This is a genomic window from Actinoplanes xinjiangensis (genome assembly GCF_003148685.1).
In the GTDB taxonomy this organism is placed as follows: Bacteria; Actinomycetota; Actinomycetes; order Mycobacteriales; family Micromonosporaceae; genus Actinoplanes; species Actinoplanes xinjiangensis.
On record NZ_QGGR01000003.1, the window covers coordinates 573,282 to 630,166 of the forward strand.

The 56,885-nt window shown below is 71.0% G+C and carries 56 protein-coding genes (2 of these 56 cut by a window edge); 36 read left to right on the top strand and 20 right to left on the bottom strand.

Translation table 11 applies throughout. The features are described from left to right. On the top strand, positions 1 to 451 hold the 3' portion of the coding sequence (locus BC793_RS09480; RefSeq protein ID WP_109591311.1) for an ABC transporter ATP-binding protein. Its footprint begins 296 nt before the window's first position; 451 of the gene's 747 nt are visible here — the last part of the coding sequence; its start codon lies beyond the left edge, outside the window; its stop codon occupies positions 449 to 451. After that, the gene (locus BC793_RS09485) at positions 441 to 1,313 is read left to right on the top strand and encodes an ABC transporter permease (RefSeq protein ID WP_109591312.1); all 873 of its coding nucleotides are present in this window, start codon (positions 441 to 443) and stop codon (positions 1,311 to 1,313) included. Before BC793_RS09480 ends, BC793_RS09485 begins: the two co-directional genes overlap by 11 nt. Position 1,314: 1 nt before the next feature. On the opposite strand, the gene BC793_RS51160 is transcribed toward BC793_RS09485, so the two are convergent. Beyond that, positions 1,315 to 1,704, bottom strand: a complete 390-nt coding sequence (locus BC793_RS51160; protein WP_239169732.1) for a hypothetical protein — start codon at positions 1,702 to 1,704, stop codon at positions 1,315 to 1,317. A gap of 632 nt (positions 1,705 to 2,336) precedes the next feature. On the opposite strand from BC793_RS51160, the gene BC793_RS09495 reads away from it, so the two are divergent. Next, entirely contained in the window at positions 2,337 to 3,053 is a 717-nt protein-coding gene (locus tag BC793_RS09495; RefSeq protein WP_109591314.1) for a lysophospholipid acyltransferase family protein, read from the top strand. A 226-nt stretch (positions 3,054 to 3,279) separates the two neighbouring features. Here the strand turns inward: BC793_RS09495 and cspE are convergent, their stop codons facing one another. After that, positions 3,280 to 3,483 carry a transcription antiterminator/RNA stability regulator CspE gene (cspE, locus tag BC793_RS09500; RefSeq protein WP_093619181.1) on the bottom strand — a complete coding sequence of 68 codons (204 nt, stop codon included), beginning with the start codon at positions 3,481 to 3,483 and terminating at the stop codon, positions 3,280 to 3,282. A gap of 265 nt (positions 3,484 to 3,748) precedes the next feature. On the opposite strand from cspE, the gene BC793_RS09505 reads away from it, so the two are divergent. Continuing rightward, the gene (locus BC793_RS09505) at positions 3,749 to 4,111 is read left to right on the top strand and encodes a pilus assembly protein CpaE (protein ID WP_239169733.1); all 363 of its coding nucleotides are present in this window, start codon (positions 3,749 to 3,751) and stop codon (positions 4,109 to 4,111) included. A 150-nt stretch (positions 4,112 to 4,261) separates the two neighbouring features. On the opposite strand, the gene BC793_RS09510 is transcribed toward BC793_RS09505, so the two are convergent. The 4 genes from BC793_RS09510 to BC793_RS09525 form a co-directional block, all read right to left on the bottom strand. Further along, complete coding sequence (locus BC793_RS09510) at positions 4,262 to 8,107, bottom strand: ATP-dependent helicase (protein WP_109591318.1); 3,846 nt, start codon at positions 8,105 to 8,107, stop codon at positions 4,262 to 4,264. Next, a complete protein-coding gene (locus BC793_RS09515; protein WP_109591320.1) occupies positions 8,107 to 12,006 on the bottom strand; it encodes an ATP-dependent helicase in 3,900 nt (1,299 codons plus the stop codon). The genes BC793_RS09510 and BC793_RS09515 overlap by 1 nt, the downstream gene beginning before the upstream one ends. Before the next feature lie 307 nt (positions 12,007 to 12,313). After that, positions 12,314 to 12,919 carry an LOG family protein gene (locus BC793_RS09520; RefSeq protein ID WP_109591322.1) on the bottom strand — a complete coding sequence of 202 codons (606 nt, stop codon included), beginning with the start codon at positions 12,917 to 12,919 and terminating at the stop codon, positions 12,314 to 12,316. A gap of 1 nt (position 12,920) precedes the next feature. After that, positions 12,921 to 13,682, bottom strand: coding sequence for an LOG family protein (locus BC793_RS09525; protein WP_109591324.1), 762 nt, complete (start codon positions 13,680 to 13,682; stop codon positions 12,921 to 12,923). A 173-nt stretch (positions 13,683 to 13,855) separates the two neighbouring features. Between BC793_RS09525 and BC793_RS49495 the strand changes: the two genes are divergently transcribed. Further along, the gene (locus BC793_RS49495) at positions 13,856 to 14,026 is read left to right on the top strand and encodes a hypothetical protein (RefSeq protein WP_158319213.1); all 171 of its coding nucleotides are present in this window, start codon (positions 13,856 to 13,858) and stop codon (positions 14,024 to 14,026) included. On the opposite strand, the gene dapE is transcribed toward BC793_RS49495, so the two are convergent. Further along, a complete protein-coding gene (gene dapE, locus BC793_RS09530; RefSeq protein WP_109591517.1) occupies positions 14,023 to 15,093 on the bottom strand; it encodes a succinyl-diaminopimelate desuccinylase in 1,071 nt (356 codons plus the stop codon). The genes BC793_RS49495 and dapE overlap by 4 nt on opposite strands. 67 nt (positions 15,094 to 15,160) lie before the next feature. On the opposite strand from dapE, the gene dapD reads away from it, so the two are divergent. Next, on the top strand, positions 15,161 to 16,108 hold the full coding sequence (dapD, locus tag BC793_RS09535; protein WP_203896051.1) for a 2,3,4,5-tetrahydropyridine-2,6-dicarboxylate N-succinyltransferase: 948 nt from the start codon (positions 15,161 to 15,163) through the stop codon (positions 16,106 to 16,108). On the opposite strand, the gene BC793_RS09540 is transcribed toward dapD, so the two are convergent. Then, the gene (locus tag BC793_RS09540) at positions 16,109 to 16,924 is read right to left on the bottom strand and encodes a LysR family transcriptional regulator ArgP (RefSeq protein ID WP_109591326.1); all 816 of its coding nucleotides are present in this window, start codon (positions 16,922 to 16,924) and stop codon (positions 16,109 to 16,111) included. Between the two features lie 71 nt (positions 16,925 to 16,995). On the opposite strand from BC793_RS09540, the gene BC793_RS09545 reads away from it, so the two are divergent. From BC793_RS09545 to BC793_RS09570, 8 genes are all read left to right on the top strand, one after another. Further along, on the top strand, positions 16,996 to 17,598 hold the full coding sequence (locus tag BC793_RS09545; protein ID WP_109591328.1) for a LysE/ArgO family amino acid transporter: 603 nt from the start codon (positions 16,996 to 16,998) through the stop codon (positions 17,596 to 17,598). Between the two features lie 73 nt (positions 17,599 to 17,671). Continuing rightward, entirely contained in the window at positions 17,672 to 18,724 is a 1,053-nt protein-coding gene (locus BC793_RS09550; RefSeq protein WP_109591521.1) for a DNA polymerase III subunit beta family protein, read from the top strand. 97 nt (positions 18,725 to 18,821) lie between these two features. Further along, positions 18,822 to 19,571, top strand: coding sequence for a methyltransferase domain-containing protein (locus BC793_RS09555; protein ID WP_109591330.1), 750 nt, complete (start codon positions 18,822 to 18,824; stop codon positions 19,569 to 19,571). 499 nt (positions 19,572 to 20,070) lie between these two features. Beyond that, complete coding sequence (locus BC793_RS09560) at positions 20,071 to 20,556, top strand: hypothetical protein (RefSeq protein WP_109591332.1); 486 nt, start codon at positions 20,071 to 20,073, stop codon at positions 20,554 to 20,556. Next, complete coding sequence (locus BC793_RS48740; protein WP_158319214.1) at positions 20,537 to 21,127, top strand: hypothetical protein; 591 nt, start codon at positions 20,537 to 20,539, stop codon at positions 21,125 to 21,127. The genes BC793_RS09560 and BC793_RS48740 overlap by 20 nt, the downstream gene beginning before the upstream one ends. A 148-nt stretch (positions 21,128 to 21,275) precedes the next feature. After that, positions 21,276 to 21,584, top strand: coding sequence for a hypothetical protein (locus tag BC793_RS48745; protein WP_146246212.1), 309 nt, complete (start codon positions 21,276 to 21,278; stop codon positions 21,582 to 21,584). Beyond that, positions 21,581 to 22,237, top strand: coding sequence for a hypothetical protein (locus tag BC793_RS09565; RefSeq protein WP_146246213.1), 657 nt, complete (start codon positions 21,581 to 21,583; stop codon positions 22,235 to 22,237). The genes BC793_RS48745 and BC793_RS09565 overlap by 4 nt, the downstream gene beginning before the upstream one ends. Before the next feature lie 324 nt (positions 22,238 to 22,561). Further along, a complete protein-coding gene (locus BC793_RS09570; RefSeq protein WP_109591336.1) occupies positions 22,562 to 23,173 on the top strand; it encodes a hypothetical protein in 612 nt (203 codons plus the stop codon). 6 nt (positions 23,174 to 23,179) lie between these two features. Here the strand turns inward: BC793_RS09570 and BC793_RS09575 are convergent, their stop codons facing one another. From BC793_RS09575 to fdxA, 4 genes are read right to left on the bottom strand one after another with little or no spacing between them, the layout of a single operon-like run. Continuing rightward, positions 23,180 to 24,427 carry a DUF4407 domain-containing protein gene (locus BC793_RS09575; protein ID WP_109591338.1) on the bottom strand — a complete coding sequence of 416 codons (1,248 nt, stop codon included), beginning with the start codon at positions 24,425 to 24,427 and terminating at the stop codon, positions 23,180 to 23,182. A 51-nt stretch (positions 24,428 to 24,478) separates the two neighbouring features. Then, positions 24,479 to 25,129, bottom strand: a complete 651-nt coding sequence (locus tag BC793_RS09580) for an SIMPL domain-containing protein (RefSeq protein ID WP_109591340.1) — start codon at positions 25,127 to 25,129, stop codon at positions 24,479 to 24,481. 20 nt (positions 25,130 to 25,149) lie between these two features. Beyond that, positions 25,150 to 26,250, bottom strand: coding sequence for a succinyldiaminopimelate transaminase (dapC, locus tag BC793_RS09585; protein ID WP_239169743.1), 1,101 nt, complete (start codon positions 26,248 to 26,250; stop codon positions 25,150 to 25,152). Next, complete coding sequence (gene fdxA / locus BC793_RS51165; protein ID WP_106316083.1) at positions 26,247 to 26,573, bottom strand: ferredoxin; 327 nt, start codon at positions 26,571 to 26,573, stop codon at positions 26,247 to 26,249. The genes dapC and fdxA overlap by 4 nt, the downstream gene beginning before the upstream one ends. An 83-nt stretch (positions 26,574 to 26,656) precedes the next feature. Between fdxA and BC793_RS09595 the strand changes: the two genes are divergently transcribed. Next, entirely contained in the window at positions 26,657 to 27,619 is a 963-nt protein-coding gene (locus tag BC793_RS09595; protein ID WP_109591344.1) for a GNAT family N-acetyltransferase, read from the top strand. 3 nt (positions 27,620 to 27,622) lie between these two features. Here BC793_RS09595 and BC793_RS52250 read toward each other — a convergent pair whose 3' ends face one another. The 3 genes from BC793_RS52250 to mshB all read right to left on the bottom strand — a co-directional run bounded on the left by BC793_RS52250 (position 27,623) and on the right by mshB (position 29,538). Continuing rightward, complete coding sequence (locus BC793_RS52250) at positions 27,623 to 28,087, bottom strand: hypothetical protein (protein WP_109591346.1); 465 nt, start codon at positions 28,085 to 28,087, stop codon at positions 27,623 to 27,625. Between the two features lie 81 nt (positions 28,088 to 28,168). Further along, positions 28,169 to 28,675: a hypothetical protein gene (locus BC793_RS09605; protein ID WP_239169735.1), complete on the bottom strand. Its 507-nt coding sequence runs from the start codon at positions 28,673 to 28,675 to the stop codon at positions 28,169 to 28,171. After that, entirely contained in the window at positions 28,672 to 29,538 is an 867-nt protein-coding gene (mshB, locus tag BC793_RS09610; protein WP_109591348.1) for an N-acetyl-1-D-myo-inositol-2-amino-2-deoxy-alpha-D-glucopyranoside deacetylase, read from the bottom strand. Before mshB ends, BC793_RS09605 begins: the two co-directional genes overlap by 4 nt. 93 nt (positions 29,539 to 29,631) lie before the next feature. Between mshB and BC793_RS09615 the strand changes: the two genes are divergently transcribed. The 8 genes from BC793_RS09615 to BC793_RS09650 all read left to right on the top strand — a co-directional run bounded on the left by BC793_RS09615 (position 29,632) and on the right by BC793_RS09650 (position 39,519). Further along, entirely contained in the window at positions 29,632 to 31,392 is a 1,761-nt protein-coding gene (locus tag BC793_RS09615; protein WP_239169736.1) for a S9 family peptidase, read from the top strand. A 71-nt stretch (positions 31,393 to 31,463) separates the two neighbouring features. Continuing rightward, positions 31,464 to 32,021, top strand: coding sequence for a Uma2 family endonuclease (locus BC793_RS09620; protein WP_109591350.1), 558 nt, complete (start codon positions 31,464 to 31,466; stop codon positions 32,019 to 32,021). Between the two features lie 31 nt (positions 32,022 to 32,052). Next, positions 32,053 to 33,489, top strand: coding sequence for a TldD/PmbA family protein (locus tag BC793_RS09625; protein WP_109591352.1), 1,437 nt, complete (start codon positions 32,053 to 32,055; stop codon positions 33,487 to 33,489). Then, on the top strand, positions 33,486 to 34,940 hold the full coding sequence (locus BC793_RS09630) for a TldD/PmbA family protein (RefSeq protein ID WP_109591354.1): 1,455 nt from the start codon (positions 33,486 to 33,488) through the stop codon (positions 34,938 to 34,940). Before BC793_RS09625 ends, BC793_RS09630 begins: the two co-directional genes overlap by 4 nt. 191 nt (positions 34,941 to 35,131) lie before the next feature. Then, positions 35,132 to 35,926 carry a hypothetical protein gene (locus BC793_RS09635; RefSeq protein WP_109591356.1) on the top strand — a complete coding sequence of 265 codons (795 nt, stop codon included), beginning with the start codon at positions 35,132 to 35,134 and terminating at the stop codon, positions 35,924 to 35,926. 11 nt (positions 35,927 to 35,937) lie between these two features. Next, positions 35,938 to 37,833 carry a fumarate reductase/succinate dehydrogenase flavoprotein subunit gene (locus BC793_RS09640; RefSeq protein ID WP_109591358.1) on the top strand — a complete coding sequence of 632 codons (1,896 nt, stop codon included), beginning with the start codon at positions 35,938 to 35,940 and terminating at the stop codon, positions 37,831 to 37,833. Then, on the top strand, positions 37,830 to 38,813 hold the full coding sequence (locus BC793_RS09645; protein WP_109591360.1) for a succinate dehydrogenase/fumarate reductase iron-sulfur subunit: 984 nt from the start codon (positions 37,830 to 37,832) through the stop codon (positions 38,811 to 38,813). Before BC793_RS09640 ends, BC793_RS09645 begins: the two co-directional genes overlap by 4 nt. A gap of 127 nt (positions 38,814 to 38,940) precedes the next feature. Continuing rightward, positions 38,941 to 39,519: a GNAT family N-acetyltransferase gene (locus tag BC793_RS09650; RefSeq protein ID WP_109591362.1), complete on the top strand. Its 579-nt coding sequence runs from the start codon at positions 38,941 to 38,943 to the stop codon at positions 39,517 to 39,519. A 64-nt stretch (positions 39,520 to 39,583) separates the two neighbouring features. Here BC793_RS09650 and BC793_RS09655 read toward each other — a convergent pair whose 3' ends face one another. Continuing rightward, positions 39,584 to 40,342, bottom strand: coding sequence for a TetR/AcrR family transcriptional regulator (locus tag BC793_RS09655; RefSeq protein WP_109591364.1), 759 nt, complete (start codon positions 40,340 to 40,342; stop codon positions 39,584 to 39,586). Between the two features lie 89 nt (positions 40,343 to 40,431). On the opposite strand from BC793_RS09655, the gene BC793_RS09660 reads away from it, so the two are divergent. The 12 genes from BC793_RS09660 (at position 40,432) to BC793_RS09715 (ending at position 51,947) form a co-directional block, all read left to right on the top strand. After that, complete coding sequence (locus BC793_RS09660) at positions 40,432 to 41,997, top strand: MFS transporter (RefSeq protein WP_109591366.1); 1,566 nt, start codon at positions 40,432 to 40,434, stop codon at positions 41,995 to 41,997. A gap of 9 nt (positions 41,998 to 42,006) precedes the next feature. After that, a complete protein-coding gene (locus tag BC793_RS09665) occupies positions 42,007 to 42,642 on the top strand; it encodes an alpha-ketoglutarate-dependent dioxygenase AlkB (protein WP_109591368.1) in 636 nt (211 codons plus the stop codon). A 127-nt stretch (positions 42,643 to 42,769) separates the two neighbouring features. After that, positions 42,770 to 43,477, top strand: coding sequence for an ABC transporter ATP-binding protein (locus BC793_RS09670; RefSeq protein WP_109591370.1), 708 nt, complete (start codon positions 42,770 to 42,772; stop codon positions 43,475 to 43,477). Between the two features lie 213 nt (positions 43,478 to 43,690). Continuing rightward, positions 43,691 to 44,410, top strand: a complete 720-nt coding sequence (locus BC793_RS09675; RefSeq protein ID WP_109591372.1) for an ABC transporter ATP-binding protein — start codon at positions 43,691 to 43,693, stop codon at positions 44,408 to 44,410. Beyond that, complete coding sequence (locus BC793_RS09680; RefSeq protein WP_109591374.1) at positions 44,410 to 45,288, top strand: branched-chain amino acid ABC transporter permease; 879 nt, start codon at positions 44,410 to 44,412, stop codon at positions 45,286 to 45,288. Before BC793_RS09675 ends, BC793_RS09680 begins: the two co-directional genes overlap by 1 nt. Continuing rightward, a complete protein-coding gene (locus BC793_RS09685) occupies positions 45,285 to 46,343 on the top strand; it encodes a branched-chain amino acid ABC transporter permease (RefSeq protein ID WP_109591376.1) in 1,059 nt (352 codons plus the stop codon). The genes BC793_RS09680 and BC793_RS09685 overlap by 4 nt, the downstream gene beginning before the upstream one ends. Beyond that, positions 46,340 to 47,608 (top strand): ABC transporter substrate-binding protein, encoded by a 1,269-nt coding sequence (locus tag BC793_RS09690; protein ID WP_109591378.1) that lies wholly within the window; start codon positions 46,340 to 46,342, stop codon positions 47,606 to 47,608. Before BC793_RS09685 ends, BC793_RS09690 begins: the two co-directional genes overlap by 4 nt. Before the next feature lie 44 nt (positions 47,609 to 47,652). Then, positions 47,653 to 48,399 (top strand): SDR family oxidoreductase, encoded by a 747-nt coding sequence (locus BC793_RS09695; protein ID WP_109591380.1) that lies wholly within the window; start codon positions 47,653 to 47,655, stop codon positions 48,397 to 48,399. Continuing rightward, positions 48,396 to 49,172, top strand: a complete 777-nt coding sequence (locus BC793_RS09700; RefSeq protein ID WP_109591382.1) for an SDR family oxidoreductase — start codon at positions 48,396 to 48,398, stop codon at positions 49,170 to 49,172. The genes BC793_RS09695 and BC793_RS09700 overlap by 4 nt, the downstream gene beginning before the upstream one ends. Next, positions 49,169 to 50,149 (top strand): phosphotransferase family protein, encoded by a 981-nt coding sequence (locus tag BC793_RS09705; protein WP_203896052.1) that lies wholly within the window; start codon positions 49,169 to 49,171, stop codon positions 50,147 to 50,149. Before BC793_RS09700 ends, BC793_RS09705 begins: the two co-directional genes overlap by 4 nt. Continuing rightward, positions 50,149 to 51,348 carry an acyl-CoA dehydrogenase family protein gene (locus BC793_RS09710; protein WP_109591384.1) on the top strand — a complete coding sequence of 400 codons (1,200 nt, stop codon included), beginning with the start codon at positions 50,149 to 50,151 and terminating at the stop codon, positions 51,346 to 51,348. Before BC793_RS09705 ends, BC793_RS09710 begins: the two co-directional genes overlap by 1 nt. Continuing rightward, complete coding sequence (locus BC793_RS09715) at positions 51,345 to 51,947, top strand: TetR/AcrR family transcriptional regulator (RefSeq protein WP_109591386.1); 603 nt, start codon at positions 51,345 to 51,347, stop codon at positions 51,945 to 51,947. The genes BC793_RS09710 and BC793_RS09715 overlap by 4 nt, the downstream gene beginning before the upstream one ends. On the opposite strand, the gene BC793_RS09720 is transcribed toward BC793_RS09715, so the two are convergent. From BC793_RS09720 to BC793_RS09735, 4 genes are all read right to left on the bottom strand, one after another. Continuing rightward, positions 51,916 to 52,509, bottom strand: coding sequence for a DUF6886 family protein (locus BC793_RS09720; RefSeq protein ID WP_109591388.1), 594 nt, complete (start codon positions 52,507 to 52,509; stop codon positions 51,916 to 51,918). The genes BC793_RS09715 and BC793_RS09720 overlap by 32 nt on opposite strands. 195 nt (positions 52,510 to 52,704) lie before the next feature. Then, complete coding sequence (locus BC793_RS09725) at positions 52,705 to 53,793, bottom strand: alcohol dehydrogenase catalytic domain-containing protein (protein ID WP_109591390.1); 1,089 nt, start codon at positions 53,791 to 53,793, stop codon at positions 52,705 to 52,707. Then, positions 53,790 to 55,202 carry an aldehyde dehydrogenase family protein gene (locus BC793_RS09730; protein WP_109591392.1) on the bottom strand — a complete coding sequence of 471 codons (1,413 nt, stop codon included), beginning with the start codon at positions 55,200 to 55,202 and terminating at the stop codon, positions 53,790 to 53,792. Before BC793_RS09730 ends, BC793_RS09725 begins: the two co-directional genes overlap by 4 nt. Further along, positions 55,199 to 55,828 carry a TetR/AcrR family transcriptional regulator gene (locus tag BC793_RS09735; RefSeq protein WP_109591394.1) on the bottom strand — a complete coding sequence of 210 codons (630 nt, stop codon included), beginning with the start codon at positions 55,826 to 55,828 and terminating at the stop codon, positions 55,199 to 55,201. The genes BC793_RS09730 and BC793_RS09735 overlap by 4 nt, the downstream gene beginning before the upstream one ends. A gap of 113 nt (positions 55,829 to 55,941) precedes the next feature. Between BC793_RS09735 and BC793_RS09740 the strand changes: the two genes are divergently transcribed. Next, positions 55,942 to 56,885 carry the 5' portion of a long-chain-fatty-acid--CoA ligase gene (locus BC793_RS09740; protein WP_109591396.1) on the top strand. 592 nt of this gene lie beyond the right edge of the window, so only the first 944 of its 1,536 coding nucleotides appear in the window; its start codon is at positions 55,942 to 55,944; the stop codon falls past the right edge of the window.

The window sequence follows — 56,885 nt, forward strand, 5'->3', positions numbered from 1 at the left end:
GGTGGGCCGCGCCGACCGCAGGAAGCGGGCCCGGGAGTTGCTCGAGATCGTCCGGCTGGACGGTTTCGACGACAAGCGCCCGCACGAACTCTCCGGCGGGATGCGGCAGCGTGTCGCGCTGGCCCGCGCGCTCGCCCAGAACGCCGACGTCCTGCTGATGGACGAGCCGTTCGGCGCGCTCGACGCGATGACCCGCGACATCCTGCACGACGAACTGGAACGGATCTGGCGCGAGCAGGAACTGACCGTTCTCTTCGTCACCCACAACGTGCGCGAGGCGGTCCGCCTCGGCGACCGGGTGATCCTGCTGAGCAGCCGGCCCGGCCGGGTCATCGAGGACTTCAAGATCGGCCATCCGCGCCCGCGGCGCATCGACTCCCCTGAGGTCTCCGGCCAGGCCGCCGAGATCACCGACCGGCTCCGTGCGGAGGTGGCACGTCATGCCAACTGAGGTCGTCGAGAAGCAGAAGCAGGCGGACGAGGTCAGCGGCCTCGACGCTCTCGAGCTCGGCCCGAAGAAGGAGAAGGGCGCGCTCGGCCGGCGCGTCTGGAGCAGCTTCTGGCCCAAGGCGCTGGCCATCGCGATCGTCGTCGGCGCGTGGCAGATCGTCTACCTGTCCGAGTGGCGGCCGGCCTACGTCTTCCCGCCGCCCGCCGACGTGTTCGCCGAACTCGGCGCGTTGATCACCGAGCCGAAGTTCTGGGACGGCGTACAGCTGACCATGACCCGGGCGCTCACCGGATTCGCCCTGGCCGTGGCGATCGGCACGCTGATCGGCGCGGCGGTCTCCCAGTTCCGGCCGCTGCGCGCCGCGATCGGCTCGCTGATCACCGGCCTGCAGACCATGCCGTCGATCATGTGGTTCCCGCTCGCCATCCTGCTCTTCCAGCTCGGTGAGAAGGCGATCCTTTTCGTGGTCGTCATCGGCGCCGCACCGTCGGTGGCGAACGGCCTGATCAGCGGGATCGACTACGTGCCGCGAACCTGGCTGCGGGTCGGCCAGGTGATGGGCATGAGGGGCATCGCGAAGTACCGCCACCTGATCCTGCCGGCGTCGCTGCCGTCCTTCGTCTCCGGCCTCAAGCAGGGCTGGGCGTTCTCCTGGCGCAGCCTGATGGCCGGGGAACTGCTGGTCATCGTGCCGGGCACGGTCTCGATCGGGGTACGGATGCAGACCGCCCGCGACCTGAGCGACGCGGTCGCGGTGCTCGCCTACATCATCGTGGTGCTGGTCATCGGCATCCTGGTCGACCAGTTCTTCAACGCCGCCGACGGCGCCCTGCGCAAGCGGTGGGGCCTGACCGGCAACTGATCTAAATCGGCCGAACCGAGTCGAGGACCTCGTCCACCACGTGGTCGAACCGCCGGTGGGTGTCCGGGATCGAGACGTACAGGACCGCCGCCGTCGGCTTACCGACGTCGATGACCGCCACCGCGGAGAGTTCCGAGGTGGCGGTCAGGCCCGGTTCCTTGAAGCTCAGCCGGAACTCACTCACCCACGCCGGCCGCCCGCCGAGGGTCGTCACCTCGTCGCGCAGCGGCTGCATGCTGTTCGGCTGCGGGTAGTACTCGGCCCGCACGTCCGCCGCGACCTGCCGGCCCACACACTCCAGATCGAGCGTCACCGCGTCGTTGTCGGCCGCCGGAACCGCCGCCGACAGGATCGACGCATGGTACTGCCCACCCTGGTAGACCTCGGTCACGAAGTGCTGCCCCGACCCGGTACGGCACCTCCAGGGTGCCCGCCCTCCACACCTCGGTCCAGGGGGTCCAGGGCGCCCCGTACCTCTTGTAGGTGATCCCGGCATCCGGATCGACGGTGCGCTCGCCGTCGGCCGGCGGTGGTGCCGGAACGCTCGGCGCGGTGGGCGCCGCGCCGCCCGGTGACACCGTCGGCGCCGGGCAGGCCTGCGCGAGCGGCGGCCGCAGATCGGCCGGCGCCGCCGCCTTCTCCCCGAACGGATCGCCGTCACCGCCGAAGATCATCACGAGCAGCACGGCCAGGCCGGCCGCCAGGATCACCCCGGCCACCCCACCGAAGATCCTCAACTGCCGCCGGCGCCGTTCCGGTCCATCCGGGCCGGTCGGCTCCGGGGGTGCCTCGGGCTGCGGTCTCTCCCCGGGTACGCGGTACGCCGTCACCATCCCCGACGACCACGGCCCGCCCGCCCGCTCCCAGGCGGGCGTCGGTGGCTTCGGCTCGGACATGCACACCAGTGAACACCACCGTCGCCGTGACCTGGGCGGCCCACACCCCGTCCCACAGGCGGACAAGCGTGCCGAAATTGTGCTGGCGACCCGAGCCGTTCCTGGAAACTTCGGTTACCGTGCTGCCATGGAACTGGTGTATCCCCCGGTCGTCGCCCTGGCCAAGACGATGTTCCGCGTGCTCGACAACAAGATCGTCGTCGAGGGCGCCGAGCACATCCCCCCGACCGGCGGGGCGGTGCTGGCCAGCAACCACTCCAGCTACCTGGACTTCATCTACTGCGGCTTCGGCGCACAGCCGGCCGACCGGCTGGTCCGTTTCATGGCGAAGAAGCAGGTCTTCGACCACAAGATCAGCGGTCCGCTGATGCGCGGCATGCGGCACATCCCGGTCGACCGCAAAGCCGGCACCGCCGCCTTCAAGCACGCCATCGACTCGCTGAAGAGCGGCGAGATCGTCGGGGTCTTCCCCGAGGCGACGATCAGCGAGTCGTTCACCATCAAGGCGCTCAAGTCGGGCGCGGCCCGGATGGCCCAGGAGGCCGCCGTCCCGCTGATCCCGATGGCCGTCTGGGGGCCGCACCGGCTCTGGACCAAGGGGCGCAAGAAGGAGCTGACCAAGCGCCACGTGCCGGTCATCATCAAGATCGGTGAGGCGATCCCGGTGGCCGCGGACGCGACGCCGGAGGCGATCACCGCGACGCTGAAGGAGCGGCTGACCGTGCTGCTCGACGCGGTGCAGCAGGCCTACCCCGACAAGCCGGCCGGGCCGGACGATCGCTGGTGGCTGCCGGCGCACCTGGGCGGCACGGCGCCACTGCCGAGCCCCGCCGCATCCGTCTGACGCCCACGCGGCATCCGTCTGACGGCCCCACGGCATCCGTCTGACGTCCCCGCCGCATCCGCCTGACGTCCCCGCGGCATCCGTCTGACGCCCACGAAAAACGGTGCCGGACCCCCGAGGGGGACGGCACCGTTCTTGTTGGGGTGTGGGACGCCGGACGCCCGGCGCCCCACACCCTCGATCACAGCTGCCCGGCCGCACGAGGCGGCCGACACTCAGAAGTGAATCAGAGGGCCCGGATGTTGGCGGCCTGCGGGCCCTTCTGGCCCTGGGTCACCTCGAACTCAACCCGCTGGTTCTCTTCCAGGGCCCGGTAGCCGGACATCTGGATCGCAGAGAAGTGGGCGAAGACGTCGGCGCCGCCGTCGTCCGGGGTGATGAACCCGAAGCCCTTGTCCGCGTTGAACCACTTCACAACACCGGTAACCATGCTCGTCTCCTCGACGATCGATCGCTCCTGGCCATTATGGACGGGAGCGAGGTAATAAGACCCGCATTCTGTGGGTCTCGTGTCGCCGTACTGATCGCCCGACCGGAGAAACCCGGGTTACGACAAAGAGCGCCTGGGGCAGACTTCCCCACAGGCGCTCCTGAGTACTTGGGAACCAAACTGACAACGATGAGGAGCCTAGCACGGAGAGGAGGACCGCAAGGTGCTCGGCGTACAACTCGCATGGCAGCTAAAGACCGCGGGTTTGGCGTGGAAGCCGCAGCTCGGCGACCGTTTCGCCATTCCGGATCGGGACCTGGACGACGAGGTCTTCGTGCTCAGCAACATGACCATCCAGGTGCACGATCGCCCGGAGGGGCGGATCATCGGCTTCAACGGCACCACCGAGTGGGCGCTCGACGATGTCGAGCTGGACGAGGCGCTGTGGCTGCCCCGCGAGGACCAGCTGCGCGAACTGCTCGGCGGCACCTTCCGGTCACTGCACAAGCATCAGGACACCCACACGGTACGGACGGAGCTGCTCGGCCGGCCACAGGACTTCACCGCGCCCACCGCCGAGGAAGCCTACGCCGCCGCCCTGCTCCACCTCCTCGCCGTCGCCCTCTGACACCCTCCAGCCCATCTCACTCTGACACCCCGGCCTACCGTCCCGCCGTGAGCCAGCCGGGCTCGCCGGGCACCGGCAAGACCCCGGCTGGCTCTCACCGCTGTCTCAAGGACGTTGAGACAGCGGTGAGAGCCAGCCGGGGGTTGATCTTCACTCGTGGCCGGCCGGGATCTCCTCGATCAGGGCGGCCAGTTCGGCGGCGTCCATCAGGTCGGCCGGGCGGACGGTGACCTGCTCACGGACATAGTGGAACCCGGCACGCACCTTCCGCACCGGCACCCCGGCCAGCGATGCCCAGGCGATCCGGTACGCCGACAGCTGAACCGCCGCGGCCTCCGCCTCCGCACCGGACGGGCGACGGCCGGTCTTCCAGTCGATCACGTCGAACCGGCCGTCCGGGTCGGCGTAGACCGCGTCCATCCGGCCCCGGATGACCACCCCGGCGACCGTCGTGGCGAACGGCACCTCCACCTCGACCGGCGTCCGCTCCGCCCACTCCCCCGTCAGGAACGCCTCTTGCAGGGCCGCCAGCTCGTCGTCGGCCGCGGCACCCTCGTCGGCCGCACCCGGCAGGTCGTCGATGTCGAGCAACCGGACCGCGCCGAACCGCTGCTCCAGCCAGGCGTGGAACGCCGTCCCCCGGCGAGCCTGCGGCGCCGGACGGTGCGGCAGGGGACGGCGCAACGACCGGGCCAGCGACTGCGGGTCCCTGCGCAGCACTACCAGCTGCGACACCGACAGGTGAGGCGGCACGGTCACCTCGATCGGGCCGTCCTTGCGGGTCCGCTCCTCCCGCTCGGCCAGCAGCAGTCTCGCCTCCCGCCTCCAGCGGGCGATGTCCGGGTCCTCGGCCTCGGCGGCCCGGTCCGCCGCCTCGACCGCGGCCAGCAGCCCGGCCCGTTCCACCCCTCCGGCCGGCTCCTCCTCGCCGGACACGGGCGAGCCTGGGGCCGTCGCGGGCTGCGGCGGCCCGCTCACCGCGTCCGAGGTGGGTGCTTCCTGATCAGGATCGGTCTCGCCGGGAGCGGTGCGCGGGCCGGGCTGGCGTGGGAGCGGGGGCGGCTTCACAGCAGCCGGCCCGGTTGCGCCGGCGTCTTCAGGGGCAGCCGACCCCACCCCACCTACTTCTCCGGGCGCGGCCGGAGCGGTCCCGCCCACTTCTCCCGGTGCGGCCGGAGCGGTCCCGCCCACTTCTCCGGGGGCGGCCGGGCTCGGCAGGGAGGCGGGAGCGGCCGGGCTCGGCGGGGAGGCGGGGGACGTTTGGGTGGGCCGTACCCCCGGGGTGGGGTTCGACCAGCCGGCGTCGCCGGGGATCTCGCCCGGACCGGCGAGGCCGACCAGATCGGCCGCGAGGCCGGCGCGTGCCGCCACCTGCGGGTCCGCGGCCGCCAGGTCGGCGAAGGCCTCGGCCGCGGACGCGTCCGGGTTCTCGATCATGCGGCGGATCAGGTCGGCGGCAGCCGCCATCGCCGGACGGCGCAGACCGAGCGGGTCGGCCGGCCACTCGGCCGTCGCCACCACCTGATCGCTCGGATTGCTGTCGCCCGGCGCCGGCTCCGGCGTCCACACGTCGACCACCCCGGCGCCGTCCGCGCACGTCTGGCGGATCTCGTCGAGGAAGACCGACGGGCCGCGCGGGCGTTTCACGCCGTCGCCCCACCAGTAGCCGGAACACAGCAGCAGCCGGCGCGGCCGGGTGACCGCGACATAGGCGAGGCGGCGCTCCTCCCGCTCGTCGTGCTCCCGCCAGGAGCGACTGAACGTGGTCACCGCGCCGGCCACGTCCTTCTGGTCCCTGGCGGCGGACAGGTCGAGCAGCGGAAGGCCCGACGAGTCGCCGCGCAACGGGAACGGCAGCACCCCGATCCCACCCAGATAGTGGTCGGACGACCGGGCCAGGCCCGGCCAGACGCCCCGGCACAGGCCGGCCGCCGACACGACGTCCCATTCCAGGCCCTTCGCGGCGTGCGCGGTCAGGATCTGCACCGCGCCCTCGACCACGTCGACCTGGCCCGGTTCCAGGCCGCGTTCCTCCTCCTCGGCGGCGGCCAGGAACGCCAGGAAACCGGCGACGGTGCCGGACTCGTTCTCGGAGCCGTACCGGGTCGCCGCCTCACCGAGCGCGTCCAGGTGACCGCGGGCCAGACCGGCGTCCCCGGCGGCCCAGCCCCGCACCGCCACCTCCACGTCCAGGCCGATCGTGCGCTCGATGTCGGCGAGCAGGTCCGGCAGTGGCTGATCCAGGCGGCGGCGCAGCGCGGCCAGTTCCCGGCCGAACTCCTGCAGACGGCGGTGCCCCTCCGCCGAGTAGTTGCGGGGCGCGCCCAGGTCGGCCATCGCCTCGACCAGGGTCGCGTCGTCCAGCCGGTCCGTGGTGATCTGCTCCGGGTCGGTGGCCGTACGCCCGGACGACGCCACCCGGGCGCTGGCGATCACCCGCGACCGCCGGTGCAGTGCCACCAGATCACGCGGCCCGATCCGCCAGCGTGCCCCGGTGAGCAGCCGCAACAGTGACGCGCCGTCGGTCGGGTCGGCCAGCACCCGCAGCGTGCACACCACGTCCCGGACCTCGGGAGTGTCCAGCAGCCCGCCCAGGCCCACCACCTCGACCGGCAGGCCCCGCGCCCGCAGGGCCTCCTCGATCGCCGGGATCTGGCTGCGGACCCGGACCAGGACGGCGCTGGTCGGGCGGCGCTCCAGTGGGATCTCCCCCGGTGGTGCCGTCGGCATGCCGGCGGCCAGGCGCCACGCGGTCAGCATCGAATCGGCGATCCAGTTCGCCTCGTCCGCGTACGTCGGCAGCAGCGCACACGTCACCGTCCGGCCGCCGACCGCCTCCGCCGTCCGGTCCGCCGCCTGCAACCGGTGCACCTGGGCGCGCAACGGCGCCGACACCGTGTTCGCCACGCGCAGGATCTCGGGGCGGTTGCGCCAGCTCCGGGTCAGCGTGCGCACCCAGGCCGGATGGCCGGCCGAGTCACGGAACTCCTCCGGGAACCGTTCCAGCGTGCCCGCCGAGGCGCCCCGCCAGCCGTAGATCGACTGGCACGGGTCACCGACCGCGGTGACCGGATGCCCACCGCCGAACAGGTTGTTCAGCATCGTCACCTGGGCGTGGCTGGTGTCCTGGTACTCGTCGAGCAGCACGATCCGGAACCGGCCCCGTTCGATCGCCCCGACCTGCGGATGGTCCCGGGCCACCAGCGCGGCACGGGCCATCTGGTCGCCGAAGTCCATCGCTTCCAGGTCGAGTTTGCGCTGCTCGTAGAGGCGGACCAGGGGTAGCAGGGTGAGCCTGTTCTGCTGGCGGCGCAGCATCTCCGAGACGTCGGCGTAGACCCGGCCGGGGAATTCCTGCACGTCGGCGAAGAACCGGCCCGTCCACGCGGCCAGATCGTCCGGGCCCACCAGGTGCTCGGCCATCTCCGCCGCGAGCGCCAGCACGTCGTCGGTGACCGTGCCGGGCGCCCGGTTGAGCCCGGTCATCTCGCCCGTGTAGGTGCGGACCAGGGAATCGACGATCTGCCAGCGGGCCGCCTCGGTCAGCAGGCGTGCCGACGGTTCGTACCCGGCACGCAGGCCGTGCTCGGTCACCACCCGGGCGGCGTACGCGTGGTAGGTGGAGATGGTCGGCTCCCCGGCGAGCGCCTCGTCCCGGCCCAGACGGTGGCCCAGCTGCCCCAGCCGGGTGCGGACCCGGTGCGCCAGTTCCCCCGCCGCCTTCCGGGTGAAGGTGAGCCCCAGGATCTCGCCCGGATGCGCGTAGCCGTTCGCGACCAGCCACAGCACCCGCGACGCCATCGTCTCCGTCTTGCCCGACCCGGCGCCCGCCACCACCAGCAGCGGCTCCACCGGCGCCGCGATGATCGCTTCCTGCTCGGACGTCGGCTCCGGCAGGCGCAGCAGCCGGGCCAGCTCACGCGGCGTGAAACGGGGACCCGACCGGACCCGGCGGCGTGGCTGCGGGCCCTCGGTGAACAACGTCGGCTGTGTCATCAGTCCTGATCCGGTCCGTTCGGTTCCACGACCTGCCGGCCCTTGCCGGAGATCGGGCAGCTGGTGCGTACCGGGCACACCCGGCACCGGCTGTTCGCCACCGCCGAGAACGTGGACGCGGCCATCGCCGCCGCGGTCCGGCGCACCATGCCGTCCGCCCAGCCCGGATCGACCGCCTCGGCCAACGGCACCTGCATCTGCTCGCGGGCGTCCTTACCCGGACCCAGCTGCACCAGCGCCGCCCCACCACTGTCCGAGCCGTAATCCGCGAACGCACCCGCGTCGATCGCCGCCTGGTAGCCGCCGAGCTGCGCGTTCTCCGCCACGTCGGATGCCGACACGGCGGTCGTCTTCCCGGTCTTCAGGTCGATCACCACGAGCCGGCCGGCCTCGTCCACCTCCAGCCGGTCCACCCGGCCGGTCAGCTGGATCGGGTTCCGCTCGTCCTCCAACCGCACCGTGAACTCGTGCTCGATCGCCAGCAGCCGTCGCGGGTTCACCGCCAGCCAGCGCAGCAACTTGTCCACCATCGCCTGCGCACGATCCTGCTCCGGCCCGGCCAGCCACTGCGCGGCCAGCTCGATCGAATCGAACCGGGCCGACACGTACTCGACCAGTTTCTCCCGATCCGCGTTCGCGTCCTCCGCCAGCATCGCCGCGGCGTGCACCAGGTTGCCGATCCCCTGCGCCGGACCGGCCGGCGCCGCGCCACCATGCCGCTCCAGCAGCCAGCGCAGACTGCAACGCAGCGCACTCTCCATCGACGACGGCGTCACCTTGACGGGCTCGCCCTCGTCGACCAGCGGCCGATCGTCGGACAGCGGCCGCAGCCCCCACCACTCGTCCGGATGCGCTCCCGGCACCCCGGCGGCCGCGAGACGTGCGAGCTCAGCCGCCGCGGCGCGCCGCCGGCCGGGCGTCTCCACACTTCCCACCACGACGGTACGCAACTCGGCCACCAGCGAGGCCAGGGTGAGGGCCCGGGGTGGCCGCCCCACCGGCAGCTCCGTTTCCCCGTCTCCCAGCTCGCCCTCCGCCGGACCGTCGCGCCGGGCCGCGCCGCCCTCGCCGCCCGCCGGCTCACGCTCACTGCCGTCCGGCTCAAGAACGCGGTCCACGGGTTCGTGGCCCTCGCCTGCCTGGCCGGCCCCATCAAGGGCAGCGACGTCGCCGGCAGAGCCGTCCGCGCTGGCAGCGGGGGCCCCGCCAGCGGATTCGCGCTCGTCGGAGGCCGAGTCACCGCCCTCATCGAGGGTGAGTGCGCCACCACCGCCGGTGGGGTGGGTGGGCGCGTCCGGCGGGCCGGAGTCCCAGGGGTCCGGTGGTGGGGGGCCCGGCGGGAGTTCGCCGCCGGGGCCGCGGCGGGGGGTGGCCAGTTCGGTGAGGAAGCGGCTGGGCTGCTCCTCGCCGACCGAACCGCCGACGCTCGCCGACGCCACCGCGGTGACCACCAGACGGCGGCGGGCCCGGGTGGTGGCCACGTAGAAGAGCCGCCGTTCCTCGTCCAGCAGGGCCGACGTCTCGCCGAGGATCGCCTCCGGGCCGGTCGCCGGGCGGCCGGCCAGGACGTCCACCAGGCGTTCCGAACCGAGGAGACTGCCACGCAGCCGCAGGTCCGGCCAGATGCCCTCCTGGACACCGGCGAGGATCACCACGTCCCACTCCAGGCCCTTCGCCGCGTGGGCGGTGAGCAGCCGGACCGCCTCGCCGCGGTCGGCGCTCGGGGCGATCGAGTCGGCGGGCAACTCCTGGCCGAGAACGTGATCCAGGAAGACCGAGACACCGGCGCCGGGCAGCCGGTCCACGAAACGGGCCGCGGCGTCGAAGAGGACCACCATCGCGTCCAGATCGCGGTCGGCGGCCTCGGACCGCCACTCCCGGGCACGGGCCGAGTCGCGCTGATCCGGCATCGGGGTGTTGCCGGTGCTCATCGCATACCAGCGGTCGTGCAGTCCGCTCTCCCGCCAGACCGTCCAGAGGACCTGCTCAGCCGACGCTCCGGCCTCGGCCGCCGCCTCCCGGGCCACGGTCAGCAGACGGGCGACGGTCTGTGCCGGACGCGCCCAGCGCCGCTCCACCAGGTCGAGCCCCGCCGGATCGCGGATCGCGTCGACCAGCAGTTCACCGGAGGGACGGCGGTCACCGGCGCTGATCGCCAGGGCCCGCAGGCCCTGCCGCAGCCGGCGCTCGGCCAGCGGATCGGCCCCACCGAGCGGGGAGTGCAGCAACGCGACGGCTGCCTCCTCGTTCAGTGCCGCCGGGTCGACCGCGCAGCGCAGCAACAGCAGGAACGGTGCGACAGCCGGTTGCAGGTGCAGCGGCAGATCCTCGGCGTGAATGATCGTCGGCACCCCGGCGGCGGCCAGCGCCCGCTGCACCGACGGCTGCTGCAGCGTCGTCGACCGCATCAGCACCGCCATCCGTGACCACGGCACACCGTGCAGGAGGTGCGCTTCCCGCAGGGCGTGCGCGATGTAGGCCGTCTCGGCGGCCGTCGACCGGAACGTCCGGACCACAGCTCCCGGCACCGGCCCGAAATCCACCCCACCGTCGGCAGCCTCCGGACCACCGACGGCCCCCCAACCACCGACAGCTCCGGCGCTCCCAGCCGCCTCCGGGCCGCCGACGGGTCCGGCGCTCCCAGCCGCCTCCGGGCCGCCGACGGGTCGGGCCCCTCTCACCGCGTCCGAACCACCGGCCGACGCGGAACCACCGGCATCGACAGCACTGTTCGCGGGGGCCTGGCCGAGGGCGGATGCAACCGGGGCCGGGTCTCCCGCGGGTGTGCTGGCTCCGGTGGGCGGCGGGACCATGAGGCGGTGCCCCATCGGGCCGCGCATGCGGCGGGTCACCCGGCTGGTGGCGGTCAGCAACGGCGGGGCGGACCGGTAGTTGGTGTGCAGGACGACGGTTTCGGCGGGGGCGCCGGAGACCGACCGGAAACGGGGCGGGAAGGCGGGGACCACGGTCGGGTCGGCGCCGCGGAAACCGTAGATCGACGAGTCGGGATCGGCGAAGGCGACCAGGGCCTTTCCCCCGCCGGCGACCTGGGACAGCAGATCGACCTGGGCCGGGTCGGTCTCGGCCAGCTCGTCGACGTAGACGTGGGCCAGGCGGCGGCGCTCGGCCTCCAGCAGATCCGGATCGTCGGCGAGCAGGCCGGACGCGGCCCGGACCAACTCGGCCGGGTCGTAGGCGGCCGAGCCCCGGGTGGTGACGTCGCGGAGGGCCAGCACCGCGACGTACTCGCGGAGGAAGCGGGCGGCGGCCGGCCAGTCGTCGCGGCCCAGGCGCTCGCCGAGGCGGGCCAGCTCGACCGGGCCGACGCCACGCTCGGCGGCACGCTGCATCAGGTCGCGCAGCTGCTGGGCGAACGCGCGGGTGGGCAGGGCCGGGCGCAGGGACTCCGGCCAGCCGATCTCGTCGGGGGCGTCGGGATCGGCGACGACGGCCAGCAGCTCACGGATGATCAGGTCCTGCTCCGGGCCGGTGAGCAGACGTGGGGACGGCTCGCCACGCTCGGCGGCGGCCCGGCGGAGCAGACCGAACGCATACGCGTGGAAGGTCCGCACGAGAGGCTCGTGGACGATCCGGCCGGGGTCGTCGGCGATCCGGGCCTCGATGCGGTCGCGGAGTGCGGCGGCGCTGCGGCGGCCGAACGTGAGGATCAGGATGCGCTCCGGGTCGGTGCCCTCCGCGATCCGGGCGGCGACCGACTCGACCAGCACCGACGTCTTGCCGGTGCCGGGACCGCCGACGACCAGCAGCGGGCCGGAGGTGTGACCGGTGACCCGACGCTGGACCGGATCGGCCGGCAGCTCGGGCACCACCGGACGGGGGCGACGGACCAGGCGATAGGTGGGCCGGCGCACCGGGGGAAGGGAAACCGGCGTGCTCACGGCATCTATGAGAGCACGCCGGTATGACGTTATTCCGGGCCAGGAAGGGCGGGCGCTCCCGAATCACACCGAACGGCCGGTCCGAAGCCGCCACCCGGGCCCCCGGCAGTCCACCCTTCGAAGACACCGGGCCCGGCCCCGGCCGTCGTATGGACCGGGGAACCCGACGCGGAAGACGCGCCGGTTCGCGAGGCCGGGGAGACCGGTTCGCGGTTGGGGGTGGACGGCGGGGGCAGGCGCCCGGCCCGGGACGGGACGCGATGTGCCTCTTGCGTGCGGACGGGAGGAGTGGCCCGTACCGCAGAGGTCAGTGACCGGCGGGACTCGCTGTACCGGAGGCGGCGCCGGACGGGCCGCTTCGCGGGCCGGCGGCGAGGGTCGCCTCGGTGAGGTCGACGGCTTCGGTGACCGTACGCGCGGTGTGGAGCATCTCCATCGCGGCGGGCCGGACGAATTTCTGGTCGACCAGGGTGCCGAGCCAGCGGGTCAGCCCGTCGTAGAAGCCGTCCGGGTCGAGCAGGATGATCGGTTTGCGGTGCACGTCGAGGGTCGCCGTCGTCCAGACCTCGAAGAGTTCGTCGAGGGTGCCGAGCCCGCCGGGCAGGGTGATGAACGCGTCCGAGCGCTCGATCATCACGGTTTTCCGGTCGGCCATGTCGCCGGTGACGACCAGTTCGGCGGAGGCCTCGTCGGCGACCTCCAGGTCGACCAGGTACTGCGGGATGATGCCGAGGGTGTGGCCGCCGGCCGAGCGGGCGCCGTCGGTGACGGCGCCCATCATGCCGACCCGGCCGCCGCCGGAGACCAGGGTGTGCCCGCGTTCGGCGAGGGCGCGGCCGGTCTCCGCGGCGAGGTCGAGCCAGCGCTGCTCGAGGGTGGTGGAGGAGGCGCAGAAGACGCAGATCGCGGCCACGTCAGCGCTGCCCTGCCGGGTCGGCTTCGGTGATGATGCGGACGGCCTCGGCGACGTCGTCGGTGACCTGGAGCAGATCGAGATCCATGGCACTGATCTTGCCTTCGTCGAGCATCCGGGCCTTCATCCAGTCGAGGAGCCCACCCCAGTACTCGACGCCCATCAGGATCACCGGGAAGCGGGTGACCTTCTTCGTCTGGACCAGGGTGATGGCCTCGAACAGCTCGTCGAGGGTGCCGAAGCCGCCGGGCAGGACCACGAAGGCCTGGGCGTACTTGACGAACATGGTCTTGCGGACGAAGAAGTAGCGGAAGTCGATGCCGATGTCGACCGAGTCGTTGAGGCCCTGCTCGAAGGGCAGCTCGATGCCGAGGCCGACGGACATGCCGCCGGCGTCGGTGGCGCCCTTGTTGGCCGCCTCCATGACACCGGGACCGCCGCCGGTGATCACCGCGTAGCCGGCTTCGGCCAGGGCGGCGCCCAGGTTCTCGGCCAGTTCGCACTCGAAACTGTCGGGGGCACTGCGGGCCGAGCCGAAGACGCTGACCGCGCGGGGCAGGTCGGCGAGCGTGTCGAAGCCCTCGACGAACTCGGAGAGGATCCGCAGTGCCCGCCAGGCGTCCTTGGTCTTCCACTCCTCCCGGTTGTGGGAGTCGAGCAGTTTCTGATCGGCCGTGCTCGGCGGGATGGCGTCACGTCGCAACGTGACGGCTCCGCGATGACGCTCCGGCCCCGACTGTCGCCCGTTGGTGCTGTCCGTCATGCCACAAAGGTAGTGCGGACGGTCAGTACCCGGTGAATAACCGGCTGCGTTTCGGTAAGAGGATTGCGACCCGCAGACCTTTTTGCCAGATTGAAGCAACCGACAGTAGCCCTGACGCGTCTGTACAGTTACCGACCTGGCATCACCGGGCTCCCCGCGAAGGAGCGACCACCGTGACGAATCGACACGAGCGCCTCAGGATGCAGCGCCGGATCCGCCTGGTGCTGGAGGAACGACGGGCCGCGTTCGCGGCCCGTGACACGGAACCGGCCGTGGATCCGGAAGCCACGATGGAGATCCCGCCGCCGCAGCGTGCGGTCGGCCGGGTCACCGTCCAGTACTAGGGCGCCAGCCACCGGTAGAGGGTGGCCGCCCCGTCGCGGATCTTGCCGATCTCGACGTGCTCGTCCGCCGCGTGCGCGAGCGACGGGTCGCCGGGACCGTAGTTGAGCGCCGGGATGCCCAGTGCCGCGAACCGGGCCACGTCGGTCCAGCCGAGTTTGGCGGCCGGCTCGATCCCGACGGCGGCGAGGAACTCCCGGGCCGGCGCCGCGTCGAGACCGGGCAGCGCACCCGGGGCCGAGTCGGTGACCTCGACGTCGAAGCCCTGGAAGACCTCCCGCAGGTGCTCGGCCGCCTGCGCCTCCGAACGGTCCGGCGCGAACCGCAGGTTGACCCCGACGACACACTCGTCGGGCACCACGTTGCCGGCCACGCCGCCGCTGATCCGGACCGCGCTCAGGCCCTCCCGGTAGGTGCAGCCGTCGATGGTGACGGTCCGCGGGTGGTACGCCTCGAGCCGTCGCAGCACCTCACCGGCCCCGTGGATGGCGTTGACGCCGCGCCACGCCCGCGCGGTGTGCGCCCGCCGCCCCCGGGTCCGGACGTCGACCTGCATGGTGCCCTGGCAGCCGGCCTCGATCGCGCCGAACGTCGGTTCGAGCAGCACCGCGAAGTCGGCGCGCAGCCACTTGGGGTGCTCCTCGGCGACCAGGTTGAGCCCGTTGAACTCGGAGTCGATCTCCTCGGACTCGTAGAACAGGTAGGTCACGTCGTACTGCGGGTCGGGCAGGGTCACCGCCAGGTGCAGGGCGAGCGCGACGCCGCCTTTCATGTCCGCGGTCCCGCAGCCGTAGATCAGGTCGTCGACGACGGTGGACGGCAGGTTCCCGTTGACCGGGACGGTGTCGAGGTGACCGGCCAGGATCACCCGTTGTCCCCGGCCCAGTCTGGTCCGGGCCATCACCGTGTTGCCGAGGCGGCGCACGCTCAGGTGCCCGGCCTTCTGGAGGACGTCCTCGACGCAGTCGGCGATCGCCTTCTCGTCGCGGGAAACGGACTCGATGTCGACCAGGGCACGGGTCAGCACCACGGGATCGACCAGCACGTCCGGGGTAAGCGGGTTGGCCATGAGCGCACCATACCGGGGCCCGACGAGCCCGCTGATCACTCATCGAGGGTCCGGTAGGGTTCGGGTCGTGGAAACCGCGATCTCGACTTCGCCCGCCTGGGGCATCGGCCTCGCCACCGTCACCGCCGAGGGTCAGGTTCTCGATACCTGGTTCCCCGCGGGCCATCTGGGTCTGGGTGAGGAGCCGGCCGACGCGCCGGTGCTGCCGGCCGGCCTGACCGGCCCGAAGCTGCTGCCCGGCCTGAGCACCGTCGAGGTGCGGGTGCTGGTCAAGTCGCTTGCCGACCCGATCGGTGACGCGTCGGACGCCTACCTTCGGCTGCATCTGCTGTCGCACCGGCTGGTCCGGCCCAACGAGCTGAATCTGGACGGCATCTTCGGCAAGCTGGCCAACGTGGCCTGGACGTCGGCCGGCCCGGTGCCGCCGGAGCGGGTCGACGAGCTGCGTTTCCTGGAGCGTGCGGCGGGCCGTCAGCTGGCCGTCTACGGGGTCGACAAGTTCCCCCGCATGATCGACTACGTGGTGCCCGCGGGTGTCCGGATCGCCGACGCCGACCGGGTCCGTCTCGGCGCCCACCTGGCCTCCGGCACCACCGTGATGCACGAGGGTTTCGTCAACTTCAACGCCGGCACCCTCGGCACCTCGATGGTCGAGGGCCGGATCGTGCAGGGTGTGGTGGTCGGCGACGGTTCGGACATCGGCGGCGGCTCGTCGATCATGGGCACGCTGTCCGGCGGCGGCAAGGAGAAGGTGCGCATCGGTGAGCGCAGCCTGCTCGGCGCGAACGCGGGTGTCGGCATCTCGCTCGGCGACGACTGCGTGGTCGAAGCCGGCACCTACATCACGGCCGCCTCGAAGATCACCCTGCCCGACGGTCGTGTGGTGAAGGCCATCGAACTGTCCGGTGTGAACAATCTCCTGTTCTGGCGCAACTCGGTCTCCGGCGCGCTGGAGGCCCGGTCCCGCAAGGGCACCGGCATCGAGCTGAACAGCGCGCTGCACGCCAACGACTGATCACGTCCGTAACGCCTGGGCGGCCGCCGTGCGAACGGCGGCCGTCAGTGTCTCCAGGGCCGTCGACGAGAGCCGCCAGCACTGCCAGTAGAGCGGGATGTCCAGGTGGCGGCCGGGGCGGATCTCCACGAGCCGTCCGGCCGCGAGATCGTCGGCCGCCTCGTGTTCGTAGAGCATGCCCCAGCCCAGGCCGCCCCGAAGTGCCCGGTTGAACGACGCGGTGGCCGGGATGTAGTGCACCGGCGGGTCGTAGCGGGCGGTCAGGAAGCGGTGCTGGATGCGGTCCTTGCGGTTGAAGGCGAGCAGGGGCGTGGTGTTCAGGTCGGTGATGTCAAGCTCCGGCGCGGCCACCGCCAGGTAGCGCATGACGCCCAGCCGCTCCACCCGGCAGCCCTGGACCGGCACGTGGTCGGCGGTCACGGCGGCCATCGCCGTGCCGGACCGCAGCAGGTCGGCAGTGTGGTCCTGGTCGTCGGTGTGCAGCTCGAACAGCACGCCCGGCACGGCGGTCAGCACCGGCGGGAACCAGCTGTCGAGTGAGTCGGCGTTGACGACCACCGAGAGGCGGGTGGCGTCGGCGCCGAGGACCTCCCGTTCCAGCAGCGCCACCTGGTTGGCGAAGCGGAGCAGCGCCTGGCCGGCGGTGGTGGCCGTGCACGGTCTGGCGCGGCGCACCAGCACCTGACCGACGGTCTGCTCGAGTGCTTTGATCCGCTGGCTGACCGCGGACGGTGTGACGTGCAACGCACGGGCCGCCGCCTCGAAACTACCCTGCTCCACGACGGCCTGGAAGGTCGCCAACTGCACCTGGTCCACGTTAGCAAAACTAATCCATCGTCAGAATGATTAGCTGGAGTGGCATCGCATCCGGCCGTAGCGTCGGGCCCATGCTCTCCTCCGCTATAGCCGGATTCGTCGCGTCGGCGGTACTGATCATCGCCATCGGTGCGCAGAACGCGTTCGTCCTCCGTCAAGGGTTGCGCCGGGAACACGTACTCCCGGTGGTGTTGACCTGCGCCCTCTCCGACCTCGCGCTGATCTCCGCCGGCATCGCCGGCCTCGGCGCGGTCCTCACCGCGCAGCCCACGCTGATCACCGCGATCCGGTGGGCCGGCGCCGCGTTCCTGATCGGCTACGCGGTCCTCGCCGCCCGCCGCGCACTGCGCCCGCAGGCCGCCCTCGACCCGGCGGCCCAGGCCCCGACGACACTGCGGGCCACCCTGCTCACCTGCCTCGCCCTGACCTACCTCAACCCGCACGTCTACCTGGACACCGTGCTGCTGCTCGGCTCGGTCGCGCAACAGCACGCCAGCCGCTGGGCGTTCGGCCTCGGCGCCGCCGCGGCAAGTCTCAGCTGGTTCTTCGCGCTCGGCGTCGGCGCCCGGCGGCTCGCCCCGCTGCTCGCCCGGCCCGCCGCGTGGCGGATTCTCGACGGCTCGATAGCACTGGTCATGGCCGCCTTGGGCGTCATGCTGGTGGTACAGGCCTGACCTCATGCCGGGTGGGGCGGGCTTGACCCTCGAGCGGGTCGAGACACCAGGGTCTACCGACGTGGAGAGCAACATGCGGGGCATCGGCGAGGCGGCCCGGGCCAGCGGGCTGAGCATCAGCGCGCTGCGGTTCTACGACAGCGCGGGCGTACTGGTCCCGGCCGCGGTGGATCCGGCGACCGGCTACCGCCGGTACACGTCCGAGCAGATCCGGGCCGCCCGGCTCATCGCCGGGCTGCGGCGGGTCGGGATGCCGGTCAGCGAGATCGCGGCAGCGGTCCAAGACCTTCTGAAGAACCCCTCAGCGGTACGGGCGAAGCTGGACGACCACCTGGTCCGGCTGGAATCCGGTCTCGCCGACGCCAAGCGTGAGCTCCTCCGCCTGCACACCCTGCTCGACCTGGAGGAGAACCTGATGACCCGGATCACCCTGCCCGCCGCCGACCTGTCCGCGGCCCTCGGCACCGTGCTGTTCGCCGCCGCCGGCGCCACCGACCCGATCCCGGCCGGCGTGCTGTTCGAGACCGGCGACGACACCGTCACGCTGGTCGCGACCGACCGCTACCGGCTCGCCGCCGCCACCACCGCGGCCACCGTGGAGGGCTCGCCGGCCCGGCTGTTCCTGCCGTACCAGCTCGCCGGGGAACTGCACGGCGTCCGTACCGGCTCGATCACCGTGGACCTGACCGACAGTCTGGTCACCGCCCGCGCCGGCGACCGGACCGTCGAGGGCAAGCCGATCGACATGGACTTCCCCGACTACCGCCGCCTGCTCCCGCCGGCCGGCTCCACCGTCACCGTCGACATGGCCGAGCTGCGTGCGCTGCTCGCCGGGGCCCCCGTGATCGACCGCGAGCACGAGGGCCGGCCGTACCCGGTGTCGGTTCTCGGGCTAGACCCGGCGGGCCGGCTGCGGTTCGCCGGCGCCGACGAGTGGGCCGCCGACACCGAGTCGCACGTCGCGGTCAACCGCGAGTTCCTGCTGGAGGCGCTCGACGCGGGCGCCGCCGGCCAGCTGGAACTCGAACTCGACGGCCCGGTCCGCCCGCTGATCGTCCGGCCGGCGCACTCTCGCCCCGTGGGATCGGCGTCTCATTTCTCGCTCCTCATGCCGGTCCGCCATTGAGAGGTAGGTAACCGTTCAGCCACAGTCCGGCACCGGTCCTGGAAAGGCCGTGGGATCGAGTCGCTGACGAAGACCCGGCCCGGCTACGTTCGCAGGCGTGCGCAGCAACCGGCAGGGAGAGGATCTCAACGCCGCGGCTACCGGCGCCTCCATGACCGGGTGGGAGTTCGCCTGGCTGGACGGCCTGGCCGTGGCGTCCGAGCCGTCCTGGTCGTACCTCGACCTGGCCCGCCCCCTGGTCCGCCGCGCGTGCAGCGTCCTCGACCTCGACACCGGCGGCGGCGAGCTGCTCGCCGAGCTCGCCCCGCTTCCCCCGCGCACCGTCGCGGTGGAGACGTGGGCCCGCAACACACCCGCCGCCCGCGAACGGCTCGCGCCGTTCGGGGTGGCGGTGCAGACCGAGCTGCCGGCCGAGGAGAACGAGTTCGACCTCGTCCTCAGCCGGCACGGGCGGCTCCCGGCCGCCGACATCGTCCGTCTGCTCACCCCCGGCGGCGTCCTGCTCACCCAGCAGGTCGGCAGCGACGACCTGGCCGAGCTCAACACCTCCCTCGGCGCCCCGCCTCCGCACCCGCGCCGGTGGGACGCCGAGGTCGCGGTCGGCGCGCTGCGCGCCGCCGGGCTGCACGTCACCGATGTGCGCGAGGAGCATCCGCCCCTCACCTTCCACGACATCACCGCGGTGGTCCATCAACTGCGATCGGTGCCCTGGCAGATCAGAGACTTCACCCCCCTGCGGTACGAACGTGAGCTCGCCCGCCTGTCGGCGACGATCCGGGCGCGGGGCGGTTTCACGGTACGGGCTCACCGGTTCCTCGTCCGGGCCGAGCGGCCGACAGAGGCATAAGCGTCAAGCCTCTTTCAGGGGAACGGACCTGCGAGACCCTAACCCGTTAGGGTCCGCGAGCCGGAAATTGTTCTGGGAATCCGCTCCGATTTCATGCCTAAACGGTCCGCGGATTCACATTACAGCCGTCGATCCGAAGGGTTCCGGCAATCCGAGGCGCACTCGGGGTTGCCACCGCGACCGGTAGATGCACCGTGGCCATCGATGCAGGTCGTCGCGCGTTTCATCGATCTTCGCCACGGCCCGGGGTGATCGCCGGAGCGGGCGGTGTCACGCGGACGGGGTAGCCGGGACGGACCGATCCACCGCCATCTCGCACGCAACAGCCGAACGGGACGGACGATCGTCGGCTTGGTCCGGGTCCGACATCTTTGGTCCCAGCGCCGGGTGGCTTCGTGGCCCCGGTGACATCCGATTAACGACGTGCACCCCGCGTAAGTCGCTCCTGACTCATTCCGGGGTGACCGCACGCTGACCTGGTTCCAGGAGGAACATTCCCATGCGTAAGTTCACCAAGCGCTCCACTGCCCTCGTGACCGCTGGCGTCGTCGCCGCCACCGGGGGCGCGGCCTACGCAGCCTGGCTCTTCTCCGGAACGGGCACGGCACAGGCGTCGGCGGGCAGTGCGACTCTGACCGTCTCGGACGTCACGGTCTCTCCCGCGTTCGGGCCCGGCAGCACGAACAACCTGACCTTCACCGTGACGAACCCGAACGCGTTCCCGGTCCTGATCACCGGCATCACAGGCCCCACCGTCACGAGTTCACTCGAGGGCGACGGTTGCAATGCCAGCAACGTCACCGTCACCCCCGGGGGACAGCCCACGGCGACCAATGGGCTCGCGCTGGGTGCGGCCGGCTCCCAGACGGCGTCGTCGACGCTCACCTACACCGGGAAGCTGAGTATGGTCGCCGACCCGGAGGACGACTGCCAGGGCCACGCGTTCAACATCAGCGTCCTCGTCAATGGCCAGAGCAACGCCTGATTTACGGACGGTGGAGGGTGTCATCGGCACCCTCCACATCTCACCTTTCGCCCACACCACAGAGGAACAGGACGGCGAAGTGTCCAGATCATTCCTGAGGGCCCGGCCTCTGGTCCCCTTCGCGATCGTTGCGATCCTGGTCGGCACCGGTGGGGCGGCGTGGGCGATCTGGCGGCTGGAAGGATCGCTGACCTCATCGATGGCAGTCGGATCAGCCATCGATCTGGAGATCATCGGAAATCCCCGGCCCAATCGTCCGTTATATCCGGGAGCCAAATCCGACCTGCGGGTGACCGTTCGGAATGACAACACCTTTCCCGTCCTGGTCACCTCCCTCGATCGCGGCGGCGCGGTCACTGCTGATCAAACTCATCGAACTGCGGGCTGTGTCAATACCGGCGTCTCCTTGACCGCCTCGGGCTTCTCCGTGACGTGGAGGATCCCTGGCCGGTCGACTCGGGAGTTCCTTCTGGGACAGGCGGTGCGTATGACGAACGAGTCGGACTCAGCGTGCCAGGGTGCGAGTTTCACGATTCCGCTCACCGCAAGCGGGCACAGCGATGTCCAGTGACCTGGTTCCATGGCTGCCGATCAGGCGTTGGGTGGCAGGCGGAGCGGCCGTGGCGTGTGTGTGGATCGCGGCCGCTCCTCGTACTGACGGGTCCGCTGTCGAAGTGGCCAACGGCCGAACCTATGCGTTCTCGGTGAGCGGGACCCCGATGGATGACCTCCATCCGGGCGCCGTCAGGCGCACTCGGGTGACGGTGACGAACCCATATCCATTTCCGATCAGGGTTCAGCACATCGAGGCGCATGTCGCCGAGACCTCGAAATGGCGCTGCAAGCCGACGTCGGCCAATCTGACGGTCGGCTCCTATCTGGGCAAACTGCCGCTGACTACGCCGGCGCACGGCCGCAGAGATGCCGGAGAGTTCGAGGCGAGGATGCCGAATACAGTCGCGAACGCCTGCCAGAGGGCGACATTCCGGCTCGCATTCACCGCCACGGCCACCAAGGCAGACCGGTGAGGCGGCGCAGCGCGGCGATGACCGTCGTGGCCGGAGCGGCGGTGGTCATCGTGGCGGGTAGCGGGTTGGCGGCTTGGGCCAGTTGGTCGGTGGGGGCGGCCAACGGACGGGCGGCTCTTCAGGGCGAGACGCTGCCGGTGGTGGGGAAGCCGGAGGCCGTTCTGACCAGCGGTGGGGTGCCGAAGATCAGTTGGGTGGGTGTGAGGTTTCCGTCGGGGGCGGCGGTGGGCGGGTATGCCGTGACCCGGCGGGTGGGGACGGCGCAGGACGAGGTCTGCCGGGTGGGGGCGGCGACCCTGACCTGTACCGATACGGCTGCGGTGCCGGGGAGTCCGGTGACCTACACGGTGCGGGCCGTGGCCGGGGACCGGTGGGCGGGGGTGGCGAGCCCGAAGAGTGATGAGCTCACGATTCCCGGTGCGACGGCACCGGGTCCGGCCGGGCTTGTGGCGAAGGGGTCCGTTGCGAAGGTGGAGGAGAAGGGAAGAAGGGTCGTGCCGGACGGCGACGGTGAAAGGGTGGACGGCGCGGTGACGCCGACGACGAACCCCGAGCCGGGTCCCACGTCGTCCGCACCTTCCGCAACCGTGGCGCCGGCCAGTGCTTCGCCGTCGTCTTCGGCGGCCGACGGCGGGGAGGGCGGCGGCGGGTAGAGGGTCGCGCTTCCCCGGCGGAGGCGCGGTGGGAGGCATAGATCGGCGGGGCCGCAATGATCGGCTGTCGCGGGGAATCGATCGTCGGGCCGGGGGTGGCCGGACGGTCGATTTCGTCACCCCGCAGGGGTAAGCCGTATCGGCAGACCTGTCCGATTTATGCGCTGGAAGGACGGACGGAAATCCGATCACATCGGACATCCGCGTCGGGGAACGTTATATGAGCGCCGAACCCGGCATCTTTCCCACCGGCCCTCGAGGAGGAACGAGCCGCATGCCCGAACCAAGGGATCCCCGCGCGGCGGCTGCCACCGAGGTCGCTTCGTGAATCGGCGCGACACCCTGCCCGGCTTCACCGACAGCGACGGCCGGGTGCCCGCGCACCTGGAACTCGACACCGCGGACCATGAGGAACCCACCTGGGAGGTGCTGCATCCGGCGCGGCGGCGACGGTTCGACCGGCGGGCCCGGACCATCCTCAGTGCCGCGGCGATCGCGGCTCTGCTCGCGAACGCGGGTGCGGCCTGGGCCTACTGGCGGTTCAACAGTCCGGCCCCGCAGCACAACTGGGCCTCCGGGACCGTCGTGGAGGTCTCGCTCAGCGCCATCTCCGATCCGGGGCGGCCGCTGCGGCCCGGCATCCCGGGGAATCTGACGGTGACCGTCACCAACCAGCACGGGGCACCGGTGCACATCACCGAGATCCTGCCCGGGAAGGGCCGGGCGGTCCCCGACGACGTGCACCGGGACGCCGGCTGCGCCGACCCGCGGGTGGAGTTCACGCAGCCGGGTTTTCCGGTGTCGTGGGAGGTGCCGCGCAACACGGTGGGCGCGTTCATCCTCAACGGCGCGCTGACGGTACGGGCTGGCGGCGACACCGCATGCCAGGGGGCGACGTTCACCGTTCCGGTGCGGGCGAAGGCCGTACGCCCATGATCTGATTCAGACGTTGATGCGGTGGCGTGGGATCGGGCGCTCGATGCGGGCCGGGTCGACGACCACCGCGTCGTGCAGGACGTGCCGGGCGCGGTCGGTGGCGGCCCGTGCGAGACGGCCGTCGTGGGCGGCCGCCTCGATGCCGTCGGCGATCACCTTGGCGGTGGCCTCGCCGTACGTCCGGGCGTCGTGGATCTCGCGTTCGTGCATGAGGGACGCCTCGTGCTCGCGGAGCCGGGCGACCCTCGCCTCGGCCCGTTCGTAGGCATTGCCGCGGGAGACGAGTTTGAGCCCGATGGCCGCGCAGTCCAGGGCCACCATCAGCAGCGCGATCCCCAGGTAGAAGACGCCGACGCCCCAGAAGTCGGTGCGGATCAGATGCCACATCGCCGCGGTACGGGCGCCGAAGCCGGAGTCGCCGTGCACCACCTCGGCGTTGGCGGCCCGTTCGGCGCTGATCCGGTCGGTCAGCCGGGACTGTTCGCCGGCCCGTGCCGCCCGTGACTCCCGCTGGTCCTGTTGCAGGGCGGCGGCCTGACGTTCCAGCCGGACGGCCTGGTCGTCGAGGGTCCGGGAGCGGCTCACCAGCTGGTGGCAGTAGCCGTTGCGGGGGCAGCCGGGGCTGCGGGTGACGCCACGCCCGGCCGAGTCGTCGAGGGCCTGCCGGTACATGAGGCGGGCGTCCTCGCGCTTCTGGGCGGCCCGGTCGACGAGGCGGCGGACCGCGGTGTCGTCGGCGGCCGTCTCCTTGCGCAGTTCGGCGATGCGGGCCGTGTAACCGGCGACGGCGCCGCCGGTGTCCAGGTCGCTGAGCTGTTCGCTGTGCACGCGCGCCAGGTGGGCCTCGATCTCGCCGCGGTACCGGGCCAGCATCAGGGGCTCGGTGATGACGACCGCGAACAGCAGCGCCAGGCTGAGCCGGCCCACATAGAGGCCGAGGGTCGGCGGGCGCAGCAGGTGCCGCGGGTCTGACGAGTCCAGCCGTTCGTAGCTGATCGTCACCCGGCCCACGACCGCCCGGTCATAGGCGACCACACCGATCGCCACGAGCGGCCCGACCACCCACTGGTACCACGGATGGGCGTAGCCGGAGCTGGCGTCGATGAAGGCGGCGCCGCCCACCGTCGCGTAGACGAAGTAGAGCAGGATGAAGACGCCGATCGATCGATACAGAACGCGGTCCGAGTGTGTGGTGACACTTCGGGGATTCACGTTCGCCACCCGCAGCAGCAGGTGCCCGAGGCCCTTGCGCATGCAGCCGAGTCTTACCGACTCCCCGGCCGCCCGGAGGCGTTTTCGCCAGGATCAGGGTCGCAGGACGGTCGGCTCCGTGACGGTGACCCGCAGCAGCACGCGGGCCTCGACGGTCTGCTGCCGTGGGTCCAGGTCGAAGGCGGCGCTGTCCTCGGCCTCGGCGGCCATCCCGCCGGCCGCCCGCATCGCCATCGGGTGCGCACCGGCCGCCTCGGCGTCCGAGATCTCGACGATCCGGTCCAGTTCCGAGCCGACCGCGGCGGCGTACTCCCGGGCGCGGTCCAGGGCGTCGGTGACGGCCTCCCGGCGGACGTCCGCGCCGGCTCTGCTGCCCGGCCGGAGCCGCCACCAGGGGCCGGACACCGAGATCGCGTCGCCGGAGGCGAGCCGTGCGAGCATCTCGCCGAGCGGGTCGAAGTCGGCGACGGTGACCGTGGTGGTCAGCGAGCCGGAGTGGACCGCGCTGCGTTCACTGCGGCGGCGGTACTCCTCGTAGACGTGCAGGCCGGCGGTCTCCCGGCGCTCGATGGCCGTCGCATACCGGTCGAGGATCTTTCCGACCTCCGCCGAACGCTCGGTGAGGCGGGCGACCACGGTGGGTTTGTCGCGGTCCCGTGCGGACACCGTCACCGAGAAGACGGCCTGCTCCGGGGGGACCTCACGGCGTGCCTCGCCGTGGACGGTCACGATCGTCTGGTCCACGGCGAGACTCTCCCTCTGCGTCAGAACGGCTCACTCAGGCGGTCGGCCGCGGCCGCCACCCGCTCGTCGGTGGCGGTCATCGCGATCCGCACGTGTCTCGCCGCGGCCGGACCGTAGAAGGCGCCGGGTGCGGCCAGGATGCCCCGCTGGGCGAGCCGGTCCACGGTCGTCCAGCAGTCCTCGTCGCGGGTCGCCCACAGGTAGAGGCCGGCTTCCGAGTGACTGATCTCGAAACCGGCCTTGACCAGCGCGGCCCGCAGGATCTCGCGCCGGGCGGCGTAGCGCTCACGCTGCTGCGCCACATGTGTCTCGTCGGTCAGCGCGGCCACCATGGCGGCCTGCACCGGCGCCGGGACGATCATGCCGGCGTGTTTGCGCACCGTCAGCAGCTCGGCCACCAGGGCGGGGTCTCCGCCGATGAACCCGGCCCGGTAACCGGCCAGATTGGAGCGTTTGGAGAGCGAGTGGACGGCCAGCACGCCGGTGTAGTCGCCGCCGGTCACCCGGTCGTCCAGCACCGACACCGGGGTGGTCTCCCAGCCGAGCGACACGTAGCACTCGTCGCTGACCACGGTCACGCCGCGCTCCCGCGCCCAGTCGACGACCTTGCGCAGGTGTTCCACGGGGAGCACGCGGCCGGTCGGATTGGACGGTGAGTTGATCCAGATCAGCTTGACCCGGGGATCGGGGCCGATCGCGGTGAGCGAGTCGGAGCGGATCACCTCGGCGCCGGTCAGCCGGACACCCACCTCATAGGTCGGATAGCAGACCGAGGGGATGACGACCACGTCGCCGGACCGGACGCCGAGCAGCGTCGGCAGCCAGGCCACCAGCTCCTTCGAACCGATCGTGGGCAGCACCCCGAGGTCACCGCCCGCCCCGCACTCCCGGGCCAGCCAGCCGGCGATCGCGGCACGCAGCTGGGGCGTGCCCGCGGTCAGCGGGTAACCGGGCGCGTCGGAGGCGTCCGCGAGGGCCTGCCGGACGGAAGCGGGAACCGGGTCGACCGGGGTGCCGATCGACAGGTCCACGATGCCGCCCGGGTGTGCCGCGGCGAGCTTCTTGGCCGGCTCCAGCAGGTCCCAGGGGAAGTCCGGCAGGGCCGACGACAGAGCGCTCAGTGTGCGTCCCCGCGAGGCGGCTGCGAGAGCACGAACGGCGTGTCCTTGTCGATCTTGCCGACCTTGGAGGCGCCACCGGGCGAACCGAGGTCCTCGAAGAACTCGTAGTTCGCGTTGGTGTAGTCCTTCCACTGCTCCGGCACGTCGTCCTCGTAGAAGATCGCCTCCACCGGGCAGACCGGCTCACAGGCTCCGCAGTCGACGCACTCATCGGGGTGGATGTAGAGCATCCGGTTGCCCTCGTAGATGCAGTCGACCGGGCACTCCTCGATGCATGCCTTGTCGAGAACATCGACGCAGGGCTCAGCGATGATGTAGGTCACGGATCTTTCCCTTCGAAGCCACGCCGCGGGAACCGCCGACGACAAATTGCAGAGCCTAGTATTCCCGCCGAGGGAGGTAATGCGTGCTCCGACAGCAGGATGTGGGACACCGGGTGGTGGTACGGCGAATTGTAGGCGTATCCGGGGACCGGACGCTCTTCACGGACGCGCTCGGTGAGCTCGTGGACCTCACGGAGACCGATCTCACACTCGCCACCGACAAAGGCACCCTGCGGGTGCCGCTGCGCGAGGTGCACCGGGCCAAGCGGGTGCCCGCCGCACGCCGGCCGCACGCCGCCGCCGTGATCGCGCTCGAACTCGCCGCCGACCAGGCGTGGCCCGCCCCGGTGCGTGGCCGGCTCGGCGGCTGGCTGCTGCGCGCCGCGGACAACTGGACCGGCCGGGCCAACTCGGCGCTCGCCGTCGGCGATCCGGACCGCCCGCTGGAGGCCGCCATCGACGCGGTCGTCAAGTGGTACGGCGAGCGCGGCCAGCAGCCCCTGATCAACGCGCCGCTGCCGCTCGCCGCGCCGGTGAACGCGACCCTCGACGAACGCGGGTGGACGAGCCGGCCGCTGACCCTGGTGCAGACCGCCCCGCTGGCACCGATGCTGGCCGCCGCGGCCCGCACCGACCTGCCACCGGTCGATCTGGCCGACGCGGCCGGCGACGACTGGTACACGATGGTCGCCGACCACAAGGGCACTCTGCCCGCGGCCGCCCTGACCATCCTGAACGGTGTGCCGGACCGGGTGTTCGCCCACGTCCGCGACAGCGACGGGGAGCTGCTGGCGGTGGCCCGGGGCGCCGTGACCGGCCCGGACCACTGGCTCGGCGTGTCGCTGCTGCAGACCGCCCCGGCCGCACGCCGGCGCGGCTTGGGCGGGCACGTGGTGCGGGCGCTGGCGCACTGGGCGTCCCAGCGCGGCGCCAACCGCGCATACCTCCAGGTGGAGGAGCGGAACACGGCGGCCGTCGCGCTCTACGGCCGGCTCGGGTTCAGCACCCATCACACCTATCTGACCCGGGAGGCTCCGCGGGCCTAGGCCCTAGCGGCCGACGACCCGGCGGGGGCGGACCTTGCGGGCCTCGGTGAACGCCTTGAGCGCCCGGGACCGGTAGTCACGGCCGAGCATGACGGCGGTCCAGTAGCCGATGGCCGTGCCCGCGCCCGCACAGGCGGCGTAGAGCCAGATCTGGGCGAAGAAGTCACCGGCCCCGTTCGCGAACGGGCCGTGGCCGCTGACCAGCGGTCCGAGCAGGACCGTCAGTGCCATGCCGCCGAGCGCGCCGAACCCGACCTCGGGCAGCCAGTCACCCGGGGCCAGTCGCTGCGACCGGAGGAACGTCAGGACGGCCAGGATCACCACGATCGTCGCGAACATGGCGATCGAGGCGGTCCCCTGGCCGCTGCCGTCCTCGGATGAGAACCGGATGACCAGCCGGGCGATCACGTTGACCGCGAACAGGGCGACGGCCAGCACCGTGATCCGGAACCAGCGCTGCTGCCTCATCTCGTCCTCCCAGAAAGAACACCGTGAATTCCGCGTTGCGGGATCGTAACGCTCATCCTGGCGGATGGTGCGCCGGGATTCCTAGACGCTTCCTGAGAGTTCGCTGTCCCTGTTCAACGGAGTCAGAATCATCCGGTACACATACACCGCGAAGGTCAGGCTCCCGGCCAGGATCGTCACCAGGGCCACCCAGTTCGTCCCGCCGACCAGGTAGTCGCCCTCGGACGTGCGGGTGCCGGCGGCGGCCAGCATGATCAGCGTCCACAGCGCCCACGGCGGGCCGGCCGCCCAGCGGCGGCCGGTCGTCGACACGGCGAACCAGGAGATCGCCAGGTTGAGCCCGATCGCCAGCGGGACGGCCAGCGGCAGCGGTGCGCCACTCCCGGTGTACGGCGAGCGGCCGTCGAGAATCGCCCCGATCGCACCGGTCCGCAGCGCGCTCAGCTGCAACTCGAGGACGGCGGTGACCACGGTGGCGAGGAGCGCGATGCTGATCCCGGCCACGCGGACGACGGTGTCGCCGACGTCGCCGGACGGGCCGGCCGGTGCCGTCTCCCCGGTCACGACGGCCGGTGTCTCGGCGGTCATGCCAGCCCGCTGAACAGGTCACTCTCCCAGCCGTGCGGGCCCGAGCCGGGACCGCGCGTGCCCTTGACGAGCGTGTAGTACTCCACGCCCATGAACTCGCCGCCGAAGTCGCCGGCGATCCCGTAGAGCCAGGAGTTGTCCGGGATCTGGGTGGCGTGGGCGCGCATCGCCGCGGTCTTCTTCGCGTAGTGGTCGGTGCCGTCGATGCGGGCCGCGATCTCGTCGTCGGGCGTGCCGAACGGCAGGTCGTCGACCTTCTCCACGTCGGCGAACGGGTTGCTCTCCGAGTCGCGGAACGCCTCCATGCCGTCCAGCAGGACGCTCAGCGGCATGGCCGTCCAATAGATCTTGGTCGGCCCGTCCTCGCCGGCCAGTTCGGCGGCGCGCATCGCGACCCGGTGGGCCTGGATGTGGTCGGGGTGTCCGTAGAACCCGTTCTCGTCATAGGTGATCATGACCTGCGGGCGGATCTCGCGCATGATCTCGACCAGGTGGCCGGCCGCCTCGTCGAGGTCGGCCTGCCAGAACGCGCGGGGGTGCTCGTTGGTGGGCAGGCCCATCATGCCGGAGTCACGGTAACGACCGGGGCCGCCGAGCATGCGGCGGTCGGTGACGCCCAGCTCGGCACAGGCGCGCTCCCACTCGACCAGGCGGTAGCCGCCCAGCTGGTCGGCCTCGGCGGCGGCGAGCCGGGACAGCTCCGGGACGTGGATCTCACCCTCCTCCCCGAGGGTGCAGGTCACCAGGGTCACGTGGGCGCCGGCCGAGACATAGTGGGCCATGGTCGCTCCGGTGCCGATCACCTCGTCATCGGGGTGCGCGTGGACCAGCAGCAGGCGGCGGGCGGGCAACTCGTCAGTCACGGCGGATACTGTACGCGCGACCACCGACGGGTTCGGCCCACCAGCCCGCGGTTTGCCCGGCGCGAGTCGCCTCCCATCGGAGATGCTGGGGACGTGGAGTACCCGTACGCCGTGACCGTCGGGGCCGATGGTGCCCGAGTCGTGTTCCTCCGCTCGTCCGAACTCTGGCTGCTCGACGTGCCCGCCGGGGTGGAACGCCGGGTCGCCGCCGGGCCGGTCGACTCCTACGCGACCGACCGCGACGCCCGGGTCGCCGCCCTCGTGCGGGGTGGTGAGCTGCTCCGGGCCGACCTGATCACCGGTGCGGTCACCGCGGTGCCCACGGCCGGCCCCGCCTTCGACGCCCGGCCCGACCCGCTCGGGCACGCCATCGCCTACCTCACCGACCCCGGCGGGACGGCCTCGCTGCACGTCACCGGACCGGACGGGGACCGGCTGCTGGCCGGCGAACCGGGCAACGCGTGGCGCGAGCACGGCGGGACGATCTCCTGGGGGATGCCGGGGACGTGGGCGGGCGAGTTCGGGCGTACCCGAGGGTGGTGGTGGTCTCCGGACGGCTCGCAGATCCTGGCCGTGCGCAGCGCCCGGACGGCCAGCCTGCATCTGCTCGACCTGGACGGCGGCTGGGTCGACGTGCACTGGGACCGGGAGACCTACCCCTATCTGGCGCAGGTCGACTGGGCCGGAGGCGGTCCGCTGATCACCGTGCTGCGCCGGATGCAGCAGCACGGCCTGGTCCTCTCCATCGATCCGCGCACCGGTGAGACCCAGGTGCACGCCGAACTCGCCGACGCCCGCTGGGTGGAACCGATCCCGGGCACGCCGCGGCACCTGCCGGACGGCCGTGTGCTGGTCGGCGGCGAACTCGCCCACGACGGCTTCGACGCGCGCTGCCTCTTCGCCGACGGCAGCCTGCTCACCCCGCCCGGCCTCTACGTCCGGCGGGTGGCCGGCACCCTGCCGCGACCCGGCGGGCCGGCCGGCGCGCCCGATCTGATCGTCGAGGGCAGCCTGGGCGACCCGGCGGTGCGGGAGGTGTTCCGGGTGCGCACCGCACTCGGCGGGGGCGGGCCCGAGGTCACCCGGGTGACGCTGCTCACCGGCCCGGACCGGGCGATCGTGGGCGGCGACGTGCTGGTCGCCGGCCGGCGGGTGTGGCACGGCGACCGGATGATCACCCTGCGGTCCGGGGCGCCGTCGGCGTCCGCGGCGCCCGAGCCGGTGCTGGAGCGCGTCACCGACCGGCGGCTGCCGGCCGCCGTCCTCTACCCGGCCGGGCACGTCGGCGGGACCCGGCTTCCGGTGCTGGTCACCCTGGGCGACGGGCCCGGGCGTCAGCAGGTCCTCGCGGACCCCACGGCGTGGGCGGAGCGACAGCGGTTCGCCGACTCCGGCTTCGCGGTGGTCAGCATCGATTCCCGGGGTACGCCCGGAGTGGCCCCCAGTTTCGAGAAGGCGGTCCACCGGCGCCTGGCCGACGTGGTGCTCGCCGATCAGGCCGACGCCCTGCACGCCCTGCACGGCAAACACCCGGATCTGGATCTCGGCCGGGTCGCGGTGCGCGGCTGCGGGCTGGGCGGCTGGCTGGCGGCGATGGCCGTCCTGCGCCGGCCGGAGATCTTCCACCGGGCGGTCGCCCACCGGCCGGTCCTCGACTGGGCGCAACTGCCGGTGCCGGTGGCCGAGCGCTATCTGGGCGACCGGCACGACTGCTCCGACGTCTACGCCCATCACTCGCTGCACGAGGCCGGGGCGTCCGCGGACGTGCTGCTGGTCGATGCCGAGTTGGACGGCTTCCCGTCGCAGGCCGCCGTGACCTTCCAGGAGGAGCTAACCTTCCTCACAGGGTGGTAGTCACCAGGGAGGTTGTCATGGAGCATGATCGCATGGGACTATGGTCCCACGACAACTCAGGAGACGACGCCATGACGACTGCCCTCCTCCACCTCGACAACCGGACCTGGACCGAGTCGGAGTTCCTGGCCATCGGCGAAACGCCCGAGCGCATCGAGCTTTTCGACGGGAGCCTGCACGTGACCCCTGGCCCGACGCCGATTCATCAACGCCTCTCCACCAGGTTGGCGTTCATCCTGACTCCGTCGGCCGAGGCCATCGGCCTCTTCGTCCACGAGGCCATCAACGTGCGGGTCGGAACCAATCGGATTCCCATTCCCGACCTCGCGATCACCACGATGATCGATTTCGAGGAGCTGGTCGTCGACGCCTCAGATGTGCGGCTGATCTGCGAGATCCTCTCCCCGTCGAACGCCACCACGGACCGGGTCCTGAAGATGCGGTACTACGCGGATGCCGGCATTCCGTGGTACCTGCTCGCCGAGCCGAAGACCGCGACCTTCACCCTCTACAAGCTCGAAGGCTCCGAGTATGCGGTGCACGCGACTGCCGCACCCGGCGAGCTGCTGGAGATCACCGAGCCCGTGGTCGCGACCATCGATCCGGCGGATCTGCTGCCGCCTCGCTGAAACTGTCGCACCCGGCGCATAGGGTCGGGTCATGACCCACTTCGATGAGGCGGGGGCGGCGGTGCAGGCCGCGCTCGACGCCGGCGCCCGCTATGCCGACGCCAGGGTGATGGTGCGGCGCTCCGAGGCCATGTCGGCACGTGACGGCGACGTCGAGGATCTCGGCTTCGACGAGAGCGCCGGGCTGGGGGTGCGGGCCCTGGTCGGCTCCGGGTGGGGCTTCTATGCCGTCCCCGATCTGTCCGAACCGTCCGCACGGGCCGCCGGGAGGCGTGCCGCGCAGATCGCCGCCGCGAGTGCCGCGGTGCCGGGCCTTCCGGCCGATCTGGTACCGGCCAGAGCCGTGGTGGCGAGCTGGGCCTCCGACTGCGTGGTCGATCCGCTCGGGGTGCCGCTGTCGGACAAGGGTGACCTGCTGGTCCGGGCGACCGAGGCGGCGAAGGCCGCGGGCGCCGACGTGGCCGAGGCCAACTACGCGATCTGGGACACCCGTAAGTGGTTCGTCTCCAGCGAGGGCCACCGCATCGACCAGCACATCCGTGAGTGCGGCGCGGGCGTGACCGCGATCGCGATCGGTGACGGCGAGGTGCAGCGCCGGTCCTGGCCGTCGCATCGGGGCCAGTTCGGCACCCGCGGTTGGGAGCTGGTCGAGGAGATCGACCTGGTGGGCAACGCTCCGCGGATGGCGGAGGAGGCGCGGGCGCTGCTGACGGCGCCGCTGTGCCCGTCCGGCGAGACGACGCTGGTGCTCGGTGGTGAGCAGCTGGCCCTTCAGATCCACGAGTCGGTGGGACACGCCATCGAGCTGGACCGGATTCTCGGCTGGGAGGCGGCGTTCGCCGGCACGAGCTGGCTGGACCTGAGCCGGCTGGGCTCGTTGCGGTATGGCTCCGAGCTGATGAACATCACGATCGACCCGACGTTCCCGGGCGCGCTGGGCAGTTTCGGCTTCGACGACGAGGGCACCCCGGCGGTGAAACGGCATGCGGTCCGCGACGGCCTGTGGGTGGGTGTGCTGGCCGGGCGTGACTCGGCGGCGATCGCCGGGCTCGACTACGCGGGCAGTGTCCGGTCGGACGGCTGGTCCCGGCTGCCGATGGTGCGGATGACGAATGTCGGTCTGGAGCCGGGCCCGCACACTCTCGACGAGATCATCGCGGCCACCGACGACGGTGTCCTCATGGATGTCAACCGGTCCTGGTCGATCGACGACCGCCGGCTGAACTTCCAGTTCGGATGCGAGATCGGCTACGAGATCAAGAACGGGAAGCGGGGGCGGATGCTGCGCAACCCGACCTACACCGGGATCGGGCCGAGGTTCTGGCAGTCGATGGACATGCTGTCGAGCGAGACGATCGCGTGGGGCACGCCCAACTGCGGCAAGGGCCAGCCCGGCCAGATCGGGCACACCGGGCATCCGGCGGCGCCGGCCCGGTTCACGAACGTGCGGTTGGGGGTGCGGGGATGAGCGAGGGTGGTCGCGCCGGGGCCGAGCTGGAGCTGGCGGCCCGGGTCATCGAGCTGGTCCGGGAGCTGGCCGGGCGGGAGGCGGAGGCCGAGGTGAACGTCCGGCACGACGCCGAGGCGCTGACCCGGTTCGCGAACTCGACGATTCATCAGAACGTGGCGTCGGCCACGACCGGCGTCCGGTTGCGGCTGCACGCCGCCGGGCGTACGGCGGGTGGCTCGACCACCGTGACCAGCGCGGACGGCCTGCGGACCCTGGTCGAGCGGACACTCGCCGCGGTGCGGGTTTCGCCGGTCGACCGGTCCTGGCCGGGCCTGGCCCCGCCGGCGGCGCTGCGGTTGTCGGCCGGCCACCCGGGGTCGGGCGAGCGGTCCGGGCTGGCCTTCGGGTTCGACGAGGCGACGGCGCGGGCCGATCCGGCTGAGCGGGCCGAGCGGGTCGGCGCCTTCGTGCGGGCGGCCGGCGGTCTGGAGACGGCCGGCTACTGCCGCACGGTGTATGTGTCGGCGGCGTTCGCCAACAGCGCGGGCCAGGCCGTCGAGGGACGGACGGCGGAGGCCGCGATGGACGGCATCGCCCGCTGCGACGGGGCCGACGGGGTGGCCCGGCTGGCGGCCGCCCGGCTGGCCGATCTGGACGGCGCGGTGCTCGGCGCCCGGGCCGCGGCGAAGGCCCGGGCCGCCCGTGGTCCGGTCGAGCTGCCGCCCGGCCACTACGAGGTGGTCCTGGAGCCGGACGCGGTGCGTGACCTGCTGGAGAACTTCGCGGTCTTCGGCTTCGACGGTAAGGCGCACCACCAGCAGCAGAGCTTCGCCGACCTGGGTACGGCGCAGTTCGATCCATCGGTGACCATCGTGGACGAGCCGCTCGGCAGCCGCGAGGAGCCGGCCGCCGATCTGCCGTTCGACGACGAGGGCACACCACGACGGCCGCTGGTCCTGGTGCGGGAGGGGGTGACCGCCGCGGTGACGCACGACCGCACGTCGGCGGCGCTGGCCGGCACCGCCTCGACCGGGCACGCCTCGCCGGTCTCCCGCTCATGGGGCCCGAAAGCCACCCACCTGCGGCTGGAGGCGGCACCGGTGCCGGGCGCCGCACCGGGGACCGGGGGCACCGGCTCGATCGCCGATTCGGCCCGTCCGCTGGTCGCCGGGATGCGCCGGGGCCTGCTGATCACCGATTTGTGGTACACGAGGGTTCTCGACCCGAAGGCTCTGGTGATCACCGGTCTGACCCGCAACGGGGTGTGGCTGGTGGAGGATGGCGAGATCACGTCGGCGGTGAGCAATGTGCGGTTCACCCAGTCCTACCCACGGGCGCTGGGGCCGGGCCGGGTGCTCGGGATCGGCGCCGAGACGGTGCTGCTGCCGGAGTCGTGGGGCCGGGCCCGCTATGCCGCGCCGGCCCTGCACCTGGCCGAGTGGAACGTCACCGGCAACGCCTCGGGATAGATCAACTACTTCATAGGCGATGATCTCTGCACGCCGGGATGATGTTTTTGTGACCCAGTCCGCAAAGAGTCAGACCTTCGGCGTAACGTGTGCCCCACATCACTGTCGTGACGCGACGGCGGCGTGGGGCATCGCCATGTCCTGACCCCGTCCGTCTCGGCCCTGCACACGGCACTGTCCAGGGAGATGGAATGACGACGACGGCAACGCGGCCGGGCGGCGGCGGCAAAGCGCGCGCGGCGATCGCGGCGCGGACGCTTCGCACCGACCGGTGGTGGCTCGCGCCGCTGGTGACCTTTATCGGCCTGGGCGCGTGGGTCACCTACGCCACCGTCCGGGTGTTCATGCACAAGTGGTTCTTCGTCGAGGAGTTCCACTACCTGACACCCTTCTACTCGCCGTGCATAACGGACGCGTGCGGGGACGCGGCGATGTTCGGCACCCCGCTGCCGGCGTTCTTCCTGGTCCCGGAGGCGGCGTTCACCCTGCCGTTCCTGCTGCTGTTCCGGTTGACCTGCTACTACTACCGGAAGGCGTACTACCGGGCGTTCTGGCTGTCGCCGCCGGCGTGCGCCGTGCCGGACGGGCACAAGAACTATTCCGGGGAGACGCGGTTCCCGCTGATCTTCCAGAACGCGCACCGGTACGCGTTCTACGCCGCCGTGATCATCTCGGTGATCAACACCTGGGACGCCGTCCACGCGCAGACCACCGGGCTGGGGCTCGGCAACGTGATCCTCTGGGTCAACGTGATCATGCTGTGGGCGTACACCCTGTCCTGCCATTCCTGCCGGCACATCGCGGGCGGCCGGCTGAAGCACTTCTCGAAGCACCCGGTCCGTTACCGCTTCTGGACGCTGGTGTCCAAGCTCAACACCCGCCACATGCAGCTGGCCTGGATCACGCTCGGCACCCTGGCGCTGACCGATTTCTACATCATGGGTCTCGCCGCCGACTGGTACCCCGACCTGCGCATCATCAACTGAGGAGGCGGCGTATGAGCACTCTGATCGAGCGGCATCTGTACGACGTCGTCGTCATCGGGGCCGGTGGCGCCGGCCTGCGTGCGGCGATCGAGGCCCGGCTCGCCGGCAAACGCACCGCGATCATCTCGAAGTCGCTGTTCGGCAAGGCGCACACGGTGATGGCCGAGGGCGGCGCCGCGGCCGCGATGGGCAACGTGAACAGCAGAGACAACTGGATGGTGCACTTCCGGGACACCATGCGGGGCGGCAAGTTCCTGAACAACTTCCGGATGGCGGAACTGCACGCCAAGGAGGCGCCGGAGCGGATCTGGGAGCTGGAGACGTACGGCGCGCTCTTCGACCGGACCAAGGACGGCAAGATCTCGCAGCGCAACTTCGGCGGCCACGAGTACCCGCGTCTCGCCCACGTCGGCGACCGCACCGGTCTGGAGCTGATCCGCACCCTTCAGCAGAAGATCGTGTCGCTGCAGCAGGAGGACTTCGCCGAGACCGGCAGCTACGACTCGCGGATCCGGGTGTTCCAGGAGACCACGATCACCGAGCTGCTGCTCGACGGCGACCGGGTGGCCGGGGCGTTCGGCTATTACCGCGAGTCCGGTGAGTTCGTCCTGTTCGAGGCGCCGGCCGTGGTGCTGGCCACCGGCGGGGTGGGCCGCAGTTACAAGGTCACCTCGAACTCGTGGGAGTACACCGGTGACGGCCACGCGCTGGCCCTGCGCGCCGGGGCGACCCTGATCAACATGGAGTTCCTCCAGTTCCACCCGACCGGCATGGTCTGGCCGCCCAGCGTGAAGGGCATCCTGGTCACCGAGTCGGTCCGCGGCGACGGCGGGGTGCTGCGCAACTCCGAGGGCAAGCGGTTCATGTTCGACTACGTCCCCGACGTCTTCCGCAAGCAGTACGCGGAGACCGAGGAGGAGGCCGACCGCTGGTACACCGACGCGGACAACAACCGCCGCCCGCCGGAGCTGCTGCCCCGCGACGAGGTGGCCCGGGCCATCAACAGCGAGGTCAAGGCGGGCCGGGGCAGTCCAGCCGGCGGGGTCTTCCTGGACATCGCCAGCCGGATGCCGGCCGAGCAGATCATCCGGCGGCTGCCGTCGATGCACCACCAGTTCAAGGAGCTGGCCGACGTCGACATCACCAAGGAACCGATGGAGGTCGGGCCGACCTGCCACTACGTGATGGGTGGCGTCGAGGTCGAACCCGACACCGGTGCGGCGTTCGGCACGGTCCAGGGGCTGTTCGCGGCGGGCGAGGTGTCCGGAGGCATGCACGGATCCAACCGGCTGGGTGGCAACTCGCTGTCCGACCTGCTGGTCTTCGGCAAACGGGCCGGGGAGCACGCGTCGGCCTATGTGGAGACGCTCCAGGCCCGGCCGAAGCCGTCGAAGGTCGACGTCGCCGCCGCGGCCGAGGTGGCGCTCGCGCCTCTGGTCCGTGCGGGGGGCGAGAACCCGTACACCCTGCAACAGGATCTTCAGGCGGTGATGGGTGACCTGGTCGGCATCATCCGGCGCGAGGGCGAGTTGACCGATGCGCTGAAGAAGCTTCAGGAGCTGCGGGTCCGCGTCGCGAACGTGAGCGCGAGCGGCGGCCGCCGCTACAACCCCGGCTGGCATCTGGCCATCGACCTGCGCAACATGCTCGTCGTCTCGGAGTGCACCGCCAAGGCGGCGCTGGAGCGGGAGGAGTCGCGCGGCGGTCACACCCGTGAGGACTTCCCGAAGATGAGCCCGGAGTGGCGGCGCGTCAACCTGGTCTGCTCGCTGGAGGAGACCGGCGAGGTGCACCTGGAACGCAAACCGGTGCCGCGGATGCGCGACGAGTTGTTCGACCTGTTCGATCGCAGTGAGCTGGCCAAGTATGTGACCGATGAGGAACTGGCCGAGAGGGAGGCAGAGTGAAACGCCACTTCCGTGTCTGGCGCGGCGACGCGTCCGGCGGCGACCTGCGCGACTTCGACGTCGAGGTGAACGAGGGCGAGGTCGTCCTCGACATCATCCACCGCTTGCAGGCCACCGAGACGCCCGACCTGGCCTGCCGGTGGAACTGCAAGGCCGGCAAGTGCGGCTCCTGCTCCATGGAGATCAACGGCAAGCCGCGGCTCGGGTGCATGACCCGGATGTCGACGTTCGAAGAGAACGAGACCATCACGATCACTCCGATCCGCACTTTCCCGGTGATCCGTGACCTGGTCACCGACGTGTCCTTCAACTACGAGAAGGCGCGCGAGACGCCCGCGTTCGCTCCGCCGCCCGGCGTCGCTCCCGGCGAGTACCGGATGCAGCAGATCGACGTCGAGCGCAGCCAGGAGTTCCGGAAGTGCATCGAGTGCTTCCTCTGCCAGAACACCTGCCACGTGATCCGCGACCACGACGAGAACAAGCCGGCCTTCTCCGGCCCCCGCTACTTCATCCGCGCCGCCGAATTGGACATGCACCCGCTCGACGACCGGTCCGACCGCAAGGAGTACGCGCAGGCCAGCCAGGGTCTCGGCTTCTGCAACATCACCAAGTGCTGCACCGAGGTCTGCCCGGAACACATCAAGATCACCGACAACGCGATCATCCCGATGAAGGAACGCGTGGTCGACCGGCGTTACGACCCGCTGGTCTGGCTGGGCCGCAAGATCCTGCGCCGTGACCAGCTCGGGTCCGACAACATGGCGCCCAGCACCACCCCCGGGGTGGCCGGCACCTCCGGCGGCATCCCGAGTTCCCGCGCCCGCCGGCCGGAGGGTGCGCCGGTCGGCCCCGACGGTCACATGGACATCGCCGAACTCGTCGCGCCCCTCCAGGGCGGCCTCTCCCCCTTCGGCGAGGACATGACCTTCCCGCTCCCGCCCGAAGAGGTCACCTACCACCACCCGGAAAAGGACCGATAACCCCTTTCCGGTACGGGCCGGACGGCCCCACGCGGAGCCACCCCGTCCCGTGGCTCCCCCGCGACGCCCAGCCCGGTCCCGGCCGCAACGCGGCCGCCGGGCTGAGGCGAGGGTCTAAAGTCGTCGGGTGCCCTCCCTCGTCACGCCCGCGCTGCCGGCAGGCTCTCTCGCGTCCATGGACCAGACGGCGATCACCGGTGACGGGGTGCTGCTGCGGGCGTGGACGGAAGCGGACCGGGCGGCCGTCGTGGCCGGATTCGCCGACCCGGACATCCAGCGGTGGCACTGCCGGAGTCTGGACGACGACGAGGCCCTGGCCTGGATCGCCCGGTGGCGGACGGGCTGGCTCGCGGAGACCGAGGCGTGCTGGGCGGTCGTCGCCGACGGCGTGGTGGCGGGCCAGATCGGGCTACGCCGGATCGACCTCGCCGAGGGGATGGCGGCGATCTCCTACTGGACGCTGCCGGCCGCCCGGGGACGGCGGGTCGCGCCGCGAGCGCTGGAAGCCCTGACCAGCTGGGCCTTCCACGACCTGGGCCTGCACCGGCTGGAACTGAGTCACTCCACCGCGAACACCGCCTCGTGCCGGGTGGCCGGACGATCCGGCTTCCCCGCCGAGGGAACCAAACGCGCCGAGGCCCGGCACGCCGACGGCTGGCACGACATGCACCTGCACGCCCGCCTGGCCACCGACCCCGCCCGCTGACACCGGCGGGCGCCGCGTCGCCGGCCGCATCTTTCGCCGGCCTGACCGCGTCCGCCGACCGGCGTCAGGCCGACTCGGCGTCGGCGCTGGTGGCCGGGGTCGCCTCGCGGGTGCGCCAGAGTTCCAAACCGTCGAGGATGCGCTCGAGGCCGAAGGCGAAGCTCTCCGCGAAGACCCGCTCGGGGTCCATCGCGGCGACGCCCTCCTCCTTGCGCCAGCGGCCGAACTCCGGGTGTTCCTCGGACAGCGTCTCCACGTAGGGCTGCAGCTTCTCCTGCATCTCGGCGGCCGACCGGCCGGACCGCCGGACCATCGCCGCGGCCGCCGCTTCGGTGGTCGCCGACCCGATCACGTGGGCGGTGATCAGCGAGCTCACATGGGACAGGTCGGGTCCGCGGAACCCGGCCGCGGAGAGCAGCGCGACGGTGCGGTTGCCCATCCGCATGACGTTCGGCCCGAACGTGGGCCGCAATCCGAGCAGCCCGATCACCCATGGGTGGCGCAGCAGCATGGCCCGGATGCCGTTGGCCATCACCGACACGCCGATCCGCCAGGGGGCGTCGCCCGGCTCCGGCACGTAGATCTCGCCCATCACCTCGTCGACGGCCAGTTCCAGCAGGTCGTCCTTGGTGGCGACGTGCCAGTAGAGCGAGGTGGCGCCGGAACCGAGCCGGGCCCCCAGACGGCGCATGCTCAGGCCGGCGGCGCCCTCGGCGTCCAGCAGTTCGATCGCGGCGCGCACGATCTGCTCCCGGCTGAGCGTGGGCTGACCGGTACGGGCTCGGACGGGTCGGGTCCACACCGAGTCGATGAAGTCGGGCATGAGGCCATCCTAAAGGGGCTCGTACACTGTTCGAGTCTACTGGTACGGTGTTCGAGCCCAAGCGAACACTGTACGAGAGGAGTTTCTCGATGGCTGACCGTCATCCGCGGCGGTGGCTGATCCTGGGTGTTCTCTGCCTGAGCCTGCTCGTGGTCATGGTGGACAACATGGTGCTCAACATCGCGATCCCCGCACTCATCCGGGACCTCGGCGCGAGCACCGCCGACATTCAGTGGATCATCGACGCGTACATCCTGGTCTTCGGCGGTCTGCTGCTCACCGCCGGCAGCCTCTCCGACCGGCACGGTCGCCGTCTCGGCCTGGTCATCGGCCTGGTCGTCTTCGGTGGCGCCTCGGCGCTGGCCACCGTCTGCGAGACACCGGGGCAACTGATCGCGGTCCGGGGCCTGATGGGTCTCGGCGCCGCCTTCCTGATGCCCGGCACGCTGGCCATTCTCACCACCGTCTTCGGCGAGGACGAGCGCAAGAAGGCCATCGCCATCTGGAGCTCGGTGCTCATGCTCGGCGCCCTCGGCGGCCCGGCGCTCGGCGGGCTGATGCTCGAGCACTTCTGGTGGGGCTCGGTCTTCCTGCTCAACATCCCGATCGCGGTGCTCGGCATCGTGGCCGCGTTGCTGATCATCCCGGAGTCCAAGGGGCCGACCTCCCGCCCCGACACGGTCGGCGCACTGCTCTCCACGATCGGCATGACCGCCCTGATCTGGGGCGTGATCTCGGCGCCTGAGCACGGCTGGGAGTCGTTGCGCACCGCCGGCGCGCTCGTGATCGGCGTGGTCGCCCTGGTCGGGTTCGCCCTCTGGGAACGCCGCATCGATGAGCCGATGCTGCCGCTGCCCCTCTTCCGCGACCGCAATTTCCGGGGCGCCAGCCTGTCGCTGGTGCTGCTCTCCTTCTCGGCCGGCGGGGTGATGCTGGCGATCACGCAGTACCTCCAGTTCGTCCTCGGATACGAGCCGATCAGAGCGGGTGCGGCGTTCATCCCGATGCTCCTGACGACGATGGTGTTCAACGGCATCGGCGTGGTGGTGGACAAGCGGTTCGGTGCCCGGGTGGCGTTGACGGCCGGCCTGTTGCTGGTGGCGGGCGGTTTCGCGGTGCTCGCGTCCCTGGACTACGCGGACGGCTACCTCAAGCTGGCCGCGGCGCTGGTGATCATCGGCATGGGCAGCGGGGTGGCCTCGCCGGCGGCGGTGGGCACGCTGCTCGGCGCGCTGCCGCCGGAGCGGGCCGGGGTCGGGTCGGCGGTGAACGACACGGTGCAGCAGGTCGGTGCCGCCCTCAGCGTGGCGGTGCTCGGCAGCGTGCTGACCACGGCCTACCGTGCGGCGATGCCGCCGGGCACGACCGGGCCGGCACGGGACTCGCTGGGCGACGCCCTGGGAGTCGCGGCCGCGACCGGGGACGCCGGGCTGGCGGACGCGGCACGGGCCGCCTTCGTGGATGCCATCGCGGTCACCTCTCTGATCGGCGTGGTGGGCGGGATCGCCGCCGCGGTCCTGGCCGCCGCGGTGTTGCGACCGAAGCCTGCCACGGCCCCGGCGGCCGGCGGCCCGTCATCCACAGAAGCGGAAGAGGCGGAAAGGTTGTCCACAGATCCGGAAGTGGAACCCGCCGGAATCGAACGCCCGTACTAATATGGCGCCATGACCAGCGCCTACCAACCTTCGATGTTCGACCTGATGTCCGGGCCGGCTGAGGCGGTCGAGCCATTGACCGGCCGCCTCACCCGGCATCAGCTCACCGCCGGAGCCTGGGTCGACGTGCTGCCGGGCTGGCTGCACGGGTCGGACGCGGTCTTCGAGGCGCTGCTCGGCATCGACTGGCGGGCCGAGCGGCGCAGAATGTATGACGACATCGTCGACGTCCCCCGGCTCCTGCGGTGGTTCGGCCCGCGGGAGCATCTGCCACACCCCGCACTGGTGGCGGCGCGGTCCGAGCTCAACCGGCACTACGCCGGGGAGCTGGGCGAGGAGTTCGTGACCGCGGGCATGTGCCTCTACCGCGACGGGCGCGACAGCGTGGCGTGGCACGGCGACACCATCGGGCGCTCCGCCACCGTGGACACGATGGTCGCCATCGTCTCGTTCGGCTCACCCCGCAACCTGCTGCTGCGACCACGGGCGGGTGGGCACGAGACGCTGCGGTTCCCCCTCGGGCACGGCGATCTGATCGTGATGGGCGGGTCCTGTCAGCGCACCTGGGAGCATGCCGTGCCGAAGACGGCCAAGCCGGTCGGACCGCGGGTGAGCGTGCAGTTCCGACCAGCCGGTGTGGCCTGATCAGAGGTCTTCGGTAACGCGGACATTGCAAGTGGTTGACGAGTCCGCCGAGAAAGTTACACTCCAAGTGTAAATAGTTGATGCTCCATCTCCCTTACAGGACTTCCACCGGTCCGGCGAGGCGGTCATGTCAACAGATTCCCAGCTCAAGGAGCTTGCGCTCCACGACATCACGGTCCGCTTCGGCGGCCTGACCGCTCTCGACAGTGTGTCCCTGCGCGTGGCGCCGGGGCGGATCGTCGGCGTCATCGGGCCGAACGGTGCGGGCAAGACCACCCTTTTCAACGTCATCTGTGGATTCGTGCAGCCGACCTCCGGGTCGCTCACTCTGGACGGGAGCCCCTGGCGGCCCCGCCCACACCACCTGAGCCGTCTGGGTATCGCCCGGACACTCCAGGGGGTCGGCCAGTTCTCCGGCATGACCGTGCTGGAGAACGTGATGGTCGGCGCCCGTCACCGGCACGCGGAGTCCGAGGCGCTGGCCGCCCTGGACCGGTGCGGCGTCGCGCGCTATGCGGATGCCCATCCGGGCGCTCTGCCGTATGCGATCCGCAAACGCATCGAGCTGGCCCGCGCCCTGGTGGCGAAGCCACGCATCCTGATGCTCGACGAGCCGGCCGGCGGCCTGGACGCCGATGAGATCGCCTGGCTCGGTGCTCTGATCAAGGAGACCGGCACCACCGTGCTGCTGGTCGAGCACCACATGGATCTGGTGATGTCGGTCTGCGACGAGATCCTGGTCCTCGACTTCGGCAAGTCGATCGCACTCGGTTCGCCCGCGGAGATCAGCGCGAATCCCAAGGTGACCGAGGCCTATCTCGGCGCGGCGGCCTGACCCTACTCAGCATCACCCGTTCCGTGTGGGGCCGGACCGGCCTCTGACCTATCACCTGTTCCGCGTGGGGCCGGACCGGCCTCTGACCTCGCATACCCGAAAAGCCGGTCGTGTCCCGGCGCTCTTCGGCATACCCGAAACACGTCTACGAGCGGCCCCCGAGAAAGGAGCGCCGATGATCACGCGTACCCCGGAATCAACGGGAGACAGCCGATGAGCGGCGCGTTGTTGCAGGTCGAAGGCCTCACCGCCGGATATGGCGCGGCCCCCGTCCTGCACGATGTGGACCTCACCGTCCGGCCGGGAGAGATCGTCGCCGTGCTCGGGGCGAACGGCGCCGGCAAGACGACGCTGCTGCGCACCCTGTCCGGACTGGTCCGCAGCACCCACGGTCGGGTCGTCCTGGACGGCGACGACCTGGCCGGCACCAAAGTGGAGCATCTCGTACGCCGGGGCATAGCGCACGTCCCCGAGGGGCGCGGCGTGGTCACCGAGTTGACCGTCGACGAGAACCTGCGGCTCGGCGGCCTCTGGCGACGCGACCGGGCCGACGCGAAAGTGGCGCTCGACGAGGTCTACGACCTGTTCCCTCCGCTGGCACAGCGCCGCACCTTCGCCGGGCACCAGCTGTCCGGCGGCGAGCGGCAGATGCTGGCACTGGGCCGGGCCCTGGTCGGGCGGCCGCGGTTGCTGCTGCTCGACGAGCCGTCGCTCGGCCTCGCACCCAAGGTCACCCGGCACATCATGACCCTGTTGCGTGACCTGCGGGAACGTACCGGCCTGGCGGTTCTGCTGGTCGAACAGAACGTGCGCAGCGCGCTCTCCATCGCCGACGAGGGCGTGGTGCTGTCGCTGGGCCGGGTGGTGGTGCGCAACAAGGCGTCGGTGCTCCGCGACGACGCCGACCTCCGTCACGCCTACCTGGGGTTCTGATGAGCGAGTTCGTCTACCTGACCTTCGACGGGCTCAGCCGCGGCCTGGTCTATGCCGCGTTCGCGCTGGCCCTGGTGCTGATCTGGCGGGCTGCCCGGATCGTCAACTTCGCACAGGGTGCGATGGCGGTGTCCGCGGTCTACGTCGCGTACTCGGTCACGAACGCCACCGGGTCGTACTGGCTGGGGTTCGGGGCCGCGCTCCTGGCCGGGCTGGCGCTGGGCGTCATCGTCGAGCGCGTGGTGATGCGGTTCGTGGACCACTCGTCGCCGCTCAACGGGGTGGTGGTCGCGCTCGGACTGGTACTGATCTTCCAGGGCGTGCTGGGCATCGTCTACGGCAACGAGTTCCTGCCGTTCGAGACCCCGTTCAGCCGGGACGCCTTCGTGGTCGGCGGGGTGGCGATGCTGTCCCGGTACGACCTGTTCGTCTTCGGGACGGTCGGCGCCGTGGTCATCGCTCTCACGCTGCTGTTCACCCGTACCGCTGTCGGGCTCCGGATGCGTGCGGCGGCCTTCGCGCCGGACGTGTCGAGGCTGCTCGGCGTCTCGGTGGGCGGCATGTTGACGCTCGGCTGGGCACTGGCGGCGGCCGTGGGATCGCTCGCCGGGATCCTCGTCGTCCCCACCGAACTGGGTGTGCACCCGACAGCGATGGACGTGGTCTTCGTGTCGGCGTTCGCGGCCGCCGTCGTGGGAGGTCTGGACAGCCCGATCGGCGCGGTCGTGGGCGGACTGATCGTCGGCGTCCTGCTGTCGTACGTCAGCGGATACATCGACGTCACGGTCGCCCCGATGGCCGTTCTCGCCCTGCTCGTCGTCGTCCTGCTCGGTAGACCGGGCGGACTGTTCTCCAGCTCGAAAGCGAGGGTGGCATGACCGGCCGCACCGCAGCGAAGCACGAAGCCGAGACGGCCGGGACCGCGCAGGCACCCGTACCGGATGCGGGTCCCGTCCTGCCGAAGCGCCGCCGGCGGGTGCATCCGGTGATCGTGATCGCGGCCGGCGCGGTCCTGGTGGTCGCGCTGACCTACATGCTGCCGCCGTTCCGGAACTATCAGCTGGCCACCGTGGGCGCCTACTTCTGCGTGACGGCCGGGCTGACCGTCCTGACCGGACTGAACGGGCAGTTGTCGCTGGGGCACGGCGCGCTGATGGCGACCGGCGCCTACACGCTGGCACTGACGCAGAACAGGTGGGAGAACCTCCCGCTCAGCTTCGCCATGGCGGTCCTCGTCACCACCGTGGTGGGCGCGGTGATCGGCCTGGCCGCGGCCCGGTTGCGCGGTCCCTACCTGGCCGGTCTGACTCTCGCCGTCGCGATCGTGGTCCCGTCGGTGACCAGCACGTTCGATGAGACGTTCAACAGTGACCAGGGCCTGTCGGTGTTCCTGAACCCGCCGCCCGAGCAGTACCCGATCGAGCAGTGGCAGGCCTGGCTGTGCTGGGGTGCGGCGCTGGTCGTGGTGCTGCTGCTGGCGCTGCTGGTGCGCGGCCGGTTCGGGCGGGACCTGCGGGCCGTCCGCGACGACGAGACCGCCGCCAAGCTCGCCGGGATCAACATCGCGCGTACCCAGGTGCTGGCGTTCGTGGTGAGCGCCGTCTGCGCCGGGGTGTCCGGCGCCCTGTTCGCCTACCTCGCGCAGAGCGTCTCGCCCGGAGCCTTCCCGTTGACCCTGTCCCTCTTCCTGGTCATGGCGATCGTGATCGGCGGGCTGGGGAGCCTCTTCGGGGCGTTGTGGGGCGCGTTGCTGCTGGTGGTGCTGCCCGCACTGTCCCAGTCCGTCGGTGAGCAGACCGGTTCGCAGCGGCTGGAGGGAAACCTCGCGCTGATCGTCTTCGGTGTCGTGCTCGTCGTCGTCATGCTCGCCGCTCCGGGCGGCCTCGCATCCATCCCATCTCGAATGTCACGCCTGATCAGGAGGAACCGATGAAACGCATAACGACGGCGGCCCTTTCCGTCTTGCTGCTGGCGACCGCCGGCTGCACGGACGGCGGCGGTGGCGGCAACGGCTCGGGCAGCGGAAACGTGCCAGGGGTGACCGACACCGAGATCGTGGTCGGCACGCACATGCCGCTGACCGGTCCGGCCGCGGGCGGCTACTCGAAGATCGCGCCGGCCACCAAGGCGTACTTCGACTACGTCAACGCCAACGGCGGTGTGCACGGCCGCAAGATCACCTACAAGATCAAGGACGACGGCTACAACCCGGCGAACACCCAGACCGTGGTGCGGGAGCTGGTGCTTCAGGACAAGGTCTTCGCGGTCCTCAACGGTCTCGGCACCCCCACACACACCGGTGTCCTCGACTTCCTCAAGACCAACCGGGTGCCCGACCTGTTCGTGGCCAGCGGCAGCCGCAGCTGGAACCAGGCCGACAAGTATCCGCAGACGTTCGGCTTCAACCCGGACTACACGGTCGAGGGCAAGATCCTGGCCACCTACATCAAGGAGAACCTGGCCGGGAAGAAGACCTGCTTCCTCGGCCAGGACGACGACTTCGGCCGGGACAGCCTGGCCGGCGTCGAGAAGATCCTCGGTGCGGTCGCGGCCAAGGAGAGCTACGTGACCAGCAACCCGAACGTCGGGCCGCAGATGGGTGCGCTCAAGGCGGCCGGCTGTGAGGTCGTCGTGCTCGCGACTGTGCCCGGTTTCACTGCCCTGTCGATCGGGACCGCTGCGAAGATTGCGTTCAAACCGCAGTTCGTCGTCAGTAACGTCGGCTCCGACCCGACCACCGTCGGGAAGACTCTGGGTGCTGCCGCGCCCCTGATGGAGGGCCTCGTGGCGGCCAACTACCTGCCACTGAACACCGACGAGGCCAACCCGTGGATCCAGCTGTTCAAGAAGGTCAACGCGGAGCACAACGGCAACGCCGAGTTCGACAACAACGTCGTCTACGGCATGTCCGTGGGCTACCTGTTCGTGCAGGCGCTCCAGTCGGCCGGCAAGGACCTGACCCGCGACAAGATCCTCGAAACCGTGCAGAAGAACGGCTTCCAGGGTCCGGGCCTCGTGCCGCTGCGCTTCTCGGCCCAGGACCACTCGGGGTACGGCGGTGAGCAGCTCACCAAGGTGGAGAACGGCAAGGCCGTGTACTTCGGCACCCCGTACACCACCGACGACGGAGACGGTCCGGTCGCGCCGTACCAGGGGCAGGCCGTGGCACCACCGCCGAGTGGCGTGCCCGCCGCGTAATATCTGCACTTAGACTGCAAAAACACGACTCAGGAGGTTGGGCGATGGCCGACCAGGTAGCAATCGTGACCGGAGCAAGCCGGGGGATCGGGTTCGCCATCGCGCAACGCTTCGTCGCCCAGGGTGTGAGAGTCGCCGTCACCGGCCGCGACGCCGACGCCCTCGAGGCCGCCGTGAAGGAGCTCGGCGGCCCCGAGGTGGCGCTCGGCGTGGCCGGCAAGGGCGACGACCCCGCGCACCGGGCCGCGGTGATCGACGCGGTGCGGGAGCGGTTCGGCCCGGTCACCACGCTGATCAACAACATCGGGATCAACCCGGCGTACGGGCCGCTGGCCACCCTGGACCTCAACGCCGCCCGCAAGATGGCCGAGGTCAACCTGATCGGCACGCTCGGCTGGATCCAGGAGGCGCTGCGCGGCGGACTCGGCGAGACCGGCGGTTCGATCGTCAACATCTCGTCGGTCTCCGGTGTCCGCCCCGCGCCCGGGATCGCCTTCTACGGCACCACCAAGGCCGCCCTCATCCACCTCACCGAGGAACTCGCGGTCGAGTTGGCCCCGAAGATCCGGGTCAACGCGGTCGCGCCCGCGGTCGTGAAGACGCGGTTCGCCTCCGCCCTCTACGAGGGGCGGGAGGCGGAGGTGGCGGCCACGTATCCGCTCCAGCGGCTCGGTCACACCGACGACGTGGCCGGCACCGTGGCGTTCCTCTGCTCCCCGGACGCCGCCTGGATCACCGGGCAGACCATCGTGATCGACGGTGGCATCACCCTCACCGGGGCCGTCCAGTGAGCCTCAAGCGGGTGGTGGTCACCGGCGCCGGTGGCGGGATCGGCGCGGCACTGGCCCGGCGGTTCGCCGCCGACGGTGCCAAGGTGGTGGTCAACGATCTGAACGCGGAGGCGGCCCGGACGGTCGCCGGCGAGATCGGCGGGATCGCGGTTCCCGGTGACGCGGCCCGCGAGGAGGACGTCCGGCACCTGATCGACACGGCCTGGAGCGAACTGGGCGGGATCGATCTGTTCTGCTCGAACGCCGGAGTGCTGTCGGCCGGGGACGAGACGACACCGGACGCCCAGTGGCAGCGCGACTTCGGGGTCAACGTGATGTCGCACGTCTACGTGAGCCGGGCACTGCTGCCGCGCTGGCTGGACGGCGGTGAGCCGAAACGGCTGCTGATCACGGTCAGCGCGGCCGGTTTGCTGACCCTGCTGGGCAGCGCGACGTACTCGGTGACGAAGCACGCGGCCCTGGCCTATGCGGAGTGGCTGCGTGCCACGTACGCCCATCGGGGTCTGATCGTGCAGGCGCTCTGCCCGCAGGGTGTGCGCACCGACATGCTGACCCGCGGCAACGACCGGGGCAGCGGCGCGGCCTCGCTGCTCGCCGAGGGTGCACTGCCGCCGGAGGAGGTGGCCGACCTGGTCGCCGGTTCCCTGGAGGACGGCGGGTTCCTGATCCTGCCGCATCCGGAGGTCGAGGGCTACTACCGCTTGCGCGCGAGCGATCCCGATCGTTGGCTGGGAGGCATGAACAAACTCCAGCGCGGATTCGAGTCCGCGTGAAGGGCCTCGACCTGGAGCGCCTCCAGGCCTATCTGGACAGCCCGCCGCTTTCCGGGACGATGTTCGCGGGCGGTAGGTCGAACCTGACCTACGCGATCACCGACGGCGCCGACCGCTGGGTGCTGCGCCGGCCACCGCTCGGGCACGTGCTGCCCACCGCACACGACATGGTCCGTGAGCACAAGGTCCTCGACGCCCTCTCCCGGGCCGGTTTCCCGGTGCCCCGGCCGGTGCGGCTCTGCACCGACACCGAGGTCATCGGGGCGCCGTTCTACCTGATGGAGCACGTGGACGGCACCATCTACCGGGACGCCGCGCTGATCGAGAAGATCGACTTCCGGGCGCTGACGTTCACCCTGGTCGACACCCTCGCCGATCTGCACTCCCTGGATCCGGCGGCGATCGGGCTCGGTGACTTCGGCAGACCGGAGGGCTTCAACGCCCGGCAGGTCCGCCGCTGGAAACAGCAGCTCGACGCGTCACGCAGCCGGGAGCTCTCCGGCATCGACGAGTTGCACGCCCGGCTGGCCACCGACATCCCGGCCGGTGGCCCCGGCGCCGTCGTGCACGGTGACTTCCGCCTGGACAACGTGCTGGTCAGTGACGAGCTGACGGTCAACGCGGTGCTCGACTGGGAGATGTCCACCCTCGGCGACCCGCTCAGCGACCTGGCCCTGATGCAGATCTACGCCGGCCGGCCGCTGCTGGAACGCGACGGTAAGCCGTTCGCCCCGGTCGACATCCCCGGGCACCCCACACTCGACGAGATCGCCGCGCGCTACGCCGAACGCAGCGGGCGCGACGTCAGCGACCTGCACTGGTACGTCGGCTTCGCCGCGTTCAAGCTCGCCGTCATCCTCGAGGGCGTGCACTTCCGTTACACCAAGGGTCAGACGGTCGGGCCCGGCTTCGACACCGTGGGCGCCATGGTTCCCACCCTGGTCGAGCAGGGCCACCGAGCGCTGGAAGGACACTGATGGACTTCGAGTACGACGCGAAGACCGAGGACTACCGCAAGCGGCTGCTCGCCTTCATGGACGAGCATGTCTATCCCGCGGAGCCCACGTATCACACCGACGGCTGGGAACCGCCCGCCGCGCTGGAGGGACTGAAGGCGGCCGCCAAGGAGGCCGGCCTGTGGAACCTCTTCCTTCCCGGTGACCACGGTGCCGGTCTCACCAACCTCCAGTACGCGCCGCTCGCCGAGATCACCGGCCGCAGCCCGGCGATCGCCCCGGCCGCGCTGAACTGCGCCGCACCCGACACCGGCAACATGGAGGTCCTCGCGGACTTCGGGACCGACGAGCAGAAGGAGCGGTGGCTCAAGCCGCTGCTGGCCGGTGAGATCCGCTCCGCCTTCGCGATGACCGAGCCGCAGGTGGCCTCCTCGGACGCCACCAACATCGGCACCCGGATCGACCGCGACGGCGACGACTACGTCATCAACGGGCGCAAGTTCTACATCAGCGGCGCGATGAACCCGAACTGCAAGATCTTCATCGTGATGGGCAAGACCGACGTCGACGCCCCGCGGCACCTCCAGCAGAGCCAGATCCTGGTGCCCCGGGACACGCCCGGCCTGACCATCGAGCGGGGCATGACCGTGCTCGGCTACACCGACGGCGACCACGGCGGCCACGCCGAGATGATCTTCGAGAACGTCCGGGTGCCGGCCACCAACCTGATCGGGCAGGAGGGCGGCGGGTTCGCGATCTCCCAGGCCCGGCTCGGGCCCGGCCGCATCCACCACTGCATGCGGCTCATCGGCATGGCCGAGCGGGCCCTGGAGCTGATGTGCACGCGGGCCTTGGTCCGTACGCCGTTCGGCAAGCCGCTCGCCGAGCAGGGCGTCATCCAGGACTGGATCGCCGAGTCGCGGGTCCGCATCGAGCAGGCCCGCCTGCTGGTGCTCAAGGCCGCCTGGCTGATGGACACGGTCGGCAACCGGGGTGCGCACACCGAGATCCAGTCCATCAAGATCGTGGTGCCGTCCACGGTGGAGTGGATCGTCGACAAGGCGATCCAGACCCACGGGGCGGCCGGGCTCGGGCAGGACTTCCCGCTTGCCGGCCTGTTCGCCAGCGCCCGTATGCTGCGACTCGCCGACGGGCCGGACGAGGTGCACAAGCGGTCGCTGGCCCACCGTGAACTCAAGCGTTACCGGAGTCATTCGTGACCAACCCACCTACGCGCGTCGACGGGCGTACCGCGCGGTCCGAGCGGACCCGCAACGCGATCATCGACGCGCACCTCCAGCTGATCGGCGAGGGGGACATGCGCCCCACCGCCGATCGGGTGGCCAAGCTGGCCGGGGTGTCCCTGCGCGCCCTGTGGAGTCACTTCGCCGACATGGAAGCCCTGATGGCGGCGAGTGGTCAGCGGGTGCTGGAGCAGCGCGACGCGTCGTACCGGCCGATCCCGGCGGATCTGCCGCTGACCGAGCGGATCGAGGCGTTCTGCCATCAGCGGGCCCGCCTGCTGGAGGAGATCGCGCCCGCGGCGCGGGCCTCCGCCCTGAAAGAGCCGTTCTCGTCGGGATTGCAGCGTTACCGCAAACTGCACACCTCGCGGGTACGCGACGAGCTGACCGCCACCTTTCCGACCGAGATCGGCAGTGACGAGGAGTTGCTCAACGCGCTGACCGCGGCCAGCCTCTGGCCGACGTGGGCGACGTGGCGTGACGCCATGGGCCTGCCGGTCGAGGGCGCCCGGTCCGCACTCGCCCGCGTCGTCACCGCCCTGATCAACCCGGCCGGGGCGAAGCCGGCCCGCTGAGCCGTGGGAGGCCCTGCGACCGGGTCCGCCGGGGTGCGGCGTTGCGGAGGCGGATGCCGCTGAAGGCGATCGTGCTGGTGACGACCTGGTCCCAGAAGGACCACAGGTCGTCGAGCAGCCGCAGCTGGATTCCGGCCGCAGCGTGGCATGCGATCAGGTCGCCGACCGGTTCGGGTGGGCCGAGTGGTTCGACCGGTTCGCATGCCACGTGGGCGTGCGGCAACGGCTCCCCGATCGGGCGGAACGGTTCGGCGGGGAGCCGGTACGCGTACAGCCTGGTGGCGCGCATCGTGTCCCACCAGGCGTATTCGATCGCGTGGACCCGGTCGCCGCAGCCGGCTCCGATGATCCGGTCCCGGTCGGTGTCGGTGGTGACGCCGGGGCGCACCCAGGCAAGAGCGCGCGGGCACTGTCGCGGGAACCAGTAGTCCGGCGCCCGTTCGTGGTCGACCGCCCAGACGTAGGCCTCCGGCTGCTGTGCGGTGGCCGCGACGTGCGGAACGAACCGCGTGATGGTCGGATCCTCGGAGAAGTGCAGCACCTGCCCCGGTTCAGGTCGCATCCGCCCTTCCTATCGCACCATCCCCAACCAGGCCCAGCCCGGCCCGCCGGCCCGTCCGGCTGGACACCACCGCTGTCTCACGACACCCGAGACAGCGGTGGGAACCAGCCAGGCCCGTCCGGCTGGACACCACCGCTGTCTCGCGGCGCGTGAGACAGCGGTGGCGCCCAGCCGGGTCGCGGGTGGGGAGCCGGGTCAGAGGAGGGCGACGGATCGGGCGCCCTCGCCGCGGGACATGCGGTCGAAGGCGGCCGGTACCTCGGCCAGGGTGATGCGGTCGGTGATCAGGTGGTCGAGGTTGAGCGTGCCGTCGAGGACGTCACGGGCCAGGGCCGGCACCTCCAGGTCGGTGTCGGCCTGCCCGTACACCGAGGCCCGCAGGGTGCGCGCCGAGGAGAAGATGTCCAGTGCGCTCAGCTGGACCATGTCGTCGGCCGCGCCCATGCCGACCACGGTGACCTGGCCGCCGGAGCGGGTGGCTCGCCAGGCGGCCCGGATGGTGGCGGCCCGGCCGACGCATTCGATCGCGTGGTCGGCGCCGAGCCGGCCGGTGCGGCCGCGGATGTCCTTCGACAGGTTGTCCGAGGACACCACGAAGTCGGTGGCGCCGGCCGCCTCGGCCAGGCCTTTCTTCGCCTCGGTGACGTCCACCGCGATCACCTGTGCGGCACCGGCGGCGCGGGCCGCGGCGACGACCGACAGGCCGACCCCGCCGAGGCCGATGACCACGACCGATTCGCCGGGTGCCACCCGGGCGGTGTTGCGGACCGCGCCGGTCCCGGTGAGGACGGCGCAGCCGAGCAGGGCCGCGAGGTCGAAGGCGAGTTCCTGAGGTACGGGGATGACCGCGTTCTCCGGCACCACCACCTGTTCGGCGAACGCCCCCACGCCCAGGGTCACGTGGACCGGCGCGCCGTCCAGGGTGATGCCGTTGGACTGGGCCGCGACGCCGTGCGAGGTGCTGCACAGCCAGGGCTCGCCGTGTTCGCAGAACCAGCAGGTGCGGCAGGCCGGCTGCCAGTTCAGCACCACGTGGTCACCGACGGCGGTCCGGGTGACGTGCTCGCCGATCTCGACGACTTCACCGGCCGCCTCGTGCCCGAGGATCAGCGGGTGCGGCGGCCGCAGCGTGCCGTTCACCATCGACAGGTCGGAGTGGCAGACACCGGCCGCCCGGACCCGCACGCGCACCTGGCCGGGGCCGATCTCGGGCAGCCGCAGTTCGGCGAGGGCGGCGGGGGCTCCGGTGTCGCGGACGACGAGGCCGGTCATGTACTGGGTCATCGCTGGATCGCTTTCACCTGCTGGAATTCGGTCAGCCCGTAGGCGCCGAGTTCACGGCCGATACCGGACTGCTTGTAGCCGCCGAACGGGGCGAACGGGTTGAACGAGCCGCCGTTGACGTCGACGGCGCCGGTGCGCAGCCGCCGGGCCACGGCGACCGCCCGCGCGTCGGAGCCCCAGACCGCGCCGGCCAGGCCGTACTTCGAGTTGTTGGCGATCGCCACGGCCTCGTCGTCGTCACCGAAGCCGATGATCGACAGCACCGGGCCGAAGATCTCCTCCTGGGCGATCTCACTGTCCGGGTCGACGTCGGCGAAGACGGTCGGCGCGACGAAGTGGCCCTGTGCGGGCACGGGGGCGTCGAGGCCACCGGCGACGACCCGGGCCGTGGCGCGTTCGATGAAACCGCGGACCCGGTCCTTCTGGGCGGCGGAGGCGAGCGGGCCGATTCGGGTCGCCGGGTCGAACGGGTCACCGAGGGTGTAGCCGGCGGCGGTCTTGGCGGCCAGTTCGACGGCCTCGTCGTAGTGGCTGTGGTGGACCAGCATGCGGGTCCACGCCGTACACGTCTGGCCGGAGTTGAGGAAGGCGTTGCCGACGCCGACCTTGACCGCCTTGACCACGTCGGCGTCTTCGAGGATGACGTTGGCGGATTTGCCGCCGAGTTCCAGGGACACCTTGGCGATCCGGTCGGCGGCGGCGTGGCTGATGGCCGCGCCGGTCCGGGTGGATCCGGTGAACGACACCATGTCGATGCCGGGGTGCCCGGCAATGGCCGATCCGACGGCCGGGCCGGTGCCGGTGACCAGGTTGAACACGCCGGGCGGCAGCTGGGCCTCGGCGACCGCGTCGGCCAGCAGGTAGGCGGTGAGCGGGGTCAGCTCGCTCGGTTTGAGGATCACCGTGCACCCGGCGGCCAGCGCCGCGCCGACCTTGGCGACGACCTGGTGCAGCGGATAGTTCCACGGGGTGATCGCGCCGACCACGCCGATCGGTTCGTGGACGACCAGCGAGTTGCCGATCGTCTCCTCCCGCGCCGGGCGGCCGGCGAGTTCCGCGTACCCGGCGAGGACGGTCAGGGGAAGGCCGGCCTGGACCGCCTTGGCGATCTTGAGCGGGGTGCCCAGTTCGAGGCCGACGATCCGGGCGACCTCGTCGGCGCGGGCGGTGAGCGCCCGGTGCAGCCGGCCCAGCGCCGCACCGCGCTCGGCCGGCGTCAGCCCGAAGGCCCAGCCGTCGAAGGCGGCGCGGGCGGCGGAGACGGCGAGGTCGACGTCCTCGGCCGTCCCGGCCGGCACATGCCCGAACACCTCTTCGGTGTACGGGTTCTCGACTCCGATGCGCTCGGTGGAGGCGGACGGCACGTACGCGCCGCCGATCCAGTGCTCATCACGGAAGACCGACGTCATCGGCGTACCCCCTGGTCGTAACGGTCGGAAAGGCTGTTGATCAGCAGGTCGAGCCCGAGCTCGAACGCACCCTCGTCGACGGCGGCGCGATGTGCGGCGAGTTCATGGGCCCGGTGCAGGTGCGGGAAGCGGTCGTACAGGTCCGGGTCGGCCTCGAAGCCCAGGGCGAACGAGCCGAGCGCGGAGCCGGTGATCAGGTATCGCATCAGCGCGCCGATGTGGGTGGCCCGGGCCCGGGACCAGCCGGCCTCGATCAGCGCGCCGTAGACGGCCTCGGCCATGGCCAGCCCGGCCGGCCGGCGACCGGGGCCGGTGGCCAGCACCGGGACGATGTGCGGGTGCGCGGCGAGCACGGCGTGGTACGACTTCGCCCACAGCCGCAGCCCTTCGCGCCAGTCGTTGCCCCGGAAGACGGAGATGTCGACCTGGGCGACCACCGCCTCGGCGACCGCGTCGACGATCTCCGCCTTGGTCGCGAAGTGGTTGTAGAGCGACGGCCCCTGCACCCCCAGTTCGGTGGCGAGGCGCCGCATGGAGCAGGCGTCCAGGCCCTCGGCGTCGATCAGCACGGCCGCCGCCTCGACGATGCGCTCCCGGGTGAGCAGCGCCTGCCGAGGCCGAGCCATGGAAGTCGTCCCTTCGATCAGATCGAGAAAACCGAAATCAACACTGGACGTGTAAAAACTTACGCCGCTAGTTTAAGCACAGCTGCGACGTACATCACTAAGGGAGATCAGCAATGACGACGCTTTCCCTCGCCACGGTTCTGGCCGAGGCCGCACGCCGGTACCCCGAGAAGGTGGCGATCGTCGACGAGGCCGGAGGCCGGATTCCCTATCGCGAACTCTGGGCGCAGACCCGGTCGTACGCCGCCGGTTTGACGGAATTGGGCATCGGCCGCGGCGACACGGTGGCCGTGATGATCCCGAACGTGGGCGACTTCCCGCGGGTCTACTACGCCGCGCTCGCCGTCGGCGCCCGGATCGTGCCGGTGTCGCTGCTGCTCAACGCCGAGGAGGTCGGCTACGTGCTGGCCGACAGCGGCGCGAAGCTGCTGGTCACGCACTCGGCGTTCCTTCAGGTCGGCGCGGCTGCCGCGGCCGCGACCGGCACCCCGCTGGCGAATGTCGGCCCGCTGCCGGAGGGGCTGCCGCAGTACCCACCGCGCCTGGACCAGATCTCGGCCGGGCTGGAGCCGGTCCGGACCTACGTGACGGTCGAGGCCGAGGACGTCGCGGTGATCCTCTACACCAGCGGCACGACCGGCAAGCCGAAGGGCGCCCTGCTCACCCACCTGAACCTGGTGATGAACGCGGCCGTCAACGTCTTCGACGTGCATCCGCTGACCGGCGACGACGTGGTGATGGGCTGCCTGCCGCTGTTCCACACGTTCGGCCAGACGGTCGGGATGAACGCGACGTTCCGGCTCGGCGGGACGCTGGTGCTGCTGCCCCGGTTCACCGGCGAGGCGGCGATCGAACTGATGATCAGGGAGAACGTCACGATCTTCCACGGCGTGCCGACCATGTACATCGGACTGCTGGAGGCGGCGGCCAAGGCCGAGCGCCTGCCACAGCTGAAGCTGTGCGTCTCCGGTGGTGCGTCACTTCCGGTGGCGGTTCTGGAGAAGTTCGCGGTGGCTTTCGGTTCGACCATCTGGGAGGGGTACGGGCTGAGCGAGAC

Coding starts and splice junctions, on each gene's coding strand:
- BC793_RS09495 (WP_109591314.1), top strand. CDS start 2,337: ATGGAACTGGTGTATCCCCCGGTCGTCGCCCTGGCCAAGACGATGTTC.
- BC793_RS09685 (WP_109591376.1), top strand. CDS start 45,285: ATGACCGGCCGCACCGCAGCGAAGCACGAAGCCGAGACGGCCGGGACC.
- BC793_RS48740 (WP_158319214.1), top strand. CDS start 20,537: ATGGCCAGAGCAACGCCTGATTTACGGACGGTGGAGGGTGTCATCGGC.
- BC793_RS09510 (WP_109591318.1), bottom strand. CDS start 8,107: ATGACACAGCCGACGTTGTTCACCGAGGGCCCGCAGCCACGCCGCCGG.
- BC793_RS09545 (WP_109591328.1), top strand. CDS start 16,996: ATGCTCTCCTCCGCTATAGCCGGATTCGTCGCGTCGGCGGTACTGATC.
- BC793_RS09730 (WP_109591392.1), bottom strand. CDS start 55,202: ATGACGTCGGTCTTCCGTGATGAGCACTGGATCGGCGGCGCGTACGTG.
- BC793_RS09560 (WP_109591332.1), top strand. CDS start 20,071: ATGCGTAAGTTCACCAAGCGCTCCACTGCCCTCGTGACCGCTGGCGTC.
- BC793_RS09485 (WP_109591312.1), top strand. CDS start 441: ATGCCAACTGAGGTCGTCGAGAAGCAGAAGCAGGCGGACGAGGTCAGC.
- BC793_RS09660 (WP_109591366.1), top strand. CDS start 40,432: ATGGCTGACCGTCATCCGCGGCGGTGGCTGATCCTGGGTGTTCTCTGC.
- BC793_RS09550 (WP_109591521.1), top strand. CDS start 17,672: ATGCGGGGCATCGGCGAGGCGGCCCGGGCCAGCGGGCTGAGCATCAGC.
- BC793_RS09695 (WP_109591380.1), top strand. CDS start 47,653: ATGGCCGACCAGGTAGCAATCGTGACCGGAGCAAGCCGGGGGATCGGG.
- BC793_RS09620 (WP_109591350.1), top strand. CDS start 31,464: ATGACGACTGCCCTCCTCCACCTCGACAACCGGACCTGGACCGAGTCG.
- BC793_RS48745 (WP_146246212.1), top strand. CDS start 21,276: ATGGATGACCTCCATCCGGGCGCCGTCAGGCGCACTCGGGTGACGGTG.
- BC793_RS09625 (WP_109591352.1), top strand. CDS start 32,053: ATGACCCACTTCGATGAGGCGGGGGCGGCGGTGCAGGCCGCGCTCGAC.
- BC793_RS09630 (WP_109591354.1), top strand. CDS start 33,486: ATGAGCGAGGGTGGTCGCGCCGGGGCCGAGCTGGAGCTGGCGGCCCGG.
- BC793_RS09710 (WP_109591384.1), top strand. CDS start 50,149: ATGGACTTCGAGTACGACGCGAAGACCGAGGACTACCGCAAGCGGCTG.
- BC793_RS09640 (WP_109591358.1), top strand. CDS start 35,938: ATGAGCACTCTGATCGAGCGGCATCTGTACGACGTCGTCGTCATCGGG.
- BC793_RS09735 (WP_109591394.1), bottom strand. CDS start 55,828: ATGGCTCGGCCTCGGCAGGCGCTGCTCACCCGGGAGCGCATCGTCGAG.
- BC793_RS09720 (WP_109591388.1), bottom strand. CDS start 52,509: ATGCGACCTGAACCGGGGCAGGTGCTGCACTTCTCCGAGGATCCGACC.
- BC793_RS09655 (WP_109591364.1), bottom strand. CDS start 40,342: ATGCCCGACTTCATCGACTCGGTGTGGACCCGACCCGTCCGAGCCCGT.
- BC793_RS09665 (WP_109591368.1), top strand. CDS start 42,007: ATGACCAGCGCCTACCAACCTTCGATGTTCGACCTGATGTCCGGGCCG.
- BC793_RS09675 (WP_109591372.1), top strand. CDS start 43,691: ATGAGCGGCGCGTTGTTGCAGGTCGAAGGCCTCACCGCCGGATATGGC.
- BC793_RS09605 (WP_239169735.1), bottom strand. CDS start 28,675: ATGACCGCCGAGACACCGGCCGTCGTGACCGGGGAGACGGCACCGGCC.
- BC793_RS09725 (WP_109591390.1), bottom strand. CDS start 53,793: ATGACCCAGTACATGACCGGCCTCGTCGTCCGCGACACCGGAGCCCCC.
- BC793_RS09635 (WP_109591356.1), top strand. CDS start 35,132: ATGACGACGACGGCAACGCGGCCGGGCGGCGGCGGCAAAGCGCGCGCG.
- dapE (WP_109591517.1), bottom strand. CDS start 15,093: ATGGCCAACCCGCTTACCCCGGACGTGCTGGTCGATCCCGTGGTGCTG.
- BC793_RS09670 (WP_109591370.1), top strand. CDS start 42,770: ATGTCAACAGATTCCCAGCTCAAGGAGCTTGCGCTCCACGACATCACG.
- BC793_RS09690 (WP_109591378.1), top strand. CDS start 46,340: ATGAAACGCATAACGACGGCGGCCCTTTCCGTCTTGCTGCTGGCGACC.
- BC793_RS09575 (WP_109591338.1), bottom strand. CDS start 24,427: ATGCGCAAGGGCCTCGGGCACCTGCTGCTGCGGGTGGCGAACGTGAAT.
- BC793_RS09680 (WP_109591374.1), top strand. CDS start 44,410: ATGAGCGAGTTCGTCTACCTGACCTTCGACGGGCTCAGCCGCGGCCTG.
- BC793_RS09525 (WP_109591324.1), bottom strand. CDS start 13,682: ATGACGGACAGCACCAACGGGCGACAGTCGGGGCCGGAGCGTCATCGC.
- BC793_RS52250 (WP_109591346.1), bottom strand. CDS start 28,087: ATGAGGCAGCAGCGCTGGTTCCGGATCACGGTGCTGGCCGTCGCCCTG.
- cspE (WP_093619181.1), bottom strand. CDS start 3,483: ATGGTTACCGGTGTTGTGAAGTGGTTCAACGCGGACAAGGGCTTCGGG.